Source organism: Sphingomonas sp. Leaf5 (assembly GCF_001421155.1).
Lineage (GTDB): Bacteria > Pseudomonadota > Alphaproteobacteria > Sphingomonadales > Sphingomonadaceae > Sphingomonas.
Window position 1 is genome coordinate 57672 of sequence record NZ_LMJZ01000023.1, and the last position, 56322, is coordinate 113993.

Genomic DNA, 56322 nt, shown 5'->3' on the forward strand with positions numbered 1-56322 from the left:
GACCGGCTCGCTGCTGCTCGGGCTGGCGCTGGCCGAGCGGGCGATCGATGCCGATACGGCATGGACGGCGGCGCATGTCGATGAGGATTGGCAGGCCGAGCAATGGGGCGAGGATGCGCTGGCCGCCGAAACCCGCGCGGTCCGCGCGGCCGAATATCGCGCGGCGGTCCGGTTCCTCGACCTCATCCGTCGCGGACCGGACCGCATGACCCCCCGATCCTGAGCGACAGCGTGGCGGTGAGTGCGGCATCGGTGGCGATGCCTTCGATCCGGTCGATCAGCCGTTCGGTCACCGCACCGGCCATGTCGGCGATCGGGCGATGGACGGTGGTCAACGCCGGGGTCAGCATCCGCGCAAGGATGCTGCCGTCGAAGCCGATCACCGACAGGTCGCCCGGCACCGACACGGCCATGCCTGCCGCGACCTTCAGCACCGCCGCCGCCATCACGTCGTTCGCCGCGAAGATCGCGGTCGGGCGTGGCCGGGCGGCGAGCAACGCCTGCGCCGCCGCCACCCCGGCGTCGAAGCCGTAATCGCCCTCCACCTCGCCCGACAGCGCGATGCCGTGCGCGGCGAGGCCGTCGACGAACCCCGCCCGCCGTTCGCAGGCCGAATGGGCCGATGCCGGGCCGGACAACAGCGCGATGCGGCGATGGCCGAGCGCGACCAGATGGTCGGCGACGGTGCGTGCCGCGCCGCGTTCGTCGGACACCAGCACCGCGTCATACCCCGACAGCGCGACCGAGGATAACGCCACCGCCGGGACACCGGCCAGCGCATCGGCCAGCCCGGCCAGTCCCGACACCGGCGGCACGACGACCACGCCATCGACCCGCGAGCGGCGCACGAAATCGAGGACGTCGGCCGCCGGATCGCCTGCGACGACGACCGGATGGACGACCAGTTCATAGCCACGCGCCGCCGCCGTGCCGACCATGCCGCGTTGCAGGGGATCGAGCACCAGTGCGTTGCGATCGTTATGCACCAGCCCGAGCAGATAGGAGCGCCCAGTCGCCAACCCGCGCGCGCGCGCACTGGGGCGGAAGTTCAGCCCGGCGATCACCGCCTCGACCGCTTCGCGGGTGGCGGCATTGACCAGCGGCGACCGGTTGAGCACCCGCGACACGGTGCGGATCGACACCCCCGCGCGCGCGGCAACATCGGCGATGGTGGTGCCGGCAGGCGGACCGGTCACCGGCGTCAGACGCGGAGCTGCCGTGCGACCAGCCCGCGCTGCGTCGCGATCCCGGTCCGCGCCCGGCGCAGCACCTCGACCTTGATCGCGGCGATGGCGGTCGAGACCCGCTGATGGAGATTTTCGCCGCGCTGCTGCATTACCACGACCGATCCCATAGCCGTCCGCCGGTTACAATAGGCGGCGCTCAGCCGGCGGCGGCATGGGCGATGCCCAGTTCCAGCCCGCGCAACTCCGCCAGCCCCCGCATCCGCCCGAGCAGCGAATAGCCCGGATTGGTCCGGCGTCCGAGATCGTCGAGCATCTGGTGACCGTGATCGGGGCGCATCGGGATGCTGCGCCCTTCGCGGCGCGACACGTGATGCACCGCCGCGACCACGGCAGCCATATCGGCATCACCGCGCAGATGCTCGGCCTCGTGAAACGCGCTGTCGCCGCCTTCGCGATCGACCGAACGCAGATGAAGGAAACCGATGCGCTCGCCGAGGCGCCGGACCATGCCGGGCAGGTCGTTGTCGGCGCGCACCCCGAACGATCCGGTACACAGGCACAGACCGTTCGAGGCATTGGGTACCGCATCGAACAGCGCCGCGACATCGCGTTCGGTGCTGACGACGCGGGGCAGGCCGAAGATCGGGAACGGCGGATCGTCGGGATGGACGACCAGCCGGATGCCGAGCTGGTCGGCATGCGGACACACGGCCTTGAGAAACGCGATCAGATTGTCGCGCAGCACGCCGGCATCGATTCCGGCATAGCCGGCGATGGCGTCGCGGAATTGCGCCGAGGTGAAGCTTTCCTCCGCCCCCGGCAGGCCGGCGAGGATCGTCGCCTCCAGCGCGCGGCGCGCCGCATCGTCCATCGCCGCGAACCGCCGCGCGGCGGCATCGACCAGTGCCGGCCGATAGTCCTGCGCGGCACCGGGGCGTTGCAGAATATGGATGTCATATGCCGCGACCGCTTCCCATTCGAAGCGCAGCGCCCGCGCACCATCGGGCAGCGGCCACGCCAGGTCGGTGCGCGTCCAGTCGAGCAAGGGCATGAAATTATAGGTGACGACGGTGATGCCTTCCGCCGCCAAATGGGTCAGGCTCTGGCGATAAGCGTCGATATACCGGTCCCAGCCGGGGCCGCGCGTCTTCAGGTCGTCATGGACCGGCAGGCTTTCCACCACGCTCCAGCCAAGGCCGGCATCCGCGATCATCGCCCGGCGCGCGGCGATCGCTTCGCGCGGCCAGACGGATCCGTTGGGAATGTCGTGCAGCGCGGTGACGACCCCGGTCGCCCCCGCCTGGCGAATGGCGGCCAGCGTCACGGGGTCGGACGGCCCGAACCACCGCATCGTCTGTGTCATCAGCAAATTGCTACCCTCCCCGCTTTGCGAACCCGGATACGGGTTTCGCCAACGAACCTAGGGCAGTGCGATCGACCTTGCCAGTGCGCAAGATTGGTCAGCCCAGTCCGATCGTCGCGGTTTTTTCGTGTGATCGCGCGGCGGTCGGCATTGGCGTAAGCGCCCGGCGGATTACCCCTTGGTCGCGGACGCTCCAGAACATATATTGAACGGATGGCGCAACTTGATACCCGGCAGAAACTGGCGATCCTGGCCGACGCCGCCAAATATGATGCGTCGTGCGCATCGTCGGGCACCGCCAAGCGCAATTCGCGCGACGGCAAGGGCATCGGGTCGACCGAGGGCATGGGCATCTGTCACGCCTATGCGCCCGATGGTCGCTGTATCTCGCTGCTGAAGATCCTGCTGACCAACAGCTGTATCTTCGACTGTCATTATTGCATCAATCGCAAGTCGTCGAACGTCCGCCGCGCGCGCTTCACCGCGCAGGAAGTCGTCGCGCTGACGCTCAGCTTCTACCGGCGCAATTATATCGAGGGGCTGTTCCTGTCGTCGGGGATCATCGGATCGTCCAACTATACGATGGAGCAGATCGTCGAGGTCGCACGGTCGCTGCGCGAGGATCACGACTTTCGCGGCTATATCCACCTGAAGACCATTCCCGATGCCGATCCCGAGCTGGTCCGTCTGGCCGGGGTCCATGCCGACCGGGTGTCGATCAATGTCGAGCTGCCGACGGTCGGCGGATTGAAGCGGCTGGCCCCCGAAAAGTCCGCCCCGCAGATCGAGGGGGCGATGAAGGACGTCGCCCATGCGATTGCCGACGGTCGCGATGCGCGCAAACGCTACAAGTCCGCGCCGAAATTCGCGCCAGCCGGACAATCGACGCAGATGATCGTCGGGGCGGATGCCGCGACCGACCGCGACATCGTCGGCAAAGCGGCGACGCTGTACGACCGGTTCGCGCTGCGCCGCGTCTATTATTCGGCGTTCAGCCCGATCCCGGAGGCATCGGCCGTCCTGCCGCTGCAACGTCCACCATTGATGCGCGAACATCGGCTGTACCAGTCGGACTGGCTGATGCGCTTCTACGACTATCGCCCCGACGAAGTGCGTGCCGCCGCCGACGATGCGACGGGGATGCTGCCGCTCGACATCGATCCCAAGCTGGCGTGGGCGTTGAAGTTCCGCGACCGCTTTCCGGTCGATGTGAATCGGGCACCGCGCGAAATGCTGCTGCGCGTGCCGGGGCTGGGGGTGAAGGCGGTGGGCGCGATCCTGACCGCGCGGCGGTGGCGGCGGCTGTCGCTGGCCGATATCTCGCGGCTGACGGTGTCGGTCGCCAAGCTCCGCCCGTTCATCATCGCCGATGACTGGCGGCCGGTGGTGCTGGCCGACCGCGCCGAATTGCGGCCGGTGGTGGCCCCGAAGAAGACCGATCAGCTGGAATTGTTCGCATAGTCTTCGTCCTCCCGGTGCAGGCAGTGAAAACCGCTCGCAAGAGAAACCTCCGCCGATGGTCGCCGTTGGTCTGGTCGAACCATCCGAAGGAAATCCCCATGGCCGACGCCCGCATCTATGCCGATCTGAAGGCCGATCACGACCGGCACCGCGACCTGCTCCAGCGGATCGACGCCGCGAGCGGTGACGAACGCGCCGCCTTGTTCGAGGAGTTCCGCGTCGAGGTATCGGCCCATGCCGCGGCCGAAGAGGAGGCGCTGTACGCGACGATGCTCGCCAATCCCGACCTGCGCGACGAGGCGCGGCATTCGGTGTCGGAGCATAAGGAAATCGACGATTATCTCGGCGAGATTTCCAAGCTCGATCCGGCCGGCAACGAATGGAACCAGCGTTTCGCCGAAATGCGGCACCGCTACGAACATCATATCGACGAGGAAGAGGAAGAGATGTTTCCCGCCGCCGCAAAGGAATTGAGCGACGACGAGGAAGCGCGGATCGCGACCGTGTTCGAGGAGCGCAAGCCCAGGGAACTCGAGATAGCCGAGTCGTCGGAAGCGGGCGACGATCGCGACTGATGCGCGTTGCGGCGCTGGCGGCGGCGGATGATTTCGACGGGTGGCGCGACGCCGCCCGGTCGCTCGCCGCCCAGCGTGTCGCACCGTCGGAGGTGGTGTGGCAGGTCGGCGACCTGCCCACCGACCTGTTCGGCGACGAGGCGATCGTCGACGGCAGCGCCCCCGCCCCCCGTGTCCCGCGCGCGTTCATCGATCTGGCGCGGACGGTGGCGATGCATGCCGACCCGGCGCGGTTCGCGCTGCTCTATGCGATGCTCACCCGCCTGATCGCCGAACCGCGGCTGATTGACGACAAGGCCGATCCGGCGATGCGGCGGCTGGAGGAAATGGCGAAGGCGGTCCGGCGCGACATCCACAAGATGCGCGCGTTCCTGCGGTTTCGCGAGATGGCGGACGCCGACGACACCCGCTTCGTCGCTTGGTTCGAGCCGGAACATCATATCGTCCGCCATAATGCGCGCTTCTTCGTCGACCGCTTCGCGGCGATGCGCTGGTCGATCCTGACGCCGGAGATTTCGGTGCATTGGGACGGTGAGACGCTGACGCAGGGGCCGGGCGCGACCAAGGCGGATGCACCGACCGGCGATCCGGTCGAGGAAGTCTGGAAGACCTATTACGCATCGATCTTCAATCCCGCGCGGCTGAAGAAGGGCGCGATGATGAAGGAGATGCCGCGCAAATATTGGAAGAACATGCCCGAAACCGCGCTGGTCCCGGCGTTGATCGCGGGGGCACAGGCACGCGAGGCGGCGATGATCGAGACGGCACGAGCAGCACCCGGCGGCAACAGTGTGGCGGCATGGGCTGCCCTTCGCGATGAGGCGGCGGGATGCCAGCGCTGCCCGCTATGGCAGCCCGCCACGCAGACGGTGTTCGGCGAAGGGCCGGTCGATGCCGCGATGATGGTGGTCGGCGAACAGCCGGGCGATCAGGAGGATTTGGCCGGGCGACCGTTCGTCGGGCCGGCGGGGCAGGTATTCGACCGGGCGATGGCCCAGGCGGAGATCGACCGGTCGCGCGTCTATGTCACCAACGCCGTCAAGCATTTCAAGTTCGAACCGCGCGGCAAGCGGCGCATCCATGCCAAGCCGGGCGTGGGCGAGATCGATGCCTGCCGGTGGTGGATCGAACAGGAGCGCGGCATCCTGCGTCCGCGCATGACGGTGGCGCTGGGCGCGACGGCGGCACGGTCGCTGACCGGCAAGACGGTGACGATATCGCGTGAGCGCGGGCGGGTGCTGACGTTGGCCGACGGCAGCTCGGCGTGGATCACGGTGCATCCGAGCTATCTGCTGCGGTTACCGGATAAAGTGCAGGCGGAGGAAGAGTTTGCGCGGTTCGTCGAGGACCTCAAGGGGGCGCAGGCGGCGATGGCCTGACGCCAAAGGTCACAAAGGTCACACTTGCCGCGTATTTGGTTCGGGTTCGGAATTTGGTTCACGCGAAGGCGCGGAGACGCGAAGAAGATCGTTTTCGCGCGGTGACGCGGAGGGTTGGGAGCTGGCGGCTGCAGCATTCCCGGCGGAGCCCTTCCCCTGCTCGATAAGAGTAGCGATCCGCTGTCGCGGCATGTTCGACCTCTCTGCGTCTCCGCGTCTCCGCGCGAAAACTAACCTTCTTCTCTTTGCGTCTTCGCGCCTTCGCGTGAACCCGATCCGGCCGGGCCTATCGCTTCACCGCCCTGTAGGAAAATCATTCCAAGCGCGGTCGATGCCATGGCTGGAGCTGCGGCAACGTGATCGCGTCATGCTGCTCGGGGGCCTCGGCGATGGCGCGCAGGCGGTCGAGGTCTTCGGGGGTGTCGATATCGATCAGTTCGGCGGGGGTGGTGATGACGTGGCGGCCGGCGCGGACCAGATCGCGCGCACCGGCATCGCCCTCCAGCGATTCGAGGAAATCGAAGCGCCCCCGTCCGAACACGGCCGGCGGGCAGGGTTTGGTGCCGTCGCTCGATGCGACGACCGCATCGTCGCCCTGTGCGGTGTCGAGCAGGCGATAGACATGGGCGGCGGTGATGCGCGGCATGTCGGCCAGCGCGATCACTACGCCCTTCGCCCCCGCCGCCCGCGCGGCGCGCAGGCCGAGTTGCACCGAACGCGACATGCCGGCACCGGGATCGTCGTTGACGATGACGTCGAACCCGCGCGACGCGAAATCGAGTTTCGTCCCGTCGATTACCGCGATGCGCGCAAGGAACGGGATCGCCTCCAGCGCCGTCACGACGTGGAAGGCGACCGGCTTGTGCAGAAACGGTTGCGCCAGCTTGTCGGCGTCGCCGAAGCGGCGCGAGCGACCGGCGGCGAGCAGGATCAGCGCGGTATCTTCAGCGTGCATGGAAACTCCTGACCATCGCCGCGGCGATCGACAGCGCGATTTCGGACGGGCCGATCGCGCCGATATCCAGTCCGACCGGGCCGTCGATCCGGTCGAGGTCGGCCGGCGCGAAGCCGGCGGCGGCAAGGCGTTCGAGCCGGGCGGCATGGCTGCGCCGCGACCCCAGCGCACCGACATAGGCGGCGGGCGACCGTAGCGCCTCGATCAAGGCCGGGTCGTCGATCTTGACGTCGTGGCTGAGCGTCACGACGGCGGTGGCGGCATCGGGCTTGAGGGCGGCCAGTGCCTCGTCGGGCCAGCGATCGTCGAGCGTGACGCCGGGAAAGCGTTCTTCGGTCAGGAACCGCGCGCGCGGGTCGATGACGGTGGTGGCGATACCGAGTTCGCGCGCCATCCCGGCCAGCCCCTGCGCGATCTGCACCGCGCCGACGATCAGCAACCGGCGTGGCGGGTCGTAGCGGTTGACGAAGCCCTCGCCCTCCCCGACCTGCGTCCGGCCGCTGGTCAGGTCGGTGGTCAGGGCGATCGCCTGTCCCGCGGCATTGGCCGATACGATCGCGTCGAACAGGGCGGGGTCGAAGTGTTCCGCGTCGACGCGCTGGACCATCACCTCGATCTCACCGCCGCACGGCAGGCCGACTTCCCACGCGGCGGCGTCGGCCACGCCATAGCGTTTGACCGCGAAGGGCGCGCCGGCGACCACCTCGGCGGCGGTGGCGAGGATATCGCTTTCGACGCAGCCGCCCGACACCGATCCTTCGAACCGGCCGTCCTCATGCACCAGCATGTGGCTGCCGCGCGGGCGGGGCGCGGACCCCCAGGTCGAGGTGACGGTGGCCAGTGCCAATGGCGCTCCGGCCCAGTCGCGGGCGGCGGTAAGGACGGAGTCGTTGTCGGCCATGTCGTTCCGATGTTGAGGGTTTTTGCCGGCGAGTACCAGCAAGATAGGTTCTGGCGCCCCGTCCTGAAAGGGAGGGGTTGGGGGTGGGTCGGCCGGTTGTGGAGCGCTCGCGTTCCCTCGCAGGCCAACCCACCCCTGCCCCTCCCTTTCAGGGAGGGGAAACGCCGGATCAGATCACGTCGAGCACCAGTCCGCGTGCTTTCGCTTCCTCAGCGCAGATATACCAGTTGGCCGGGGCCTTCTGGACCAGTTCGTCGAACGGCACCTGCGATCCGGCGACGATGTCGCGGAAACCTTCTTCCTCGATCTCTACCGACGTTTCGATCTCGTGCAGCTTCGCCTTCAGCGTCGCGACTAGCATTTTGAGCGGGCCGGACAGTTCGATGGTGCTGGTCATCTGCCGCTCGTGCAGCATCAGGCGGGTGCCCCGCGTCAGGAACCGCTTGTCGACCGGAAAGGCCGACATGAAGGTCGAGCCGGCGGAATAGACCGCGACCTTGCCGAGGAACAGCGCCTCGCGGCCGGTATAGTCACGCAGCAGGCGGATATCATCGCCCATCGCCCGCGCGACTTCTGGGTCGCCGCCGAGCGTCGAGATCGACACGACCAGCGGGCCATCGGCCGGGGCGTTGACGACCTGGTTGCGGAAGCTTTCGTACATCGCATGGTCGACGGGACCGGCGAGATGGACGTGCGGGCGGGCGAGCAGCGGGTAATCGTTGATGGTGGTGTCGGACATATGGCAGTTCCCCCTGGGTTGGTCGGCGGCGAAACCGGGGGCGGGTCGGTTAGGTTCCGGTGTCACGGTGATTTGGTTTCACGCGAAGGCGCGAAGGGCGCGAAGAGAAGATGAGGAGATCGCGCGGAGGCGCGGAGACGCGGAGGGGGTTACGGTCTTGTTGGGTGGCGTGTGATGTCGTGACGATGGGAGCTGTGGCGGGAGATTAGGAGGGGCGCGCGCGCGAGGTGGCTGCTTCTTCGCTGCGGACTAGATGATACCACTTGGGAAGGACCGACGGAGCCAAATCTGACCCGTACCCCGGCGGAAGCCGGGGTCCAGTTGGGAAGGCTTTTCGGTAGCGTACAGATGTCGCCCAACCAAGCCCCGGCCTTCGCCGGGGTACAGGCCGGGAATGTCGGCAAAGGTCCGGGCCACGCAAGAAATAGAAGCGGGGCCCCGGATCAAGTCCGGGGCGACGTTCGTGGCGCGGTCGAAGTCGAGTCATGAGGCTTCCGCTCGCGGAACCCTGCGCGTCTCCGCGCGAACCGCTTTCTTCTTCGCGTCCTTGGCGTCTTCGCGTGAATCAAAAAGGGCGACCGGCCGCGAAGCCGATCGCCCTTCCCGGACCGGAGAGAAAAGACTCAGTACACCCGCTTCTTCGGCTTGATATATTCGATCTCGTCGGTCAGCGTATAGTCGTGGACCGGGCGATAATCGATCGCGGTCATGCCGCCATTGCCGCCCCAGCCGTCGAACGACGCGATGGTGTGCTTCATCCAGTTGGCGTCGTCGCGATCGGGGAAATCCTCGTTCACGTGCGCGCCACGGCTTTCCTTGCGGTTCTGCGCCGACCGCATGGTGACCATCGCCTGCGCCAGCAGGTTGTCGAGTTCGAGCGTCTCGACCAGATCGGTGTTCCAGATCAGCGACCGGTCGGTGACGCTCACATCGGCGAACGACCGGTAGATATTTTCCATCATCGTGACGCCTTCGTTCAGAAGCGCGTCGTCGCGGAACACGGCGCAGTGCTTCTGCATCGTCTTCTGCATGTCGAGGCGGATCTGCGCGGTCGGCTTGCTGCCGCTGGCGTTGCGGAACCTGTCGAGACGGGCGAGCGCGAGGTCGGCCGAACCCTCCGGCAGCGGCTTGTGCGGGGTGCCCGGCTTCAGCGTTTCCTTGAGGCGCAGGCCCGTCGCGCGGCCGAATACGACCAGATCGATCAGCGAGTTCGAGCCGAGGCGGTTGGCACCGTGGACCGACACGCAGGCCGCTTCGCCGACCGCGAACAGGCCCGGTACGACCGAGTCCGGGTTGCCGTCGCGGTTGGTGACGACTTCGCCGTGATAATTACAGGGGATGCCGCCCATATTGTAATGGACGGTCGGGGTTACCGGCAGCGGCTGGCGCGTCAGGTCGACGCCGGCGAAGATCTTGCCGGTTTCGGTGATGCCTGGCAGGCGTTCGGCCAGCACCTTGGGATCAATATGGTCGAGGTGCAGGAAGATATGGTCGCCGTCCTTGCCGACGCCACGCCCTTCGCGCATTTCCATCGCCATCGACCGGCTGACGACGTCGCGGCTGGCGAGGTCCTTGGCCGAGGGGGCATAGCGTTCCATGAACCGCTCGCCGTCCTTGTTGGTCAGATAGCCGCCCTCGCCGCGCGCACCTTCGGTGATGAGCACGCCCGCGCCGTAGATGCCGGTCGGGTGGAACTGCACGAATTCCATGTCCTGGAGCGGCAGACCGGCGCGCAGCACCATGCCGCCGCCGTCGCCGGTGCAGCTATGCGCCGAGGTCGCGGAGAAATAGCAGCGGCCATAGCCGCCGGTCGCCAGCACCACCGAATGCGCGCGGAACCGGTGGATCGACCCGTCTTCCATGCACAACGCGATCACGCCACGGCAGACCTTGCCCTCGGGCGTGTCCTCCATGATGAGGTCGAGCGCGAAATATTCGATGAAGAAGTCGGCGTCATACTTCAGCGACTGCTGGTACAGCGCGTGGAGCATGGCGTGACCGGTCCGGTCGGCGGCGGCGCAGGTGCGCTGCACCGGGGGGCCTTCGCCCATATTCTGCATGTGACCGCCGAACGGACGCTGGTAGATCGTCCCGTCCTCGTTCCGGCTGAACGGCACGCCGGCATGTTCCAGCTCGATCACCGCCGCAGGCGCTTCGCGGACCATATATTCGATCGCGTCCTGGTCGCCGAGCCAGTCGGAGCCCTTGACGGTGTCGTACATGTGCCACGACCAATGGTCGGGCGAGTTGTTGCCGAGCGATGCGGCGATGCCGCCCTGTGCCGCCACGGTATGCGACCGGGTCGGGAACACCTTGGTGATGCAGGCGGTCTTCAGGCCGGCTTCGGCGATGCCCATGGTGGCGCGCAGGCCCGAGCCACCCGCACCCACGACGATCGCATCATAAGTGTGGTCGATGATCTTGTAAGCGTCGGTGGCCATTATTCGGGCGTCCCGGTGAAAGCGATGCGAAGGATCGAGAAGGCGGCGAGCAGCCAGCCCGCGCCGTAGACGAGGTTCAGCACGACCAGTGCGACGACGCGCGTCTCGTCATGCTGGTAATCCTCGATCACGGTCTGCAGGCCCATCTTGGCATGATAGAAGACCGAGGTGGCGAGCAGCAGCAGCGGCACCGCACCCCATGCCGACGACACCCAGGCGAACGCCGTTTCATAGTCATAGGCCGGCAGCAATGCGATCGACAGGACCAGCCAGACCATCAGCACGAGGTTGGCGACCGCGGTCAGCCGCTGGTGCCAGAAATGATGCGCACCGGCCTTTGCCGACCCGAGGCCGCGGACGCGACCGATGCTCGTTCCGTTGCCCATCAGTGCTTCCCCACCATCAGCCAGCCCCACAGCGCCGCGGTGGCGCAGACGGCGAAGACGATCGTCATGACCGCGCTCTGGCGGTTGCCCTTCAGTTCGAAATTGGCACCGATATCCATGAAGAAATGGCGCACGCCGTTGGCGATATGCTGGAACAGCGCGAAGCTGAGGCCGATGCCGACGACAAAGCCGACAATGGCGAACGGTCCGGTGAACCACGACAGGAACCGCGCATAGCTGTCCTCGCCACCGGCCAGCGCCGCCAGCCACCACACGAACAGCGCCAGTCCGACCGTGCCCATGGCGACGCCGGTGGCGCGGTGCAGGATCGACACCAGCATGTTGGGACCCCAGCGCCAGATCTGTAGATGCGGCGATGTCGGGCGGGCTTTCGGGCGGACCATGGCCAAGTCGGGCATTCCTCAGGCAGTGCGACCGCGTGGCAGATGCGGTCTTCCAGCGATTGTGGTCTATCTACGCACCCGTCCCGCCGATGCAAGTGTGCATCCGCGAAAGAGACTTTGCGCAACGGGCTTGGTCAACGGACTGTTAACGCCTGTCGGGTTACTCATGGGTCTGCGCATCGGTTCCGACAGGTCGGGCTGTGCAGGGGAACAGGGGATTCGCAACGTGGCGACGAAGACACTTCCGGCAGCAGAAAGCGTCAGCCGTACGATCGATTTGCGGGAACGCCTTCGCCTGTTCAACATCTCGTCGGCCGATGTCGACGCCGCGCGCGCCCTGTGGAACGTGATCGAGCCCGAGGCACGACTCGTCGCCGCCGCGCATTTCGACCAGTCGCAAAAGGTCGGCGGTCGCGACAGCATGACGAACGATTACGAGCGGATGATCGAACTGGGGGTCGCCTATCTGCGCAATCGCTTCACCAACCTGACCGGCAGCGCATGGGTCGAATCGTGCGAGCGCACCGTCGCCCGCGCCTTTTCGAACGGCGTGCAGCTGACCGCGATCCTGTCGATGGGCGATGCGGGTGCGCGGGCGCTGCTCGACGTGCTGCGACGCGGCATCGCCGACGAAACGGCGTTCCGCGATGCCGCCGAACTGCTGTTCCGGCTACGCTCGGTCGAATGCGAAATGTTCGTATCGCTCTACAATGCCTATGCGCATCACGACCTGCAGGAATCGCGCGACCGGCTGGCGCATGAATTCCGCGACAATATCGGATCGACCGTCGAACGCGCCAGCCGCGAGAGCGATGCGCTGCGCGGTCACGCCGTCCGCACCTCCGCCAGCGCCCGCGGGATGCTGGGCAAGGCGTCCGAAGTCGCCGCCGCCGCCGAACAATCGGCGGTCGCGATGCGCGAGGCGGCCGCCACCGCTGCCGGGCTGATCCGCGCGATCGAGGATGCGCGCACCGAGGTCGAGGCCGCCGCCGAGATCGCGACGCGCGCCTCCGGACAGGCGGGCACCGCCGTCGGCATGTCGGAAACGCTGTCGGACCATGCCAAATCGATCGAATCGATCCTCGGCCTGATCCGCGACATCGCCGGTCAGACCAATTTGCTGGCGCTGAACGCCACGATCGAAGCGGCGCGCGCGGGCGACGCCGGCCGCGGGTTCGCGGTGGTCGCACAGGAGGTCAAGAGCCTCGCCAGCCAGACCGCACGCGCCACGGACGACATCGCCGCCAAGATCGCGGCGATCCAGGCGGCGACCCGGTCGACCGTCGAAACCAATGCGTCGATCCGCGCCACGGTGAGCGAGGTGCAGGAAAGCGCCAACCGCATCCGCAGCGCGATGGAGGTGCAGGCGCAGACGGTGACCGCGATCACCGCCGCCGTCGACGAAACCGCGCTGGCCGCCGATTCAATGTCGTCGACGATCGCCACGATCCGTGAGGACACCGAAACCGTCGCATCGGAAATCGACCGGGTCGGCGAAGGGTTCAACTCGCTCGACGGCGAACTGGGATCGCTGAAAGCCAGCGCGGTCGATTTCATCGCCAAGGTCGCGGCGTAACGCCGACGACCGCAACGGCGCGGACGACCGCCCGTTGCCCCCTGCCCCGCCCCCGCCTACACGGCGGGACATGGCCCATATTCTCCTGACCGGCGGATCGCGCGGGATCGGTGCGGCGATCGCCGACCGCCTGCGCGACGCCCACACCCTTGCCGTCCAGTCGACCGCCGGCGACCTTGCCGCCGACTTCGCCGATCCCGCCGCGCCGGGCGACCTGTGGCGGCGCGCGCTCGACCGGCTGGACGGGCGGGTCGACATCCTCATCAACAATGCCGGCGTGTTCGAACCGAACCCGATCGACCGGTCCGACGACGACTGGGTCGCGGGCTGGGAACGGACGCTGCGCATCAACCTGACCGCCGCCGCCGAACTCAGCCGGCTGGCGGTGCGCCACTGGCAGGATCGCGGCATCTCCGGCCGGATCGTCAACATCGCCAGCCGCGCCGCACACCGGGGCGATTCGCCCGCGCACTGGCATTATGCCGCGGCCAAGGCCGGCATGGTGGCGATGACCAAGACGATCGCCCGCGCCTATGCCCGCGACCGCATCCTCGCCTTCGCCATCTGTCCCGGCTTCACCATGACCGGCATGGCCGAGGATTATGTGGCGAGCCGTGGTGGCGACAGGCTGCTGGCCGATATTCCGCTCGGCCGGGTGGCGATGCCCGACGAGGTCGCGGTGATGGCGGCGTTCTGCGCGACCGAGGCCCCCGAATCGATGACCGGCGCGGTGCTGGACGTCAACGGCGCGAGCTATGTGCGATGAGCTGGAAACTGACCCTGCCGTGCACCCGCGCCGAAGCCGAGGCGATCGACGCGGCGCATGATTTCGGGATCGACCCCGCCCCGGTGCTGATGACGACCGAGACGGTCGAGGACGATACCGAGACGTGGCGGCTCGACGCCTATTTCGAGGTGGAGCCCGATGCCGCCGCCATCGCCGTAATCGCCGCGCTGGCCCCGAGTGCCGCCGGACAGGTACCGCGGATCGAGGCGCTGGGCGACGAGGATTGGGTGACGATGAGCCAGGCGGGGCTGGACCCGCTGTCGGTCGGGCGCTTCTATGTCCACACTGCCGCGCAGGCCGGCGACGTGCCGCCGGGCAAGCGCGCGTTCCTGATCGATGCGGGACGCGCCTTCGGCACCGGGCATCACGAGACGACCAGCGGCTGTCTGGCGATGCTCGACCGGTTGGCGGGCAAGACGTTCGCGAACGCGATCGATCTGGGGACCGGTACCGGGCTGCTGGCGTTCGCCGCGCGCGAATTGTGGCCGGCGGCGCGGGTGATCGCGACCGATATCGATCCGGTGGCGATCGACGTCACGGCGGAGAATGCGCGGCTGAATGATGTCGATCGGGTCGAGCTGGTGGTCGCCGACGGCGCGCTGTCGGATGCGGTCACGGCGGCGGCACCCTATGACCTGCTGATCGCGAACATCCTCGCCGGACCGCTGATGTCGATGGCGCCGGAGGTGGCGGCGATCGCGGCACCGGGAGCGACGATCGTTCTGGCCGGGTTGCTGGAGACGCAGCGGGCGGACGTGGTCGCGGCCTATGCGGCGTGCGGCGTTACGCTGGCCGAGGTCGACCGGCGCGGCGACTGGAGCGTGCTGCGGCTGACGGCGGGGGCGGAGCGGTTCGTGCCGACCGAGCCGATCGATCCGAAGGGTCGCGACGGCTGGGCGCTGGATCTCTAAACTCCTCCCCGCTCGCGGGGAGGGGGACCGCCGCGAAGCGGGGGTGGAGGGGGGTGGCGGCGCAACGCAACCGTTCCGTATGCGGACGCCCCCCTCCACCAGCTTCGCTGGTCCCCCTCCCCGTGCCGGGGAGGATTTTATGTCTTCGACCTCGCATAGTGCTGCGTGCCGCGGGTCAGCACCATATCCTCGGGCAGCACTTCATCCACCGCGATCTCGCGCTCTTCGCGGATCGCTTCGTACACCGGCGCGAAGTCGGTCTCGACGGTCAGGCGCAGCAGTTCGTCGAAGCTGGGGATGACGAAATAGGTCTGCTGGAAATCGTCGATCCGGTAATCGGTGCGCATGACCCGCGCCAGATCGAGCATGATCCGGTTGGGGCTTGGATCGTCGAGCGAGAAGCGGGTTTCCGATGCGCTCGACACGATGCCCGCGCCATAAATACGCAAGGCCCCCGCTTCCCGCACCAGCCCGAATTCGACGGTGTACCAATAGAGCCGCGCGAGTTGCTTCAGCGACCCGAGTTCGAGCGCGCGCAGGCCGCCGCGACCATAGGCCGCCAGATAATCGGCGAACACCGGGTCGGCGAGCATCGGCACATGGCCGAACACGTCGTGAAAGACGTCGGGTTCCTGAAGATAGTCGAGCTGGTCGGGCCGGCGGATGAAGTTGCCGGCGACGAAGCGGCGATTGGCCATGTGGGTGAAGAACACGTCGTCGGGCACCAGCCCCGGCACCGCGACCACCCGCCACCCGGTCAGCGCCTCCAGCCGGTCCGACAGCTCCTCGAAATCTGGAATCCCGGATTCGGACAGTTTCAGCGCGTCCAGCCCGCGCAGGAACGCGTCCGACGCGCGACCGGGCAGCAACTGCATCTGCCGCGCGTACAGCGTGTCCCAGGTGGCATGGTCCTCAGCTCTATAGTCGTCCCAGCCCTGCGGGATCGTCCAGTCGGCATTGGCACCCTCGGGCGGGCGGTCGAGCACATGGGTATCGCTGGCCATCCGCACAGGGTAGCATGGGAAACGATGCTACGGAAATGGTCCCTTCGACTATCGGGTTTGCTGGGCGGCATGCTGCTGATCGTGCTGGGGTACTGCATCGCCGGGCTGATCGGCGGCGCGATCCCGGGCGGATCGGGCGGGCGTGCGCCGCAACAGGGCATCCGCATCTATGTCGAGGATAACGGCATCCATACCGGCATCGTCCTGCCCAAACACGCCGCCGGCCAGTCGTTCGACGATCTGGTACGCGCCGGCGATCTGGCCGACCCGCGCTATGCCGGCCATGGCTGGCTGTCGATCGGCTGGGGCGAGCGCGCCTTCTACCTCGGCACGCCGACCTGGGCCGATGTCAGCCCGACCACCATCCTTGCCGCCGCGACCGGCAGCGATGCGGTGGTACTGCATGTCGGGCATCTGCCCGAACCGAAGGGCGAGCCGGGCGTCTATCCGGTCACGCTGTCGCCCGACCAGTATCGGCGGCTGGTTTTGGCGATCCGCGCCAGTTTCGTGCAAGGGCCCACGGTCCACGGCTATGGCCCGTCCGATGCCTTTTACCCGGCGCGCGGGCGGTACAGCGCGGTGCAGACCTGCAATGCGTGGACCGGTGCGGTGCTGCGGGCGGCGGGGGTGCCGATGGGGGCGTGGACGCCGTTTCCGGTGACGGTTACGTCGTGGCTGTGACCATGCTCGCCCCGCCCCCGATCGGCCGTTTCGTGATCGAGACGCCGCGCGCCGCCTTCGCGCTGGCGGGGGTGCCGTTCGGATGGCGGCGGGCGCTGGCGGGCGCACCACGGGCGAGCGGCGAACCGGTGATGCTGCTGCCCGGATTGTTCAACAGCGACCGGTCGAACACGATCCTGCGCCGCTATCTGCGCGCACTCGGCCATGACGCCCATGGCTGGGAACTGGGGCGCAACTTCGGGCAGCGGAGCATCGGGCCGGACGCTAGCGACCTGTTCGCGCGCATCGACGCCGTCGCGCAGGCGAGCGGACGGCCGGTGGCGCTGGTCGGGGTCAGTCTCGGCGGGATCATGGCGCGGCTGGCGGCGCATCGCCGGCCCGATCTGGTCGAACAGGTGGTGACCGTCGCCAGCCCCTATGCCGGGCCGGCGCGCTCGACCCATGTCTGGCGGCTGCACGAATGGATCAGTGGCGAATCGGTCGACGATCCCGCCGTGCTGGCACTGGCCGACGAGGTCCGCCGCCCCCTGCCCGTCCCCGCCACCGCGATCTGGAGCGCCAGCGACGGGCTGGTCAATGGCATGGGCTGCCATGTGCCCGGCGAACCCGGCTGCCGCGCGGTCGAGGTGGTGAGCAGCCATTATGGCGTGCAGACCCGGCTGGTGGTGCTGCGCGCGGTAGCGGAGGCGCTGGCGGGGAACCGGTGAGAATTTCTCCCCTCCCTGGAAGGGAGGGGCCGGGGGTGGGTTGGCCCGTGAGGGAACGATAGCGCGCCACAACGGGCCTACCCACCCCCGACCCCTCCCTTGTCAGGGAGGGGAGTTGACACGACTCAATCGTCGTCCCGCTCGCGCCGACGCCGCGCGTCTTCCTTGCGCATCTCGCGGCCCTCACGAGCTTCCTTCTTGCGCATCTTGCGGCCGTAATTGCGGTCGGCCTCAGACTGGCTGGTCGTCGTCCAGTCGATCACCTGCGCACCGGCGCGGACCGGCGCGGTCGCGACGTTCCACACCGTGCTGACACAGCCCCCGGTCAGCGGCACCAGCGCCAGCATCACCCACCCCAATCGCATCCACCGCCCCTCAATATGGTTTGTCGCGTACCTGCGCCCCGATTAGCGGGAAATCGGTGAAGAAACCATCGACGCCGGCGGCGACCGCATCGGCGATCTCCTGCCCCACCCGGCCATGCACCTCGGGTCCGCCGGCCACGCGATAGAATTCGGGCAGGAAGACATTCTCGGCACGATAGGTCCATGGATGGACTCGCAAGCCCACGACGTGCGCGTCATGGACCAGCGGCTTGTCCGCGCCGACCATCGACTTGTTCGGTCCGATCCCGAAGGCATAGGTCGCGACCGCCTTCAATCCGGCCGGGGTCGCCATCGTTTGATAGCTATCGACGGCATGATCGGCCGGGCCGCCGGTCGCATCCATCAACTGGATCAGGCGGATGGCGGTCAGTTTCTTCAACGCCTTGAGATTGTTCACCTCGAACGACTGGATGAACACCGGTGCCTTCGCACTGTCCCAGCCGGCGGCGCGCAGGTCGCGGACGAGATGCGCCTCCATCGGATGGCCGATCGACGCGAAATAGGTCGGGTGCTTGGTCTCGGGATAGATGCCGATCGTCCGTCCGGTCGCCGCGGTGGCGCGCTTGGCCAGCGCGATCACCTCGGCCAGCGTCGGGATCGGTTGCTGCCCGTCATAGCGGGTATTGCCGGGGCGCAGTTGCGGCAGGCGCTCCTTCGCCCGCAACGTGCGCAGTTCGGCGAGCGTGAAATCCTCGGTGAACCAGCCGGTGACCTGCTGCCCGTCGATCGTCTTCGTCGCGCGGCGGGCGGCGAATTCGGGGTGGGCGGCGACATCGGTGGTGCCCGAAATCTCGTTTTCGTGCCGGGCGACGAACACATTATCCTTCGTCAGCACGAGATCGGGTTCGATGAAGTCCGCGCCCTGTTCGATCGCGAGTTCATACGCGGCGAGGGTATGTTCGGGGCGCGACCCGCTTGCCCCGCGATGCGCGATCACGATCGGCGTCGCGTCGATCGGTCGTTCCTCGGTCATCGTGCCCATCCCCAGCATCGCCAGCAAAACCGTACCTAACATCTGCGATCCCTTCGCAACAGGAAACCGTTTCGATCGGGAACGTTAGCCGATATGACCAACGGAGCGCCGACCCATGCATTTCACCATCAACGGCCAGCCGCATCAGGCGGAGGTGGACATCCGCACCACCCTGCTCGACCTGCTGCGCGAACATCTTTCGCTCACCGGCAGCAAGAAGGGCTGCGACCATGGCCAATGCGGGGCGTGCACCGTGCTGGTGAACGGCCGCCGCATCAATTCCTGCCTCACGCTCGCCGTGATGCATCAGGATGACGAGATCGTGACGATCGAGGGGCTGGGGTCGCCCGAAAAGCTGCATCCGCTCCAGGCCGCGTTCGTCAAGCATGACGGATTCCAGTGCGGATACTGCACGCCGGGACAGATTTGTTCGGCGGTCGGCATGCTGGACGAGGTCGAAAAGGGGTGGCCGAGCCATGTCAGCGCCACGCTCGACGATCCCGATTTCACCGACGACGAAATCCGCGAGCGGATGAGCGGCAATCTGTGCCGCTGTTCGGCCTATCCCAACATCGTCGATGCGATCCGTGAAGTCGCCGATGCCGGGCAACAGCGTCAGGCGGAGGCAGCGGAATGAAATTGTTCGACTATGCCAAGGCCGACAGCGCCGAAGCCGCCACCCGCGAAGGGGCGGTGGCCGATACCAAATTCATCGCAGGCGGTACCAACCTGCTCGACCTGATGAAATTGCAGATCGAGACACCCGCTCGGCTGGTCGATATCAGCCGCCTGCCGCTGAACGATATCGAGGAGATCGAGGGCGGCGGGATACGGATCGGCGCGCTCGTTCCCAATTCCGACCTCGCGGCCGACCCGATCATCCGCGAGCGGTACGAGGTGCTCAGCCGCGCGCTGCTGGCCGGGGCGTCGGGGCAGTTGCGCAACAAGGCATCGACCGGCGGCAATTTGCTGCAACGGACGCGCTGCTATTACTTCTATGAAACGGCGGCGCGCTGTAACAAACGCGTGCCGGGGTCGGGCTGCGACGCGCAGGAAGGGTTCAACCGCATCCTCGCCGTGCTCGGGACCAGCGAGAAGTGCATCGCGACGCATCCGAGCGACATGGGCGTCGCGATGCGCGCGCTCGACGCGACGATCGTGACGCTGGGAAGTGACGGCGAGCGGCGGCGCATTCCGATCGGCGATTTCTATCGCCTGCCGGGCGACACGCCCGATATCGAGAATGTGCTGCGCGCCGGCGAACTCATCACCCATGTCGAATTGCCGCCGGCACCGACGGGCAAGCAGACCTATCGCAAGGTCCGCGACCGCGCTTCCTATGCGTTCGCGTTGGTGTCGGTCGCCGGGATCGTCGGGCAAGAGGACGGCAAGATCACTTCGGCGCGCCTTGCGTTCGGAGGACTCGGCCCGATGCCATGGCGCGACGAAGCCGTCGAGAACGCGCTGGTCGGACAGGCCCCGTCCGATGCGCTGTTCGGGCAGGCCGCCGACCTGTTGCTGCGCGACGCCAAGGGCTTCGGCAGCAACGACTTCAAGATTCCTCTGACCCGGCGCACGCTGATCGCGACGCTGCGGGAGTTGACCGCATGACCACCAACGCACTCCGCATGGACAAGGCGGTCGAGAACAGCCTGCTCGACACCAGTGTCCAAGGCATCATCGGCAAGGGGATCGAACGAATCGACGGTCCGCTGAAGGTCGCCGGACAGGCCACCTATTCGGCCGAGTACGATTTTCCGAACCTTGCCTACGGCTTCCTCGTCCGCGCGCCCTTTCCGGCGGGCAAGATCACCTCGATCGATGCCGAGGGGGCGAAGGCGCTGCCCGGCGTGATCGACGTCGTCGTCGACCTGAAGACCTTCATCCGCAACGCCCAGCAGGGCGGTGAGACCGGAGCCCCGACGCAAGGGGTGAAGGACGTCGCCTATTTCGGCGAACCGGTCGCGATCGTCGTCGCCGAAAGCTATGAGGTCGCGCGCGACGCCGCGCAGCTGGTGACGATCCGCCATGACCCTGCCGACGGCGTCTTCACCTTCGACGATCATGTCGACGACGCGATCAAACCGCCCCCCGGATCGATGCCGCCCTATCACAGCCAGGGCGATCTGGATCAGGCGATGGCCGACGCCGCCTTCACGGTCGACGATGTGTGGCGCACCCCGTCGCAGAATTCGGCGGCGATGGAGCCACATGCCTCGATCGCGGTGTGGGACGATGAAGGGCTGACGCTCTACGGATCGTTGCAGATGCCGTCGTCCGACAAGCAGCAGCTTGCCAAGTCGCTGGGCGAACGCCAGTCGAAGGTGCGGATCGTCGCGCGCTATATCGGTGGCGGTTTCGGGTCGAAGCTCGGCATCTCGCCCGACACCGTCGCGACCGCGCTGGCGGCGAAGGCGGTCGGGCGGCCGGTCAAGACGGTGATGACCCGCCAGCAGGTGTTCGACGCGACCGTTCGCCGGTCGAACACGCAGCAACGCTTCCGCCTTGCCGCCGATGCCGATGGCAAGCTCACCGGGATCGGGCATGAAACGCTGTGTTCGAACCTGCCGGGCGAAGGCTATTTCGAACCGGCCGGACAGGCGACGCAATTCCTGTATGGCGGCGAGAACCGGATCATCAAGCATGATGTGGTCGAACTGAACCGCACCCTGTCGGGATCGATGCGGGCGCCGGGCGAGGCGGTCGGGCTGCTGGCGCAGGAAAATGCGATGGACGAACTGGCCGAACAGATCGGCATCGATCCGGTCGAATTGCGCCGCCGCAACGATCCGGCCAAGGACCCGCAGAAGGACGTGCCCTTTTCGACGCGGTCGCTGACCCGCTGTCTCGATGCGGGCGCAAAGGCGTTCGGCTGGGATCAGCGCAACAAGACGCCCGGTGGCAAGCGCGACGGCGACTGGCTGATCGGGCAGGGCATGGCGGCGACGACGCGCACCAACATGCTGCAACCCAGCGAGGCACAGGTGTCGATCGGTCCCGACGGCCGGGCGATGGTCGAAACCGACATGACCGATATCGGCACCGGCACCTACACCATCCTCGCCCAGATCGCGGGCGAGATCCTCGGCCTGCCGGTCGAACGGGTGGCGGTGCATCTGGGCGATACCAATTCGCCGCCGGGTGCCGGGTCGGGTGGTTCATGGGGTGCGGGCAGCAGCGGGTCGTCGGTCTATCTCGCGGCGCAGGCGCTGTGCGAGAAACTGGCCAAGGCGATGGGCGTCGAACCCGACAACATGACGCTGAAGGACGGCCATGCCATTGCCGGCAACCGCCGGGTCGCGATCGGCGAACTGGTCGGCGACGGAATCACGGCCAAGGGGTCGATCGAGCCGGGCAAACAGGAAAAGGAAACGACGCAGGCGGGCTATGGCGCGCATTTCTGCGAAGTGAAGGTGCATGCCGTCACCGGCGAGGTGCGGGTGACGCGCTGGCATTCGACGTTCGAGGCGGGACGCATCCTCAATGCGCAGACTGCGCGGTCGCAGTGCATTGGCGGCATCGTGTTCGGCATCGGCACGGCGTTGACCGAGGAACTGGTCCATGACGATCGCGACGGGCGCATCGTCAACCACGACCTCGCCGAATATCATGTGCCGGTCCATGCCGACATTCCGCACATGGACATCGCCTTCCTCGACGACCGCGACCACCACGCCAACCCGCTGCATGCGAAGGGGATCGGCGAACTGGGCATCGGTGGTGCCGGCGCGGCGGTGACCAACGCGATCTATAACGCGACCGGCGTGCGGGTGCGCGACTATCCGGCCACGCTGGACAAGCTGCTCGAAGGATTGCCGGCGCTGTAAATCCTCCCCGCGCCGCGGGGAGGGGGACCAGCGAAGCTGGTGGAGGGGGTTGGCCTCGCAACGCAACGTTAACGCATGCGGCCCGCCCCCCTCCACGACCGCTGCGCGGTGGTCCCCCTCCCCGTACCGGGGAGGATTTAGGTGCGGTAGAGCCTTGTTCGCGTTTGCGGCAATCCTACCTGTCATGTATCTGACGCGCAGACCGGGCGGGTTTGCCGTCCCAAGCCGAACCGAGCGAGCACCATGGCCGAATTCCGTTTGCCCAAAAACAGTCGCATCCAGAAGGGCACGACCCACAAGTCGTCGACGTCGGGCCGGATCAAGAAATTCAAGGTCTATCGCTACGACCCCGATTCGGGCCAGAATCCGCGCTACGACGATTTCGAGATCGATCTCGACGAATGCGGGCCGATGGTGCTCGACGCGCTCATCAAGATGAAGTCGGAACAGGACCCCTCGCTGACTTTCCGCCGGTCGTGCCGCGAAGGCATTTGCGGATCGTGTTCGATGAACATCGACGGCCGCAACGGCCTCGCCTGCACCACCGCGATCGAGGATATCAAGGGCGATATCCGCATTACGCCGCTGCCGCATATGGACGTCATCAAGGATCTGGTGCCGGACTTCACGCATTTCTACGCGCAATATGCCTCGATCAAACCGTGGCTGCAGACCGTGACCCCGGAACCCGCCGGCAAGGAACGGCTCCAGTCGCCCGAGGACCGCAACAAGCTCGACGGGCTGTACGAGTGCATCCTGTGCGCGTGCTGCTCGACTTCGTGCCCCAGCTATTGGTGGAACAGCGACAAGTTCCTCGGCCCCGCGATCCTGTTGCAGGCCTATCGCTGGCTGGCCGACAGCCGCGACGAGATGACCGGCGAGCGTCTCGACGAGCTGGAAGATCCGTTCCGCCTGTATCGTTGCCACACGATCATGAACTGCGCGAACGTCTGTCCGAAGGGACTGAACCCCGCCAAGGCAATCGCCGAGATCAAGAAGATGGAAGTCGAACGGATCATCTGATCCGGTAACCCTGCCGCCGCCTCCCCGTCCGGTTCGGGCAGCTTCGAGCGAAGTCGAGAAGCGTCCGTGGAGAACGCCCCGCTTGGGGCAACCGCTTTCTCGACTTCAGTTCTGGACAGGCTCGAACCTCCGCTCGGACCAAACGGGGTGGGTGTGGCAAATAGGGTGTAGGTGCCGTAGGACGGCGCGCCATGACCGTCCTGACCCGTTACGACAGCCTCGTCACCGCCGGCGAACTCCGCCCCGATCCCGAACAGCGCGCCGCGGCGCAGCGCTTGTCGCGCCTCGCCGACGAACTCGACTCTCCCCCCAAGCGCGGGCTGTTCGCCCGGCTGACCGGCCGCGACGCCCCCGCCCCGCGTGGCGTGTACCTGTGGGGTGGCGTCGGGCGCGGCAAGTCGATGCTGATGGACCTGTTCTACGACTGCGTGAACGACCCGGCCAAGCGCCGCGTCCATTTCCACGCCTTCATGATCGAGGTCCATGCCCGCCTCGCGACCGAACGCGCCAAGGAAGCGGGCAACCCGGTGCCGCCGGTCGCCGAGGCGCTGGCGAAGGACCTGAAACTGCTCGCCTTCGACGAAATGGTCATCAACAACACCGCCGATGCGATGGTGCTGTCACGACTGTTCACCGAGATGATGACGCATGGCGTGACGATCGTCGCCACGTCGAACCGCCCGCCGGTCGATCTCTACAAGGACGGATTGCAGCGCGACAGCTTCCTGCCGTTCATCGCGCTGCTCGAATCGAACCTCGACGTGCTGCCGCTGAACGGTCCGACCGATTATCGCCGCGACCGGCTGGGCGCGGTCGATACGTGGCTGGTGCCCAACGGCCCGGCCGCGACCGCCGCGCTGTCGGCGGCGTTCTTTCGCCTGACCGATTATCCGGTCGAGGACGCGGCGAACGTGCCGTCGTGCGACCTCGATATCGGCGGGCGGACGCTGCACGTGCCCAAGGCGCTGAAGGGCGTTGCGGTGTTCAGCTTCTCGCGCCTGTGCCGCGAAGCGCGCGGCGCACCCGATTATCTGGAAATCGCGCGGACGTTCCACACCGTCATTCTGGTCGGTATCCCGGTACTCGGCCCCGACAACCGCAACGAAGCGGCACGGTTCGTGACGCTGATCGACGCGCTGTACGAATATCGCGTCAAGCTGCTGGCGGCGGCCGACGCGCAGCCGGGCGACCTGTATCCCCGTGGCGACGGCCGGTTCGAATTCGACCGCACGATCAGCCGGCTGGAGGAAATGCGGTCGGAGGAATATCTCGCCAAGGGCCATGGCGAGGGGTAGCGCCTGCCGTCCTCCATCCCTCACTCCCCATTGCAACAGTCCCGTTTGCTTCGAGCGCAGGTTCGAGCCTGTCGATAACCGTAGTCGAGAAGGGGTTGCCCAAAACTACGGCGTTCTCGACAGACACTTCTCGACTACGCTCGAAGCTGCTCGAACCGAACGGTCGGGAGGCTACCGCCGCGCATCCGCCTTCTTCGTCCTGAGCGTCGCCGACGCCGCCGTCGGATCATCGGGCCATGGATGGCGCGGATAGCGGCCGCGCATCTCCTTCGACACGTCGCGCCACGATCCCGCCCAGAACCCCGGCAGGTCGCGCGTCGTCTGGATCGGACGTCCGGCGGGGGAGGTCAGGCTGAGCGTCAGCGGCTGCCCCGCCACCATCGGATGGATGGCAAGCCCGAACAGCGCCTGCACCCGCAGTTCGACGCGCGGTCCCCCTTCGGCGGCATAATCGATCGCATGGCTCGACCCCGCCGGGCTTTCGAACCGCGCCGGGGCAAGGCGGCGGACCTGCTGCATCCAGTCCCAGCCCGCCACCTGTTCCAGCGCGTCGTGCAGCCCGGTCACCGCCTCCAGCCGTCGCTTGCCCGCCAGCAGCGGCGGCAACCAGTCGCCGATCGTCGCGGTCAGCGCCGCATCGCCCAGCGGATCGTCCTGCCCCAGCATCGCCGCGACATAGGCCGACCGGCGACGCAGCATCTCCGCGCCGTCCCATGGCAGCAGCGACAGGTCGCGGCGCACCGCCTGCACCAGTGCAGCGACGATCTCGTCCGCCGACGCCGCCGCATCGGGACCGGACGACAGGCGTATCGCACCCAGCCGCCGTTCGCGCAGCGCGATAACCCCGCGCGTCGCCGTATCGAAGGTGACGCTGCGCCGCGTTTCGATCCGGTCGCCGAACAATTGTTCGACCGTCGCCTGATCGATCGCGACCGCCGACAGTATGCGCGCGCCCGCCGCCTGTCCCTGCGTCTCGGCGACCGCCAGCCATTCGGCCGATCCGAGCGCCGCCGCCTCCAGCCTGAACCCGCGTCCGCCGACCGACGCCCAGCGTTCGCCCGACGCATCGCGGCGTTTGGCGATGCGGTCGGGAAAGGCCAGCGCGACGCTGCGGGCGACTGCGTCGGCGGGGGGATCGTCGCGGCCCTTCACCAGCCCCCGCCAGCGATCGGCGAGGCGCCGTCCGGCATCGGCGCGCTGCCCGCGCTCGCTGCGCCAGCGGCGGCGGCGCTGGTCGAGATCGGTGTCGTTGCCGCCCAGCCCCCGTTCGCCCAGCAACACCGCGACCTCCGCCGCCGCGCCGGCAAAGCCCTGTTCGCCCGCGCGGATCAGCATATGCGCCAGACGCGGCGATAGCGGCAGGGCGGCGATGGCGAGGCCGTGCGGCGTCGGCCGGCCGTCCGCATCGATCGCGCCGAGCGTCGCAAGCCGGGCGCGCGCTTCGTCTACCGCGGCGGCGGGCGGCGGGTCGAGCCAGCGGAGCGTCGTCGGGTCACCCACCCCCCATTTGCCGCATTCGAGGACCAGCGCCGACAGATCGGCTTCGAGGATCTCGGCGGGGTCGAAGCGCGGCAGCCCGGCGGTGGCGGCGGCTTCCCACAGGCGATAGGCGACCCCCGGCCCCTGCCGCGCGGCACGGCCGGCACGCTGGGTCACGGCGGCCTGGCTGGCGCGTTCGGTCGTCAGCCGCGTCATCCCCGCCGCCCGATCGTACCGCGGACGCCGCGCGAGGCCGGAATCGACGACAATGCGGATGCCGTCCAAGGTCAGCGAGGTTTCGGCGATGCTGGTCGCCAGCACGATCTTGCGACGGCCTTGCGGGTCGGGGGCGATGGCGGCGCGCTGTTCGGCGGGGAGCAACGTGCCGTGCAGCCGGTGCAGCACCGCGCCGTCGGGCACGACGACGCGTTCGGCGGTCCGCTCGATCTCGGCGACACCGGGCAGGAAGGCAAGGACACCGCCCTCCGCCTCCACCAGCGCGCGCCGGATCGCGGCGGCGACCGAATCCTCGATCCGCGCCTCGGCATGGCGGCCGATATGTCGCAGGTCGAGCGGGTAGGACCGCCCTTCACTTTCGATCACCGGCGCATCGTCCATCAGCGCGGCGAAGCGTTCGCCGTCGAGCGTCGCCGACATGGCGAGGATGCGCAACTCGGGGCGCAACGCTGCCTGTGCGTCGAGCGCGAGGGCGAGGCCAAAATCGCTGTCGAGGCTACGCTCATGCACCTCGTCGAACAGCACCGCCGACACGCCGGCCAGTTCGGGATCGGCCTGGATACGCGCGACGAAAATACCCTCGGTCATCACCGTCACGCGGGTCGCCGCCGACCGCTTGCTGTCCATGCGGGTGGCATAGCCGAACGTCTGGCCGACCGGTTCGTTCGCGGTGGCGGCCATGCGCTCGGCAGCGGCGCGCGCGGCGATGCGACGGGGGGACAGCAACAGGATCTCGCCGGTGACCCATGGTTCGCTCAGCAGCGCGGGGGCGACGGCGGTGGTCTTGCCCGCCCCCGGCGGCGCGACGAGGACGGCGGAGGTGCGGTCGCGCAGTGTCTGAAGGAGGTGGGGCAATACGGCGTGGATCGGGAGCATGGGCGTGCTGTAGCAATCCTCCCCGCCTGCGGGGAGGGGGACCATGCGCAGCATGGTGGAGGGGGATAGCCGCAAGCACCACCGTTCCGTATGCGGACACCCCCCTCCACCATCCTCCGGATGGTCCCCCTCCCCCCGGTGTGGGGAGGATTTCAGAGGGTGTCGGGGTTCGGCCCCAATCGCCCATCCGCGCGGTCCATCGCATCGATCTTCGCCACCTGTTCGGCGGTCAGCGTCACCGACTGCACCGCGAGGTTCTCCTCGATCCGCGCGCGCGACGACGCCTTAGGGATCACGCCCAGCCCGGCCTGCAAATGCCACGCGAGGATCACCTGTGCCGGGGTCGCGCCGACCTGCTGCGCGATCGCCCCGATCGCCGGATCGGACAGCAACGTCCCCTGCCCCAGCGGCGACCAGCTCTGCGTGACGATGCCGAGCCGCTCATGCGCCGCGCGGGCGGTGCGCTGCTGGAAATGCGGGTGCAATTCGATCTGGTTGAGCGCCGGCACGACCCCGGTCGCATCGACGATCCGGTCGAGATGGTCGGGCGAGAAGTTCGACACGCCGATCGACGCCACCCGCCCTTCCTCGCGCAACCGCACCAGCGCCTTCCACGTGTCGACATAGCGATCCTCGGACGGCATCGGCCAGTGGATCAGCAACAGGTCGATGCGCGGCAGCTTCGCGGCGCTGGCATCGAACGCCCGCAGCGCACCGTCATAGCCCATCGCGTCGCGCCACAATTTGGTCGTGACGAAGATGTCGCCGTCAGCGGTCGCTTCGCCGATGCCGGCTTCGTTGGCGTAGAAAGCGGCGGTGTCGATCAGGCGGTAGCCCGCGTCGATCGCCTCGCGCGACAGGCGGGCGGAATCTTCGGCCGGGACCTTGTAGGTGCCGAAACCGATCGCGGGGATGCTGCGGCCGTCGTTCAGGGGGAGGTCGGTCATGGTGGGGTCCGTGCGGTTGAAGGGTCGGTTGCCAAAGGTTGGCGGCGCGATCCGTTCCCGTCACCTGCGCCGTTCGTGCTGAGTAGGGATTGAGCGCAGTCGAAAGCCCGTATCGAAGGACCTGTTCCGCAGGTGCTTCGATACGGGTGTTCGACAAACTCAGCCCCTACGCAGCACGAACGGGCTGAAGTTGAGTTTGCTTTTGACCAACGTAGCGCCCCTCCCCGTTCGGTTCGAGCAGCTTCGAGCTTGTCGAGAAGCGTCTGTCGAGAACGGGGCGTTTGGGGCACCCCCTTCTCGACTACGGTTCTCGACAGGCTCGAACCTGCGCTCGAAGTAAACGGGGGGAAGAAAAGGAGGGGGGATCGGAAAGGCCCCTTACCCCGTCGGCCGCCCGTCCGAATCCATCAACACCTCGCGCCGTCCGACATGGTCGGGCCGCGATACCAGCCCTTCCTTCTCCATGCGTTCGATCAGCCGCGCCGCCGAGTTGTACCCGACGCGCAACTGGCGCTGGAGCCAGCTGGTCGATGCCTTCTGGCTCTCCGCCACAAGCTGACACGCCTGCCGGAAGGTCTGTTCCTCCGGCGAATCATCGCCGGTGGGCGCACCGTCGAGGCTGAAGCCGGCATCGCCCTCCGGCTCGTTGACCACCGCGTCGATATAGTCGGGTGCCCCCTGCGAACGCCAGAAATCGGACACCGCCTGCACCTCGTCGTCGCTGACGAACGGCCCGTGGACCCGCGCCAGCGCCTTGCCGCCGGGCATGTAGAGCATGTCGCCGCGTCCCAGCAGCTGTTCGGCCCCCTGTTCACCCAGAATGGTGCGCGAATCGATCTTCGACGTAACGTGGAAGCTGATCCGGGTCGGCAAATTCGCCTTGATGACGCCGGTGATGACGTCGACCGAGGGGCGCTGCGTCGCCATGATGAGGTGGATGCCCGCCGCGCGCGCCTTTTGCGCGAGGCGCTGGATCAGGAACTCGACTTCCTTGCCCGCGGTCATCATCAGGTCGGCAAGCTCGTCGACGATCACCACGATCTGCGGCAGCGGCGACAGGTCGAGCGTCTCCTCCTCATAGATCGGCGTGCCGTTTTCGGCGTCGTATCCGGTCTGCACCTTGCGGCCGAGCTTCTGCCCCTTGGCGATCGCCGCGCGAACCTTTTCGTTGAAGCTGGCAAGGGAGCGGACGTTGATCGACGCCATCATGCGATAGCGGTCCTCCATCTGCTCGACCGCCCATTTCAGCGCGCGCACCGCCTTGGGCGGGTCGGTGACGACATCGGCCAGCAGGTGCGGGATGCCGCGATACATGCTGAGTTCGAGCATCTTCGGGTCGATCATGATCATGCGGCACTGGTCCGGGGTCAGCCGGTAGAGCAGCGACAGGATCATGCAGTTCAGGCCCACCGACTTGCCCGATCCGGTCGTCCCCGCGACGAGCAGATGCGGCATGGGGGCGAGGTCGGCGACGACCGGATCGCCGGCGATATTCTTGCCGAGCACGATCGGCAGCTGCGCATTCTGGTCGGCGAACGCCTGACTGGCGATCAGTTCGCGCAACGACACCGTCTCGCGCCGCTGGTTGGGCAGTTCGATGCCGATCACGGTCCGGCCCGGAATCGTCGCGACGCGGGCGGAGATCGCCGACATGTTGCGGGCGATATCGTCGGCCAGCTGGATCACGCGGCTGGCGCGGATGCCGGGTTCGGGTTCCAGTTCGTACATGGTGACGACCGGGCCGGGCGCGACCTTCACCACCTGCCCCTTCACGTTGAAGTCGTCGAGCACGCTTTCGAGCAGGCGCGAATTGCGCTCCAGCGCCGCCTTGTCGATCGACGGGCCGCTCGATTCGGGCGGGGGGCTGAGCAGGTCGATCGATGGCAGCGCGAAATTGTCGCGACCCTCGCTGCTCGCCGGGCGCGGGGCGCTGGCGAGTGCGGGCGAGGCGGTGCGCTCGGCGATGACCGGTGGCGCGCGAGTGTCGGGTTCGGCGATGCGGCGCGGCTGCGGGCGGGCGGGTGCTTCGTCCTCGTCCCGGTCGGCATCGGCGACGTACGCGCTGGGTGCGACGTCGAACGGCGCGTCGTCATCATAGGCGACCTCGCCCGTGTCGGCATCGACGCTCCGTGCACGGCGTTCGAACTTCGGCATGCGGAACGTGCCGTCGGGGATCTCGATCGTCAGCCCCTTGGCCCAGCGCCAGATGCCGAACAGCCCGGTCGCCAGCGCCACGACACGGATGATCCAGATTTCGATCTCCGGCTGCCCGATCAGGTGGATCAGCCCCTGCACCGCCGCCGCGACGCTCCAGCCGATCACCCCGCCATAGCCGGCGGGCAGCGACAATATCGCCTCGCCCGACACGAATGCCAGCGTCGCGCCCATCGCCAGCACCCCGATCAGGCAGTCACGCACCATCCGCGGCCACGGCCCGACGGCCACGTCACGCCACAGCCGGACACTGACGATCAGCCCCAGCGGCAACAGCATCGCCACCGGCACCCCGAACAGCGTCAGCAACAGGTCGGCCAGATGCGCGCCGGGCGATCCCAGCTTGTTGGCGATCGGACCGCCCGCCGCCGTGCTGAACGACGGATCGGCCGACGAATAGCTGGCCAGCGCGACCGCGATCAGCAGCATCGCCGCGAACAGCAACGTCGCCCCGATCATCGCGCCGCTGCGCCTCACGCCCGCCTTCATCGCGTCGCGCCACAACATCGGCTGCGCGTTCGTCGCCATTCGTTCCACCTTACATTCAAGAATATCTTGATGTGCGCTGCACCTAGCTCCGTCGTCAAGGCGGCGTTGCGGTGAACCGCACCACACCTTAAATCGCCGGGTACACAGGTTACGGATGGGACGGGTTACATGGCACAGGCGGACGTCATCATCCTCGGCGGCGGGTTGGTCGGCAGCACGCTGGGCGTGTCACTGGGCGTCCATGGCCTCACCTCGATCATTCTCGATCCCGCCGACCCGGCGGTGACGCTGGCCCCCGGGTTCGACGGGCGTGCTTCGGCGATCGCCAGCGCCACGCACCGCATGTTCGAAGCGATCGGCATCGCCGAGGGGCTGGGCGACGAAGGCTGCCCGATCGCGGCGATCCGCGCCACCGACGGTCTGGAGCCGGGCAAGCTCGATTTCGTCCCCGACGTCGCCGACGATCCGGTCGGGGTGATGTATGAAAACAAGCGGCTGCGGCAGGCGATCTACGACGCGGCGGTCGCATCGCCGCTGGTCGACCTACGCTACCAGGATCATGCGACCGACGTCCGGCGCGAGGCGCACGGCGTGACGGTCACGACCGCGAACGGCGACACGCTGACCGCGCCGCTGCTGATCGCCGCCGAGGGCCGCAATTCACCGACGCGCGAGGCGTCGGGCATCCGCGTCGCGCGCTGGAGCTACGACCATGCCGCGATCATCACTACGCTGGGCCATGCGGAGAGCCACGAAAACATCGCCTATGAAATCTTCTACCCGGCGGGTCCGTTCGCGATCCTGCCATTGAAGGACGACGCGCACGGCCATCGCTCGGCGATCGTATGGACGGTCGATGCGAAGGACCGTCCGGCGATGCTGAAGCTGTCCGACCGTGCCTTCCTTGCCGAAGCATCGAAGAAGATGGGCGGTTTCCTTGGGGAGTTGTCGAACCTGTCGGCGCGGTCGAGCTATCCGCTGGGGTTCCACCATGCGGCGCGGATCACCGCCGAGCGGCTGGTGCTGGTCGGCGACGCGGCGCACGGCATCCACCCGATCGCCGGACAGGGGCTGAACCTCGGGCTGCGCGACGTCGCGGCGCTGACCGAGGTGCTGGTCGATGGCAAGCGGACCGGCCTCGATCTCGGCGATCCCTATCTGCTCGAACGCTATCAGCGGTGGCGCGGGCTCGACACCTTCGCGGTGGCGCTGGCGACCGATGGCCTGACCCGGCTGTTCGGCATTCCCGGCAAGGCGGCAAGCGCGGTGCGGCGCTTCGGCCTGTCGGCGGTCGATTCGATCCCGCCGCTCAAAGCCGCGTTCATGGCCGAGGCGCGGGGCGAGACGGGCAAGCTGCCGAAATTGTTGCAGGGGGTTACGGCGTAAGGGGAGCGCTGTTCCCGAAGCCGCACGTCACCCTAGACTTGATCGCGACCGCTGCGAAAGTCGCAAGCTAAGCCAAAACCCGCCGTACCCCCGCGCAGGCGGGGGTCCAGAGCCAAGCAGAACACCGGTCTGCGCTTGAGACCCTGGGCCCCCGCCTGCGCGGGGGCACGGCCAGGCGGGATTGGCGTGGGCCTTTCGCGCAGGTCTTGATCCAGCCGTCAGTGACGAACGACAAGGAACGCTACCAACGCCCGCCGCCGGTCACCCCTGCCCGCCACTCCGCGATCCGTCTGAGCGTCGCCGGCGTCGTCCCCGCCGGCAGCGCGTCGGGATCGAACCAACCCGCCTCCGCCACCTCCAGCGCATCCGCACGGCGCAACGTGTCCGCCCCGTCGCGCACGACATAGACGATGACATGATCGTCCTTGCCCTCGCGCCGGCTGTGATAGACGCCGAGCACCCGTTCGACCGTCGCACCGTCGATCGCGACTTCCTCGGCCAGTTCGCGGTGGAGTGCGTCGCCCACGCCCTCGCCCTTCTTCACCCCGCCACCGGGCAGATACCAGCCATCGATATAGGTGTGCCGCACCAGCGCGATCCGCCCGCCCGTATCGAGCAGCACCGCCCGCACCCCGATCGTACGCGGCCGGGTGACGCGCCAGACCAGCCGCGCCGCCCGTCCCAGCAATCGATGGTACAGCGCCATGCTATCCCCGGATCGGCCCGTCCCGCTCGGCCACCGCCTCGGCATCGGCGACGGCCGGTTCGCTCGCCGGGCGGATCATCAGGAAACTGCCCGACCAGACGCCGGGAATGTCCCAGCGTCCGCTGATCTCGCAGCCATCCTCGCTCAGCACCCCCGAATAGACGACCATGTCGGCATAGCCGGCGCTGTCGTCATAGAATTTGCTGAAGGTGATCCGCGCGCCTTCGACATGCCCGTCGATCGCGGCGGCGATCAGCGCGCCGGGCGGCTGCGAATACAGATCGGGTTCGTGGATCGTGCCGACGATCGATCCGCCCAGATCGGCGATGTCGGCTTCGAACGCGGTCGGCGGGTTGGTGTGCGGATAGTTGAAGATCCCGCTCCACTTGCCCGTAAGATCGCGGCTCACAACGTCCGCGCCGCTTCGACCAGCAGGACCGGCACCCCGCCGCGGATCGGATAGGCGAGGCCGGCGGCGGTCGAGATCAGTTCCTGCGCCGCCGCATCATGGTCGAGCGGGGTCCGGGTGACCGGACAGACGAGGATCGACAACAGCCAGGGGTCGATCGTCGCCGCGTCGTGTGCGGTTCCTGCGGTCGCGGTTCGTGCGGTCATTGCAGCGTCGCCTCTTCGTCATCGCCATGCCTGCCGAAGAATTGCATGAGCTGTACGATCAGTTCCGCCCGATCGGACAGGGCGGCGACTTCGAGCAATGCCTGTTTGGCGGCGACGTCGAACGGCGCGATCTGCGCGATGCCGTTGACAAGGCTTTCGTCGTCCAGCCGCCCGACCGATTCCCAATCGACCGCATAGCCCAGCTGGTCGGCGAACCGCCGCGCCTCGATCTCCAGCGACGCACGCTCGGCCAGCGCCAGCGTGGTATCGCCGACGACGGGCAGGAGTTCCGCCTCGACTTGCCGGAACGGGGTGGTGACGTCGAGTTCGCGCAGCACGCGGAACCGCGACACACCGCGCAGCACGATGTCGTAGCGGCCATCAGCCTGCGCCTCGACATCGACGATCTGCCCGACACAGCCGATATCGAACAGCGGCGGTTTGTCGGTATCGCTGCCGACCGGGCGCGGCTGGATCATGCCGATGCGGCGGTCCCGCGCCAGCGCGTCGGACACCATCGAGCGATAGCGCGGCTCGAAGATATGCAGCGGCAGGTGCATGTTCGGAAACAGCAGCGCCCCCGCCAGCGGGAAGACGGAGACGCGCGCGCTCATCCGAACAGAATCGCCGACAGCTTGCGACGCTGTTGCGACACCCATGGGTCTTCGAGACCGACCGCATCGAAAATCTTCAGCAGTTGCTGCCGCGCCGCATCGTCGTTCCACGCGCGGTCGGCGGCGACGATCTTCAGCAGCGATTCGGCGGCCCCGTCGCGGTCGCCCGCCGCCATCTGTCCGCCGGCCAGCCGGAAGCGCGCGTCGTGATCTTCGGGGTTCGCCTCGACCTCGGCCTTCAGCCCTGCCAGATCGTCGACCGGCTGCGCATCGCGGGCCAGCGCCAGCGCGGCGCGGACCTGTTCGATCGCGGGCAGCTTCACCGCGTCCTCGGGCAGCATGTCTAGCGCGGCCTGCGCCGCATCGTGATCGCCAAGCGCCATCAGCGCGCGGACGCGGCCGGCGGCGACCACCGCGTGATCGGGGGCGATATCGGCGATCTGGTCGAAGATCGACAGCGCGCGCGCCGCATCGCCCTCGGCCAGTGCGTCCTCGCCCATCGCGATCAACGGCTCGATATCGGGACCGCCCGGCCCGCCCGCCTCGATCGGCAACTGGCGCAGCAACTGGTCGAGCATCTGCTTCAACTGGCTCTCGGTCCGCGCCGAGGTCAGGTCGGCGACCAGCTGCCCCTGAAACATCGCATAGACGGTCGGGATCGACCGGATCTGGAATTGCGACGCGATGAACTGGTTCTTGTCGGTATCGATCTTGGCCAGCACCACGCCCTTGTCGGCATAGGCGGCGGTCACCTTTTCAAGGATCGGGGTCAGCGCCTTGCACGGCCCGCACCATTCCGCCCAGAAATCGATGACGACGAGGCTGGTCATCGACGGTTCGACGACATCGCGACGGAACGCCTCCACGGCTTCCTTTTCCGGCGCGGTCAATCCTAGCGTGGCCAAGCGGCGATTCCTTATCCTGAAAGCGTCCGCCCTATGTGGGCATGCCCGATGATTCAGAAAAGAGCGATTTAGGGGTTGCGCGATCTGAAACCCCCATCTAATAGCCCGCCTCACCCCAGCCGGTCACCCGGCTCGGAACGCCAGAGCGGGCGTAGCTCAGGGGTAGAGCACAACCTTGCCAAGGTTGGGGTCGAGGGTTCGAATCCCTTCGCCCGCTCCAGCGATTTTCAGCGGATGGAAGTCGCAGCGAAACCGTCGAAGCGACGGTCCCGCGCCAGACGCGGGTTCACTCCGCGCCGGTACGCTCGATCGAAAAGTCCTTGCCCGGCGGATCGAATTTTCGATGTTGTGCTTGGCCGATCGTCGTTTTCGACTTCGACACCTGCACGGCCGATCCCCCCGGACCTTGTCGAGACAGTTGCGAAAACCCTTCGTCCGTACTCCGGCGAAGACCGAGGCCCAGTTGGGGGACGTCGGTAAACCACGGATAAGGGCCGATCGACATTCAGCGATACCCACGGAATTTCGTCATTCCCGCGCAGGCGGGAAGCCATAAACGCCGACGGTCTGGCTCGATCCGCGACGCTGGCGCGTATCGACTCCCGCCTGCGCGGGAGTGACGAAAGGGGATCGAACGCTATTCCTGCGCCCAGCGAACTGAATGTCGATCCCGCCTAGGGCCGATCGACTTCCGACGCGCCATCCGGTCGCAGCTACGCCATCAACGAAACCATCGAACTCCAACCCAGCAACGCCAATCCCCCAACCCGCCGGCACCCCCACCGGTCCCGAACCCTTGCCAACCCGCTCACCCCCCGCCAAACTCGCGCGGACGATTAGCGGGGACCCGATATGCAACCGAACTGGATCATCCTCGCCGCGCTTCTCGCCCCCGTCCCCGCCGCCGCGCAGGAAACGCCCGCCAACCTGCCCCCCGCCATTGCCGGCACTGCGCAGGGCGATGTGTCGGTCACCATCTATAACGGCGATGTCGCGCTGGTGCAGGACGTCCGGCAACTCGATCTGAACCGCGGCACGGTGCGACAGGATTTTCCCGACGTCAGCGCACAGATCCGCCCCGAAACCGTCTCGCTGGCCGTTCCCGACACCCGCATCGTCGAACAGAATTTCGACTTCGACCTGCTCTCCCCCTCCAGCCTGATGGAAAAGGCGGAGGGCGAGACGATCACCCTGTTGCGTACCAATCCCGCCACCGGTGCCGAAACGCGCGAGCGAGCCAGGGTGCTGGCGGTCAATGGCGGGGTCGTGCTCCAGATCGGCGACCGGATCGAGGTGCTGCGCGACGACGGCCTGCCGGTGCGCGCGATCTTCGACAAGGTACCGCCGTCGCTGCGCGCGCGTCCGACCCTGTCGGTGACGCTCGACAGCAGCCGTGCCGGCACGCGGCCGGCGACCCTGTCCTATCTCAGCCGGGGATTGGGCTGGAAAGCCGATTATGTCGCGCTGCTCGACCGCAAGCGCGGCACGATCGACGTGCAGGGCTGGGTCACGCTCACCAACACCACCGGCACGACCTTCGCCAATGCCCGCACGCTGCTGGTCGCGGGAGAGGTCGGGTCGAACGACGAGGACGGCCTGTACCGTCCGCAACGCCCGCGCGCGCGGATGCAGGCCGGGACCGAAAGCGCGAACCGCGAACAGCTCGGCGACTTCTATCTCTATCCGCTGCCCGAACGCACCACCATCGCCGACAAACAGACCAAGCAGGTCAGTTTTCTCGACGTGAAGGGCACGCCTGCGACCAGCGGCTATCGCTTCGTCAATGGCTGGCTGAACACCGCCGAAAATCCGCGGAGCGCGCAGACCATCGTCCGGTTCAGCAACGCCGCGCAGGGGGGCCTTGGCGACGCGCTGCCCGCCGGCACCATCCGCGTCTATCTGCGCGACGCGCGCGGCCAGCCGCAATTCACCGGCGAGGCGGCGATCGATCACACGCCGCAGGGATCGACAATCGCGCTCGCCACCGGCGACGCCTTCGACGTGAAGGTCCGCCCGGTCGTCGAAAGCCGCACCCGGATCGGCAGCAATCGCTGGCAGACGAAAATGCGCTACACGCTGACCAACGCCACCGCCGCGCCGGTGACCGTCGAGCTGGTACAGGGCGGCCTCGACTGGAGCGACACCCGCATCGTCGAACAGAGCCGCCCCGGCGAACGGATCGACGCCGGGCAGACGGTGTGGCAGGTGCCGGTCCCTGCCAACGGATCGGCGGTCGTCACCGCGACGTTCGACACGCGCTACTGATGCCGGCGTTCGAGGGCAGGCGATGCAGCGGGGAGGTCGCTCCCGGCGAGCGATCTGCCCGCGAGGTATCCGGCGCGCCGGTCGCGGTCGCGTTGCCGGCGACCCGGACCCGCCCGGGAGCGGTGCGACCGTGCTCGCCAGCGTACCCTCACGCAGGCGGTTGGCCAGAGCTACGGACGCAAGTGGTTGTATTGGCCGGCTCCGCTCCACCGCCCGCACGAGACCCCTGCGAACGCCACGAACGGAGCCAATTCCGCACCGTACCCCGACAAAGGCGAGATCGTTGCGAAAGTACCGGTTCCTGCCCCCTGCCGTACCCGCGCGCAGGCGGGGGTCCAGGGTTCCAAACGCAAACCGATGTTCTACCTGGCTCTGGACCCCCGCCTGCGCGGGGGTACGGCGCGTTTGTGGCTAAGCCTGCGACGTTCGCTGAGGTTTCACCTTCGCCGGGGTACGAACCAGCGGCGTTCGCAATGATCGCCCCCGTGCCGAAGGACGCCGACAACGCCCCGCAGGAACGGACCGCCCAAAACGGTCCCGAACCCATCCAAGGGAACGACCGCGAAAAACGCCATCGGTCGCACCGCACCACGCGGCGTCGGCTCACGATCGCGACCCTCCCGCTGCTCCTCGCCACCCCCGCCCTCGCGCAGCAGCTGCCGACCACGACCTCCCCCGCCCCGACGACGGTCGCGGTCACCATCTATCGCGCGCCGTATCGGCCGGCGCAGGGTGCGATGAACCTGCGCAACCTCGACGGTTATGCGCTGGTGACCGAGACCCGCCGCGTCAAACTGCCAAAGGGCCGCGCCGTGCTCCGGTTCGAAGGGGTGGCGGGCGGTATCCTCCCGGTCAGCGCGGTGATCGACGGCCTGCCCGGCGGCACGGTCGAGAAAAACCGCGACGCGCGGCTGCTGTCGCCGGCCGCGCTGGTCGACGGCACGCTCGGCAACCGGGTGACGTTGCGCCGTACCGACCGCGCCACCGGGACATCGCGCGAGGAACCGGCGACCATCGTGTCCGGTCCCGTCGGCGGCGTCGTGCTGCGCACCGCGAACGGCGTCGAGGCGTTGGGGTGCAGCGGCCTGCCCGAATCGCTGCGCTACGCTCGCGTACCCGCCGGCCTTGCCGCCAAGCCGGTGCTGAGCGTCACCACCGACAGCCCGTCGAGCAGGACCGTCACCGTCCGCCTCTCCTACCTTGCCAGCGGTTTCGACTGGTCGGCCAGCTATGTCGGCACGCTGACGGGCGACCGGCTGAACCTGTTCGCATGGACCACGCTCGCCAACGGCAATGCCGAGGGGTTCGCCGGTGCCGAGGTGCAGGTCGTGGCCGGACGGCTGAACCGCGAACGCATCGCGCCGGTCGAGGACGCGGCGACCCGGCTGCAACTGCGCTGCTATCCGTTAGGTACGACGACGTCGGACCTGCGCGAGGCGACGTTCGAACCGGCGGAGGAGATCATCGTCACCGCATCGCGGATGGCCGTCCCACCACCACCGCCGCCCCCGATGCCGGCCCCACCGGCACCGCCCGCCCCGGCGGCACCCGAAAATCTCGGCGACCTGAAACTCTACCGCCTGCCCGGCCGCACCACCGTCGCCGCGCGGGGTCAGAAACAGGTCGCGCTGCTGCGGCAGGACGGGGTGCGCTATGCCCGCCTCTATCGCCGCCGCATTCCCGTCGGCCAGCCGCTCGACGCCGCGGCGGTCGACATCGTCCTGCGGGTGAAGAACGAGAAGGCGGACGGGCTCGGCATCGCGCTTCCCGCCGGCACCACCGCGCTCTACGCGCCGCGCGGCGACACCGTGCTGCTGGTCGGTACCGGCACGATGACCGACCGTGCGGAGGGGGAGACGCTGCTGATCGCCGCCGGCAGCAGCCGACAGGTGCTGGTGAACCAGACCCGCCTCGACGATCGTTCCGCGCGGCTGAGCGTGACCAACGCGCGCAACGTCGCGGTCGATGTCGAGCTGCCGCTCGGCTGGCCGAACTCCGGCGCCCGGGGCGATGGGCTGACGACGATCGACGGCATCCCGACATGGCGGACGACGCTGGCCCCCGGCGCAACGGCGACGCTCGACTACCGCTTCTGAACCGCTTTCCTACAGCCGCCCGGTCGGACAGGGTTACGCCCGCTCCTTCGCATCGCCCGCGCGGCGGTATGGCGCTGATCAGAACCTCCGCAGAGACTTCGAACAACGAGAAGGCAACTTCCGGAACACCCGCACCGCTAACCCGTTGAAAACAAGCCCCCTACCTGCAAGCACATCCCGCAAATCGTGTAACCTTCGTCAACTTCCCGCCATTGCCGCCATCGTCACATAATCGAGCTTGCCCGTCCCCAGCACCGGCAGCGCCGCCACCACCCGCACATCGCGGGGCAGTGCCAGTTCGGCGATGCCGTTCGCCCGGCCCCATGCCGACAATGCGCCCGCCCCCGCGCCAACCTGCGTCGTGAACAGCACCAGCTGCTCGCCCTTCCGGGCATCGGGCCGCGTCACCACCGCATGTTCGCCCTGTGGCCAGACCTTGGCGGCATAGCCCTCGACCGCCGGCAGCGAGACCATTTCGCCGCCGATCTTGGCAAAACGCTTCGCCCGTCCCCGGATCGTCACGAAGCCGGCATCGTCGATGGTGACGATATCGCCGGTATCGTGCCATCCGTCCGCCGGCGGTTGCACCACGCCGGGTGCCTCGACCTTCAGATATCCGGCCATGACGTTCGGCCCGCGGATCGCCAGCCGTGCGCCTTCGGTGATGCCCGGCACCGGTTCCAGCCGCGCCTCGATCCCCGGCAGCAGCCGCCCGACACTGCCCGCGCGGAAGTGCATCGGCGTGTTGACCGCGATCACCGGTGCCGCCTCGGTCGCGCCATAGCCTTCGAGGATGCGCAGCCCGAACTTCTCGGCATAGGTCGCCCGCGTCTCCGGCCGCACCCGCTCCGCCCCGGCAAAGATGTAGCGCAGCGCATAGAAATCATAGCCATGCGCCATCCGCGCATAGCCCGACAGAAAGGTATCGGTCCCGAACAGGATCGTCGCATTGGCGTCGTAGGCCAGTGCCGGCACGATCCGGTAATGCAGCGGGCTGGGATACAGCACCGTCTTCACCCCCGACAGGATCGGCAACAACGTGCCGCCGGTCAGCCCGAAGCTGTGGAACACCGGCAGTGCGTTCAGCACCGTATCCGCCCGGTTGAAATCGATCCGGGAGGAGAGTTGCAGGCAGTTGGCCAACAGGTTGCGGTGGGTTAGCACCACCCCCTTGGGCACGCCCTCCGACCCGCTGGTGAACAGGATCACCGCGGGCGCGTCCGCCGACACCCGCAACCGCCGGTGCAGCCGCCCCGCCATCCGCGACCGCACCAGCGCAACGAATTTCGCCCCTGCGCCGATTCCCTCGCGAAGTTCCTCCAGATAGCGGATGGCGATCCCGTCGCCGACCAGCCCGGCGACGACCTCGCCCAGCTTGGCCTGCTCGACGAACGCCCGCGCGGTGACGATCGTCCTTATCTGCGCCGCCGTACACGCCACCCGCAGATTGGCGAGGCCGGCGGTATAGTTCAGCATCGCCGGCACCCGCCCCGTCGCCTGCAGGGCAAAGAAGGTCGCGACCACGCCGCCCACGTTGGGCAGCAGCACGCCGACCGCCTCGCCCTGCGCCGTCCCCGCCGCCAGCGGCCGCGCCAGCGCCTGCGTTCCGGTGACGAGGCGGTCATAGGTCAGCGGCACGCGCTGCACATCCTCGACCACGGCCATCCCCGCACCATGCAGGTGCCGCGCATCGATCAGTGCGTCGTACAGCGTCCGGTCGGTATCGGACGTGGCGAAGATCATCTCGCTCATCAGGTCGTACAGCTGCCGCCCGGCGATCGCCCGCCGCTCGCGCACGCTTAGGCCTTGCGGCAGGTCGAAGCGGCGCGGCGGCAACACGGTCAGTTCGATCCTCGGGAACCAGTGCAGCCGCGCCTTGCCCTTCAACCGGCTGAAGCGGGTATATTGCGCCCCGTCGATCCGTACCGGCACGATCGGCGCGTTGGCGCGGTCGGCGACCATGCCGGGGCCGTCGAACACCTTCATCAGTGCGCCGGTGACGGTGATCCGCCCTTCGGGAAAGATCACCAGCGTCCGCCCCTCGCGCACCGCCTTGACCATCGCCTTGGCCGACATCGGGTTCGTCGGATCGACCGGAAACGCGTCGAACAGTTTCAGCAGCGGCTGCATCCACCATGCCCGCGCAAAGCGGCTGTGGATCGCAAAGGTCGGCTTGCCCGGCAGGAACGCGGCCAGCAGCAACCCGTCGAGGAACGACACATGGTTGACCACGACCACCGCGCGTTCGCCGGGCAGCGGCATGTTCTCCGCGCCGTGCACCTTCACCCGGTATGCCAGCCGCAGCGCGCCGCGCACCACGGACTTGAACACCGTTTCGGGCAGCAGCCAGCACGAGATCAGCGCGATCGACAGCGTCGCGAACCCCAGCGCGCCGAAAATGCCGGGCACGCTGCTCCCGCCCGCCAGCATTGCCGTCACCACCGCGACCATCACGACCGTGACGATGGCGTTGATGATGTTGTTCGCGGCGATGATCTGCGACCGCTTCTCCGCCGGGCTCCACGTCTGGAGAATGGCGTAGAGCGGCACGACGAACACCCCGCCGCTCAGCGCAATACCCGCCAGATCGATCAGCAGATGCCAACTGCCCGGCGTCGCCACGAACGCGGCGATATCCGCGCCCGGCGTTTCGACCACGAACCGGCCCGCCGTTCCCCATGAATCGATCAGGAACACCGCCAGCCCGATCGCCGCGATCGGCACGTATCGCGCCGACACCTCGCCCTTCAGCAGCCGGTTCACCAGCAGCGATCCGACCGCGACGAACAGGCTGAACACCGCGAGGAACAGCGTGACGACCGCCGGCGCGGCGTCGAGCGTCCCCGCAACCAGCGGCGCGAATTCCGACAGCACCACCGCCCCGACCGAAAAGAACCAGCTGATCCCGAGGATCGCCAGCCACACGCCGCGCCCGCCATGCGCCGCGCGCAGGATCGCGGCGGTGCTGCGAAACGGGTTCAGGTCGATCCGCATATCGGGCGCGGCCGACGGGGCGGACGGTACCGCCAGTGCTGCCAGAAACCCCAGCAGCGCGACGCCGAACGCGACCAGCCCGGCCTCCCATGGCGGAATGATCCCGCCCAGCAACTGCCCGGTCAGGATCGCGACGAACGTCCCCGCCTCGACCAGTCCCGTCCCGCCCATCAATTCATGGGCGCGCAGATGCTGTGGCAGGATCGAATATTTGACCGGGCCGAAGACCGTCGAATGCACCCCCATCAGGAACAGGCAGGTCAGCAGCACCGGCACCGATTCGAACCAGAACCCGATCACCGCCAGCGCCATGATCGCGATCTCGGCCGCCTTCACCGCGCGGATCAGCCACGCCTTGTTCCACGCATCCGCCATCTGCCCGGCAAGGCCGGAAAACAGGAAATAGGGCAGGATGAACAGCCCGGTCGACACCGTCGCCAGCGTCGCCGCCTGTGCCGGATCGGCCCGGTACAGCGTGAAATTGGCAAGAAACAGCAACGCGAATTTCAACAGATTGTCGTTCATCGCCCCCAGAAACTGGACGACGAACAACGGGGCGTAGCGGCGCTTGGTCAGCAGCGAGAAATCGGGCGCGGACATCCATTCCCCCATCGGGATTGCCCGACCCGGGAACAGGCACCGGCCCGCCCCCGAATCACGGCGACGCGGTCAGCCTAGCAGAAAAATAACAGTGTTCAATAAATCAGTTCGACCGCGTCGGGTCGGTCATCGGATCGGCCAGTTCGCGCGGACCCGGCAGGCGGGCGACCGGCAGCGAGGCGGTCTGACGCTCGATCATCCGGTGGACGCGCGGCGGCCCGTCGCCCCTGTGCAGCGCCAGCAACGCGACGCTGTTTGCATGATCGGCCTCGGTCCGGCGCTGGTTGTGACGAATATATTCCAGCCACGTCGACACATGATAGCGCTCGATCCACAATTCGGGATCGTTCAGGTCGCGCAGCAACGCCCAGTGATGCGCGCCATCGCGGCGGCGGATGCGGCGGCGTTCGTTCATGACGTTCAGGAAACCGACGACATCCTTCGGCGCGATCCGGTAATCGATCGTCACCACCACCGGCCCCGATCGCGCCTCGACCGGTACTTCGGTATCGGGCGTCTCCCACCCGCGCGGCGCAAGGCTTGCGGTTTCGATATCGCGCAGCGGCAGTTTGAACCCGGCAACGACGCTCAGCATCTGCACCCCCGCCGCCGCCAGCAACGCGATATGGACCCCCGATCCTTCGGCGACCGACCCGAACAGCCAGCTGCCGATCGTCATGCCGCCGAACGCCGCCATCTGGTACAGCGCCAGCGCGCGCGCCACGACCCAGCGCGGTGCCGCCATCTGCACCGATACGTTGAAGGTGCTGAGCGCCGATACCCAGCCCGCGCCGGCCAGCACCAGCGCCGCCATCGTCAGCGGCAAGACCGGGCTGACCGCCGCGATCGCCGCGCCGCTCGCCAGTGCGGTCGCCGCCACGCGGACCAGCCGCTCGGGCGCCCAGCGCTTGCGCAGCCGCACGCTGCCCAGCGCGCCGATCACAGCGCCCCCGCCGAATGCGCCCAGCAGCGCGCCATAGGTCAGCGGCCCGCCGGTGACGAGGTCGCGCGCCACCAGCGGCATCATCGCCGGCACCGCGCTTGCCGCGACACCGAACAGCGCGGCGCGGATCAGCACCGTCCGCAAGCTGGGCGACATGCGGACATATCGGACCCCCGCCGCCATCGCGAGGCCCAGCGTCTCGCGCGGCAGCGTGCGCGGAGCATAATCGGGATTCCACCGCGCCAGCACCGCGATCAGCCCGATATAGCTCAGCGCATTGGTCAGGAACGCCGCCGCCGCACCCGCGACCGCGACGATCGCCCCGCCCAGCGCCGGGCCGACGCTGCGCGCGATGTTGAAGCCCATCGAATTGAGCGCGACCGCACTCGGCAGGACGCTGCGCGGCACCATGTCGCCGACCGATGCCTGCCATGCCGGCCCGTTGATCGCGGTCCCGCAACCGATCAGAAAGGTGAACGACAACAGCAGCCATGGCGACAGCAACCCCATCCACGCGCACACCGCCAGCGCGACCGATACGGTCAGCATGAACCCCTGCGCCGCCAGCATCACCCGCCGCCGGTCGAGATTGTCGGCGACCGCCCCGGCCCATAGCGACAACAACATGATCGGCAGCGTCGTCGACGCCTGCACCAGCGCGATCATCTGCGGCGACGCGGCCAGCGACGTCATCATCCACGACGCGCCGACCGACTGGATCAGCCCGCCGAAATTGGACGCCATCGACGCGATCCAGATGGCGCGAAAGATCGGGATCGACAGCGGCGAGCTATGGGTCGCCGTCGCGGTCGTTACGGGGGAGGATGCCATGGCCGATGAATGCGTCGCGCGCCGCTTTGTGCCAAGCGACTTGTGTCGGACCCGCGCGGCGGCGATGGGAACGCGATGCGCGATCCCTTCACCCTCGACGCAACCAGCGCGACGCTGACGATCCGCGCCACGCCAAAAGCGTCGAAGACCGCGGTGACTGGCGTCGTGGCGCTGGAGGGCGAAGCGACCGCACTCGGCCTGCGTGTCGCCGCCCCGCCGGTCGACGGCACGGCGAATGACGAGGTCGTGCGGTTCGTCGCTAAGCAACTGCGGGTCGGGCGTAGCGCGGTGACGCTGGTCGCGGGGCAAACGGGGCGGGTGAAAAGGCTGCGGATTGCGGGGGATGCGGCGATGCTGGAAGCGGCGTTGCGGACACTCATCCCTTAATCGTCATTCCCGCGCAGGCGGGAATCCATACACGCCGACGTCGCGACTCCATCGCAATTGTCAGCGGCAATGGGTTCCCGCCTGCGCGGGAACGATGAAATTGCCTGCTCGTCGTCCCTGTCCACCCCGTCATCCCGGCGAAGGCCGGGATCCATTGTGTCGGGCGCTATCGAAGGAAACGCGACATCACCATGTCCATGGATTCCGGCCTGCGCCGGAATGACGGAACGCGTGTCACTACCCCCACCTCAAACGATCGCATGCGGTACGAACCGCGCCAGATCGCGGGTGATCGGCCCGTCATCCTCGCGCACCGACAGCGCGACCGCGTCGTCGCCGACGATCCATGACCCGACCACCGCGTGATTGCCGTCGAACACCGGCAACCGGGCCAGCGCCTGCACGACATGACCTTCCTCGCCGTAACCGCCCTCCGGCCCACGCGCAGTGGCGCTGCCGTCGACCAATTCGATGTCCCAGCCCTCACGCGAAAAGATCGGCTTGCGCACATAGGCATCGCCAATTTCCGCCAGCGCCGCTGCGTCGTCCGCAAACGCCGCCGGCAGCAAATTCGGGTGCCCGCGATGCCGCTGCCACAGCAACGGCAATATGCCCTTGTTCGACAGCAACGCCTTCCACGCCGGTTCGAGGAACAGCGTCTTCGTCGCCGCCAGTTGCTTGGCGTACGGCTCGCGCAGCATATCCTCCCACGGATACAGCTTGAACAGCGCGCCGATCAGCACGTCGTCGCCATCGACGAACGCGCCGTCACCGTCGACCCCGATCCGGTCGATCGCGACGAACGCCGGGTCCAGCCCCGCGTGCCGCGCGACATCCTCGAGATAGCGGACGGTCTGGCGATCCTCGACATGGTCGTCGACCGACGCGAAATGGACCGTGCTACCCTTCGTAAAGAGCGCACCGAAGCGTTCGACCAGCGCATCGTGCAGTCGGTTATACTGGTCCGCCCCTTGCGCCAGCGTGCCGTCGGCGATGCGATCCTCCAGCCACTGCCACTGGAACAGCGCGGTCTCGAAGATGCTGGTCGGAGTGTCCGCGTTATATTCCAGCAGTTTCGCCGGTCCGCTGCCGTCGAAGGCGAAATCGAACCGCCCGTATAGCGACGGAGCATGTGCCTTCCACGACGCCGCCACCACGTCGCGCATATCGTCGGGAATGGCGAGCCGGTGCATCAGCGCCTCGCTGCCGACCACCTCGTCCACCAGGTCGCGGCACAGGCCGTGGAGCTCGACGCTGGGTGCCTCGATCCCCTGCTCGACCTCATCGAGCGAGAAGGCGTACCAGGCCCCCTCCTCCCAATATTTCTCGCCGTCCTGATGGTGGAAGGTGAATCCCATCCGCTCGGCGGTCGCCCGCCAGTCGGGACGGGGGGCAACCGAGCGGCGTTCCATCAGTCGCGCCCGATCGTTCCGCCGTCGCGCGTCCCGTCGGACAGGCGCGGCGCGTCCTTGGGTTGCGACAGGCGCGCGAGGATGTCGTCAGCGCTCGAATTGCCCGGCAGCAGCCCGGCGGCCTTCAGCTTCTCGTCGAGATCGGCACCGGTGCGCATGTCCTCCAGCTCGGCCTGCGCCTTGAACTTCTCTTCACGTACCGCCTGCCGCTCCTTCAGCCGGGCAAGGCTGTCCGCCGCCGATCCCAGCGACGCGGTGGCACCGCCATAGCTGCTGGCGACCGAGGCCTGCGCCTTCTGCACGCTCTCGTTCGCGCGCACCACGTCGACCTCACGACGCAGCGCGTCGATCTTGCCATCGCCGGTCTTTATGATGCCGCGGATCTTGTCCTCGGCCGACCGCATGTCGGCGATCTGCGGCGTCTTGGTCGACTGTTCCTGCTCGATCGTCGCCAGCCGCTGTGCGACTTCGCGCGCGAGGTCCATGTCGCCACGCGCCATCGCCGCGCGGGCCGACGATTCATATTTGTCGCGCTGCGAGGTGAGCGCCTCCAGTTCCTTTTCCATCATCCGCCGCTTGGCGGTCAGCGTCGCGAGGTCGTCGCGCGCCTTGGCCTGCAGCGATCCGGCATCGCGGATCTGCTGGTCGAGGATCGTCAGCGCCTTGGCATCGACGATCGACTGCCCGGTTTCGTGCGCGGTGCCGCGCACCAGCGCGACCAGATTCTTCCACATCGACATCGTCCTACCTTCCGTTACGCGGCAAATTCGGTGCGCAGTTCCGACGCCGCCTCGATCGCGTTCTGCGCCAGCACGCGCAGTTCGATCAGTACGGTATGCAGCGACGATTCGACCGACAACTCACCCACCAGCTCATAATATTCGCGTCCGCCGACTTCCGCGATGGCGAAATTCGACAGCGGCACCAGCTTCTGCGTCTTCAGCAGGAACCGGTTGAACGCGTCGGGCTCCGACTGTTCGTCGACCGGCCACAACAGGCTCGACACGACGATCTGCTCGCCCGCGACCGACGCGAAGATGGCAAGGTCGCCGAAATGGTGCATGGTCAGTTTCAGGACGGGTTCGGCCTGCTCGATCCGCTCGACGCTCAGTTCGTCGGCATAATCGGGTCCGCCCAACGCCTGCGCCAGTCCGGCGCTCGTCCAGCTACGGGGTGCTTCGTCCATCCATCCCTCCGAAAAGCCGGCCCGGTGTGTTGGCCGCGCTTGACACCCCAAGCATAAGGCGCGACCAAAAAGCAAGGTGCGGGGGCATGGGCAGGGGATGAAGTCATTCGGTCTCGGCAGGTATCTAAGGCGGCTCTATCTCGCGGCCAGCGAGCTGCACCGTGGCGTGCTGCTCGCGCTGCTGGTCCTGCACATGACCATCTCGTGGGAATTGCTGGCCTTTGCCGGGGAAAGCGACCTGCTGCACCCCTCGGCCTATCTCTATTGGTATGCGACGACCGCCTCGACGGTCGGCTATGGCGACCTGTCGCCGAAATCGGATGCGGGCCGGATCGTCACCGCGCTGTTCGTGATGCCCGGCGCGATCGCGCTGTTCACCGTGTCGATCGCCCGCGCCTTTGCCGGGGTGTCGGCGCGCTGGCGGCGGCGGCGCATGGGCCTGGGGGACTATAGCGCGATGCGCGGCCATATCGTCCTCGTCGGCTACGACCCCGATCGCACCCCGCGCATGATCGCCGAGATCGTCGCCGACGGGCAGGGGCATGAACTGGTGCTGGTCGCGACGCAGGAACTGACCGGCGACGCCGCGACGCACCGCTTCGTCCGCGTCGCCTCGCTGACCGCGCCGGCCGACCTGCGCCGCGCCGGCGTCGCGACCGCCGAACGCGTCATCGTCTATGGCCCGTCCGATCCCGATACGCTGGCGGCGACGCTCGCGGTCACCGCGCTCAACGACAGCGGCCATGTCGTCTGCTTCCTGCGCGATCCCGATACCGCCGGTCTGCTGGCGGCCCATTGCCCGCAGGTCGAGGTGGTGCTGACCCCGACCGTCGAACTGGTGGTGAAGGCACTGAGCGACCCCGGTTCCAGCCGCCTGATCGCGCAACTCGCCAGCCATACCGACGATGGCGGCACGCTGTACGCCACCACCGCGCGCACCGGCGGCAGTTTCGACGACGCGGCCCGCGATCTGCGCACGCGCGGCGGAATATTGGTCGCCAGCTGTGGCGCCGGGCAGCATTCGCCGGTATTCGACCCCGACGGTCGGATCGCGGTCGGCGACCGGCTGTTCTACATCGCCCGGACAAGGATCGCGGCATGATATTCGGCAGCCTGTTCGGCGGCGCTCCCAAGGACGAACCCTCGGCAGTCGCGGTGGTCCGCAACATCACCATCGGGCGGCAGGTCCGGCTCGACGCGCTGGCATGGCGGCGGCTGACCGGTGCCGCCTTCACCCTCGAGCGCGATACGCTGGAAATCACTGCGCAGGGCGTCATCCGTCTGGACGATGGCAGCCATGTCCACCGCTTCTACACCGACGACGAACTGATGCTACAGGCGGTCAGCCAGTCGGCGGACGGATCCGACGCCGACGATTTCACGCTGTTCCGGCCATGGTCGTCGACCTATCCGACCGACTGGGCCGATACCGGTGCGTTCCGCCAGCGCCTGTCGCAACCCGTCTGGGACGAACCCGGCCTCGCCCGCTTCCAGCGATTCTGGTATCCCGAGGACGATCGCAGCCAGCCGCCCGTCGAATTGTGGGAGGCGGTCTATTACGAACGCACCGGTCGCCCGGTCCGGCAGATCAAGCAGGCCTGCATGCTCTATGCGCGCGACATCGCGCCCGAGGGACAGGAACTGCTGCTCGCCATCGCCATGCAGCCCGAGGGCGGCGACCTGACGCACGAAATCATGGTCGGGCTGCCGCTGCTGCCCGCCGAATTCAACGCCTGATCATAGGGGGACCGGGATGTTCGATGTCGCATATTTTCTGGACGGGGCGCTGCACTTCATCATCGCCTTCGGCCTTGCCTGCCTGTTCCTGACCGTCTTCAAATGGCTGTACCAGATATCGACGCCCTATGACGAACGCGCGCTGATCGCCGCCAACAATCCGGCGGCGGGCATCGCGCTGGGCGGCGCGATCATCGGCTTCGCCCTCCCCCTCGCCTCGGCGCTCAGCGTCACCGTCAGCGTGGTCGAATTCACCGCCTGGGCGCTGCTCGCTGGCGTAATCCAGATCGTCGCCGCCTTCATCGTCCGCCGCCTGATCGTGCGCGACATGGTCGTCCGCATCGAGGAGGGAAATATCGCCAGCGCGATCTACAGCGCGGCGACGTCGATCGGGCTCGGCCTGCTCAACGCCGCGTCGATGACGTACTGAAGGGTACTTCCATGACCAACCAGCCCCCCCGCCGCAAACGCTCGGTCGCTGCTGGCCTGACTGCCGTCGGCGCCGTCGCGATGCTGTCCGGTTGCGACGACAATAACGAACAGGCCCGCTTCGGCCCCCCGACCGAGGTCGCCGCGTTCCAGAGCGTCCAGCAATGCGTCGACAGCGGCCAATATGACCGCGACACCTGCACCGCCGCCCAGCAAAAGGCGGTGAACGAGGATGCGAAGGCCGCGCCCCGATTCGACAGCCAGCAACTGTGCGAGGAACAGTTCGGCGCCGCCCAGTGCCAGCGCCGCAGCGAAGGGGGACAGAGCTTCTTCACCCCGCTGCTGACCGGCTTCCTGATCGGGCAGCTGCTCAACAACAATTCGTCGCGCTACAATTATGGCGGCCTCTACCGTGACCGCCGCGACCGGGACGGCGGCTGGTATACCGGGTCGGGCGCGTATCTCGGCAATGGCAACGGCTATCGCTACTCGGTCGGCCGCGACGCGATCACCACCCCGGTGACGACGCAGCGCATCCAGACGCGCAGTTCGGTCGTCTCGCGCGGCGGCTTCGGCGGCCGGATCAGCGCCCGGTCGAGCGGCGGCTGGGGCGGCGGCGGGCGGTCGTTCGGGGGATAGTCGTCTAGCCCCTCCCTGGCAGGGAGGGGTTGGGGTGGGTCGGCCCGTTGGCTGGCGACACCTTCCCTCGCCGGCCAACCCACCCCCAGCCCCTCCCTGCCAGGGAGGGGAGCAGTCCTACCACAACCCCGCCACGATCGCCGCCGCCGCTGCCGACACCTCGGCCCACGTCCCATCGAACCCGGCCGCATCGCCGTAATAGGGATCGGCGACCGCCTGCCCCTTCCGCCCCGGCACGGCATCCATCAACAGCGCGATCCGCGCGGTCGCATCCTTGGGCGCACGCCGCCGCACCTCCGCCAGATTGTCGCGATCCAGCGCGAGGATATCAGTGAACCGCCGATAATCCGCCGCCTCGACCTGCCGCGCGCGATAGCCCGATATGTCGATGCCATGGGCGAGCGCCACCGCCTGCGCCCGCGGGTCGGGCGGATGGCCGACATGCCACGCGCCGGTTCCGGCGGAGTCGACGTCGATCGCCACCCCGGCCCGCGCCGCCGCGTCGCGCAACGCCGCCTCCGCTAACGGCGAGCGGCAGATATTGCCGAGACACACGAGCAGAAACGAGTGGGTCGGCATCATCATAATCTCCACTGAACCCACCCCCGATAACCCGTTCGGTTCGAGCAGCTTCGAGCTTGTCGAGAAGCGTCTGTCGAGAACTCCCCGCTTGCGGCACCGCCTTCTCGACTACGGTTCTCGACGGGCTCGAACCTCCGCTCGAAGCAAACGGAAAGGGAGTACGAAAGCCTTGGCATCGTCCACCGCCTTACGCCAATAGTATCCCAAACAGGGGGAGAGAGTCGCATGGCGACCGTAGCAGCAACCACACCGATCGCACCGCAACGGCCAGGCGAATGGATCGGCTGGGCGGCGGTGGCGATCGTCGGTGCGGTCGCGCTGGGCTGGATCGCGCTGATGCGCGGCGAACCGGTCAACGCGCTGTGGATCGTGGTCGCGGCGCTGTGCGTCTATGCCATCGCCTATCACTTCTACGGCCTGTTCATCGCCACCCGCGTGCTGCGCGTCGACCCGTCGCGCCCGACCCCGGCGGTGCGGCGGAACGACGGCCTCGACTATGTCCCGACGCACAAGGGCGTGTTGTTCGGCCACCATTTCGCCGCCATCGCCGGCGCAGGGCCGCTGGTCGGCCCGGTCCTCGCCGCGCAGATGGGCTATCTGCCCGGCACGCTGTGGCTGCTGGCGGGCGTTGTGTTCGCGGGCGCGGTGCAGGATTTCCTGATCCTCTATTTCTCGACGCGGCGCGACGCGCGCTCGCTGGGCGACATGATCCGCAGCGAAATGGGGCTGATCCCCGGCACCATCGCGCTGGTCGGCGTGCTGATGATCATGATCATCCTGCTGGCGGTACTGGCGCTGGTGGTGGTCAAGGCGCTGACCGGCAGCCCATGGGGCACCTTCACCGTCTTCGCGACCATTCCGATCGCGGTGCTGATGGGGCTGTACGGCCGCTTCCTGCGGCCCGGCAAGATCGCCGAGATGTCGGTGATCGGCTTCGTCCTGCTGATGGCGGCGATCGTCGGCGGGGAGCCGGTCGCCGATTCGCCGGTCTTCGCGCCGATGTTCACCTATTCGGGGCCGGCGCTGGCGCTGATCCTGATGGCGTACGGCTTCGTCGCCTCGGTCGCCCCCGTCTGGCTGCTGCTCGCCCCGCGCGACTATCTGTCGACCTTCCTCAAGATCGGGGTGATCGCCGGCCTCGCACTCGGCATCCTGATCGTCCGTCCCGACCTTGAGATGCCGGCGGTGACCCATTTCATCGACGGCACCGGCCCGGCTTTTTCGGGCAAGCTGTTCCCGTTCCTGTTCATCACCATTGCCTGTGGTGCCGTGTCGGGCTTCCACGCGCTGATCGCCAGCGGCACCACGCCGAAAATGATCGCCAGCGAGGCCGATCTGCGCTTCATCGGCTATGGCGCGATGCTGACCGAAAGCTTCGTCGCGATCATGGCGCTGATCGCTGCCTGCGTGCTCGACCCCGCCGTCTATTTCGCGATGAACGCCCCGCCGGCGCTGATCGGCACGACCGCCCAGAGCGCGGCGCAGGCGATCGCGCAGTGGGGCTTCGTCGTCACCCCCGACATGCTGACCCAGTTGGCGCGCGACGTCGGCGAAAGCAGCATCCTGTCGCGCGCGGGCGGCGCGCCCACGCTGGCGGTCGGCATGGCGCACATCCTCAGCCAGGTGATCGGCGGGCCGGCGATGATGGCCTTCTGGTATCACTTCGCGATTTTGTTCGAGGCGCTGTTCATCCTGACCACGGTAGATGCCGGCACCCGCGTCGCCCGCTTCATGATCCAGGACCTGCTCGGCAGCTTCATTCCGGCGATGAAGGAGACGCAGCAGCTCGGCCCCAATCTGATCGGCACCGCGCTCGCCGTCGCCGCATGGGGGTATTTCCTCTACAGCGGCGTCACCGATCCGCTGGGCGGCATCAACACGCTGTGGCCGCTGTTCGGCATTTCGAACCAGATGCTCGCCGCCATCGCGCTGATCCTGTCGACCGTCCTGCTCTTCAAGATGAAGCGCGACCGCTATGCGTGGGTGACGATGGTCCCGACCGCGTGGTTGCTGATCTGCACGCTCACCGCCGGCTGGCAGAAGCTGTTCGACGCCAATCCCAAGATCGGCTTCCTCGCCCATGCGCAGGTGTTTTCCGACGCGCTGGCCCGCGGCGAGATCCTCGCCCCCGCCGAGACGGCGGCGGAGATGCAGCGGATCATCCTCAACGACCGTATCGACGCCGCGTTGTGCGTGCTGTTCGTCGTCGTCGTGCTGTCGGTCCTCGGCTACGGCATCGGCGCGATCCGCAAGGCGAAGGCGGTGGCGACCCCCACCGCGCTGGAGGTCGGCGATGCGCTTCCTGCATAGGCTGACGGAGGGTGCGCGGCTGATGGTCGGCGTGCCCGATTACGACCGCTACGTCGCCCACCGCGCCGCGCACCATCCGCACGAACCGGTCATGACCGTGAAGGAATTTCACCGCGACCGGATCGCCCGGCGCTACGGCACCGGACCCGGCTCCCCGCCGCGCTGTTGTTGAGGGTCACCTCCCGGAAGCAACCGCACCCCAACACTCCCGAAGACAAACCCGCGCAACCGGTGTACGGCGGCCCGCCGCTGCCCGGAGCTTCCCCATGTCCCTCGGCCTAGATTTCGGCACGACCAATTCCGTCCTCGCCCGCGCGACGGCCGACGATGCGCAGCTGGTCCCGCTCGACGGTCCCGACGGGGCCGATCCGGTCTTCCGCTCGGCGCTGTGCTTCTGGCAGGACGACGTTCCCGGTGGCATCGCGGTCGAAGCCGGGCCATGGGCGATCGACGAATATCTCCATTTCCCGGAGGGTTGCCGATTCCTGCAATCGTTCAAATCGGTCGCGGCCAGCCCCAGCTTCGACACCGCGCCGATCTTCACCAAACGCTACCGGTTCGAGGATCTCGGCCGCGCCTTTCTCGACCGGCTGGCGGCCCGCGCGCAGGGTGCCCTTACCAACGCGAAGCGGATCGTCGTCGGCCGCCCGATCACCTATGCCGGCCACCGCCCCGACGAAGCACTCGCCCGTCAGCGCTACGATGCGATGTTCGCCGCGCTGGGTGCCGAAATCCTCTATGTCTACGAACCGCTCGGGGCCGCGTTCAGCCATGCCGCGACGCTCAGCGAAGCCGCCACCATCCTCGTCGCCGATTTCGGCGGCGGTACCAGCGACTTTTCGGTGGTCCGCCTCGAAGCGCCCGGTGCCGACCGTCGCGCCCAACCGCTCGGCCATGCCGGGATCGGCATCGCCGGCGACCAGTTCGACCGCCGCATCCTCGACAAACTGGTCCTGCCGCTGCTCGGCAAGGGCGGCACCTATCGCTCGTTCGACAAGGTGCTGGAAATCCCGGCGGGCCATTTCACCGACTTCACCGACTGGTCGCGCCTCGCGCTGATGCGCAACCGCAAGACCATGGCCGAACTCGACAAACTGCGCCGTGCCGCGACCGATCCCGACGCGATCGAACGGATGATCGCGGTGATCGAGGGCGAACAGGGCTATCCCCTCTACGACGCGGTCGGACAGGTGAAGCGCGCCCTGTCGAAGGGTAACGCCGCCACCTTCAGCTTCGAAGGGGGCGGCATCGCGATCGAGGCGGAGGTGACCCGTGACCAGTTCGAGCACTGGATCGCCGACGACCTCGCCCGCATCATGGCGACCGTCGACCGCGCGCTCGACGCCGCCGGGCTGGCGGCCAGCGCGATCGACCGCGTGTTCCTGACCGGCGGCACCTCGCTCACCCCCGCCATCCGCCGCGCCTTCGCCGACCGGTTCGGGCAGGACCGGCTGGCCTCGGGCAACGAACTGACCTCGGTCGCCCACGGCCTCGCGCTGATCGGCCAGCAGGACGACGCCGCCGCATGGACGGCGTAGGCCTTTCCTACAGCGGCGCAGCCTGCCAGACCCGAACCGCTCTTTGACAGGTCCGCCCCACGCCCAACCCACAACGTCACCCCGGACCTGATCCGGGGTCCCGCTTCTTCCTCGCGGCCGGGTGGAAAGCGTCGCTCCATGGCAAGTTGAGACCTCCGCGCACACCGTGCGCTGCGCCACCAATCCACCGTACCCCCGCGCAGGCGGGGGTCCAGAGCCAAGTAAAACAGCGACTTGCGCATGTGTCCCTGGACCCCCGCCTGCGCGGGGGTACCGTCAATCTGTGGCTGAGCACGCGACGTTCGCAAAAATCGTCAACCACACCCACCACAACCACGCCGCAAGTGTGACTTTCGTGACCTTTGGCCGAAAACCTACCGCCCGGCCCGCACCATCAGCGCCCGCGTGACCCCATTGGTCCACCCGAACCCGTCCTGCAGCGGATATTCGCCACCCCCGCCCGGCCGGACCTCCTCGACGTCATATTTCTCGACCAGCTTGCCCGACGCCGCATATTCCCGCGCGACGCTCGCCAGAAACCGCTGCGAAATCGTGTCCGCCAACCGCTTGTGCCCGGTCCGGTCCAGTCCGCTGACCGCGATCCATTGCAGCGGGGCCCAGCCATTGGGCTTGTCCCATTGCTGTCCGGTATCGACCAGCGTCGATCGCAGCCCGCCCGGTGCCAGCAACTGCCGCTCGATCGTGTGCGCCACCCGCGCCGCCCGCGCGCCGGTCGTCAGCCCGACGAACAGCGGATAGGCGGTTGCCGCCGTCACCCCGCCACGAAGCTGCCGACGCTTGACGTCGTAATCGCCATAGCGCCCATCGGCCTCGCTCCACAGCCAGCGTTCGATCGCCGCCCCACGCTTCGCCGCCCGGTCGGCAAAGTCCCGCGCCGTCGCCGCGTCGCCGGTCTTCGCCGCACCATCGGCGATTGCCCGCTC

At 67.5% G+C, this 56322-nt stretch carries 53 protein-coding genes and 1 tRNA gene (2 of these 54 running past the window's edge); 26 read left to right on the top strand and 28 right to left on the bottom strand.

Annotated elements, in window-relative coordinates; all coding sequences use genetic code 11:
* On the top strand, positions 1 to 223 hold the final stretch of the coding sequence (locus ASE50_RS15720; protein ID WP_056402949.1) for an ATP12 family chaperone protein. 485 nt of this gene lie to the left of the window's left edge; 223 of the gene's 708 nt are visible here — the last part of the coding sequence; the start codon falls outside the window, past its left edge; the stop codon is at positions 221 to 223.
* On the opposite strand, the gene ASE50_RS15725 is transcribed toward ASE50_RS15720, so the two are convergent.
* From ASE50_RS15725 to uxuA, 3 genes are read right to left on the bottom strand one after another with little or no spacing between them, the layout of a single operon-like run.
* Positions 183 to 1196: a LacI family DNA-binding transcriptional regulator gene (locus tag ASE50_RS15725; protein ID WP_235512396.1), complete on the bottom strand. Its 1014-nt coding sequence runs from the start codon at positions 1194 to 1196 to the stop codon at positions 183 to 185. The genes ASE50_RS15720 and ASE50_RS15725 overlap by 41 nt on opposite strands.
* Before the next feature lie 5 nt (positions 1197 to 1201).
* On the bottom strand, positions 1202 to 1342 hold the full coding sequence (locus tag ASE50_RS18875; RefSeq protein ID WP_156347499.1) for a hypothetical protein: 141 nt from the start codon (positions 1340 to 1342) through the stop codon (positions 1202 to 1204).
* A 41-nt stretch (positions 1343 to 1383) separates the two neighbouring features.
* Positions 1384 to 2550: a mannonate dehydratase gene (uxuA, locus tag ASE50_RS15730; RefSeq protein ID WP_056402667.1), complete on the bottom strand. Its 1167-nt coding sequence runs from the start codon at positions 2548 to 2550 to the stop codon at positions 1384 to 1386.
* A gap of 213 nt (positions 2551 to 2763) precedes the next feature.
* Here uxuA and ASE50_RS15735 point away from each other — a divergent pair, with 213 nt between their 5' ends.
* The 3 genes from ASE50_RS15735 to ASE50_RS15745 all read left to right on the top strand — a co-directional run bounded on the left by ASE50_RS15735 (position 2764) and on the right by ASE50_RS15745 (position 5965).
* Complete coding sequence (locus ASE50_RS15735; protein ID WP_056402671.1) at positions 2764 to 4011, top strand: putative DNA modification/repair radical SAM protein; 1248 nt, start codon at positions 2764 to 2766, stop codon at positions 4009 to 4011.
* Positions 4012 to 4109: 98 nt separating this feature from the next.
* Entirely contained in the window at positions 4110 to 4586 is a 477-nt protein-coding gene (locus tag ASE50_RS15740; RefSeq protein ID WP_056402953.1) for a hemerythrin domain-containing protein, read from the top strand.
* Complete coding sequence (locus tag ASE50_RS15745; protein ID WP_056402674.1) at positions 4586 to 5965, top strand: UdgX family uracil-DNA binding protein; 1380 nt, start codon at positions 4586 to 4588, stop codon at positions 5963 to 5965. Before ASE50_RS15740 ends, ASE50_RS15745 begins: the two co-directional genes overlap by 1 nt.
* Before the next feature lie 313 nt (positions 5966 to 6278).
* Here ASE50_RS15745 and ASE50_RS15750 read toward each other — a convergent pair whose 3' ends face one another.
* From ASE50_RS15750 to sdhC, 6 genes are all read right to left on the bottom strand, one after another.
* Positions 6279 to 6920 (bottom strand): NTP transferase domain-containing protein, encoded by a 642-nt coding sequence (locus ASE50_RS15750; RefSeq protein ID WP_056402677.1) that lies wholly within the window; start codon positions 6918 to 6920, stop codon positions 6279 to 6281.
* On the bottom strand, positions 6910 to 7821 hold the full coding sequence (locus ASE50_RS15755; protein WP_056402680.1) for an XdhC family protein: 912 nt from the start codon (positions 7819 to 7821) through the stop codon (positions 6910 to 6912). The genes ASE50_RS15750 and ASE50_RS15755 overlap by 11 nt, the downstream gene beginning before the upstream one ends.
* A gap of 169 nt (positions 7822 to 7990) precedes the next feature.
* Positions 7991 to 8560: an ATP-dependent Clp protease proteolytic subunit gene (locus ASE50_RS15760; RefSeq protein WP_056402683.1), complete on the bottom strand. Its 570-nt coding sequence runs from the start codon at positions 8558 to 8560 to the stop codon at positions 7991 to 7993.
* A gap of 623 nt (positions 8561 to 9183) precedes the next feature.
* Positions 9184 to 11001, bottom strand: coding sequence for a succinate dehydrogenase flavoprotein subunit (sdhA, locus tag ASE50_RS15765; RefSeq protein WP_056402686.1), 1818 nt, complete (start codon positions 10999 to 11001; stop codon positions 9184 to 9186).
* On the bottom strand, positions 11001 to 11387 hold the full coding sequence (gene sdhD / locus ASE50_RS15770) for a succinate dehydrogenase, hydrophobic membrane anchor protein (RefSeq protein ID WP_056402689.1): 387 nt from the start codon (positions 11385 to 11387) through the stop codon (positions 11001 to 11003). The genes sdhA and sdhD overlap by 1 nt, the downstream gene beginning before the upstream one ends.
* Entirely contained in the window at positions 11387 to 11806 is a 420-nt protein-coding gene (gene sdhC, locus ASE50_RS15775; protein ID WP_056402691.1) for a succinate dehydrogenase, cytochrome b556 subunit, read from the bottom strand. Before sdhC ends, sdhD begins: the two co-directional genes overlap by 1 nt.
* Positions 11807 to 12017: 211 nt before the next feature.
* Between sdhC and ASE50_RS15780 the strand changes: the two genes are divergently transcribed.
* From ASE50_RS15780 to ASE50_RS15790, 3 genes are all read left to right on the top strand, one after another.
* On the top strand, positions 12018 to 13367 hold the full coding sequence (locus ASE50_RS15780) for a methyl-accepting chemotaxis protein (RefSeq protein ID WP_056402955.1): 1350 nt from the start codon (positions 12018 to 12020) through the stop codon (positions 13365 to 13367).
* Positions 13368 to 13437: 70 nt separating this feature from the next.
* Positions 13438 to 14133: an SDR family NAD(P)-dependent oxidoreductase gene (locus ASE50_RS15785; RefSeq protein WP_056402694.1), complete on the top strand. Its 696-nt coding sequence runs from the start codon at positions 13438 to 13440 to the stop codon at positions 14131 to 14133.
* Positions 14130 to 15065, top strand: a complete 936-nt coding sequence (locus tag ASE50_RS15790) for a 50S ribosomal protein L11 methyltransferase (protein WP_056402697.1) — start codon at positions 14130 to 14132, stop codon at positions 15063 to 15065. Before ASE50_RS15785 ends, ASE50_RS15790 begins: the two co-directional genes overlap by 4 nt.
* A 137-nt stretch (positions 15066 to 15202) precedes the next feature.
* Here ASE50_RS15790 and phhA read toward each other — a convergent pair whose 3' ends face one another.
* Positions 15203 to 16069, bottom strand: coding sequence for a phenylalanine 4-monooxygenase (gene phhA / locus ASE50_RS15795; RefSeq protein WP_056402700.1), 867 nt, complete (start codon positions 16067 to 16069; stop codon positions 15203 to 15205).
* Positions 16070 to 16138: 69 nt separating this feature from the next.
* Between phhA and ASE50_RS15800 the strand changes: the two genes are divergently transcribed.
* Positions 16139 to 16750, top strand: coding sequence for a TIGR02117 family protein (locus tag ASE50_RS15800; protein ID WP_056402958.1), 612 nt, complete (start codon positions 16139 to 16141; stop codon positions 16748 to 16750).
* Between the two features lie 2 nt (positions 16751 to 16752).
* The gene (locus ASE50_RS15805) at positions 16753 to 17457 is read left to right on the top strand and encodes a hypothetical protein (protein ID WP_056402703.1); all 705 of its coding nucleotides are present in this window, start codon (positions 16753 to 16755) and stop codon (positions 17455 to 17457) included.
* A 125-nt stretch (positions 17458 to 17582) separates the two neighbouring features.
* On the opposite strand, the gene ASE50_RS15810 is transcribed toward ASE50_RS15805, so the two are convergent.
* Positions 17583 to 17804, bottom strand: a complete 222-nt coding sequence (locus tag ASE50_RS15810; RefSeq protein ID WP_414882350.1) for a hypothetical protein — start codon at positions 17802 to 17804, stop codon at positions 17583 to 17585.
* 28 nt (positions 17805 to 17832) lie between these two features.
* Entirely contained in the window at positions 17833 to 18834 is a 1002-nt protein-coding gene (locus tag ASE50_RS15815; RefSeq protein WP_414882352.1) for a glycerophosphodiester phosphodiesterase, read from the bottom strand.
* Between the two features lie 97 nt (positions 18835 to 18931).
* Between ASE50_RS15815 and ASE50_RS15820 the strand changes: the two genes are divergently transcribed.
* The 5 genes from ASE50_RS15820 to zapE all read left to right on the top strand — a co-directional run bounded on the left by ASE50_RS15820 (position 18932) and on the right by zapE (position 24961).
* The gene (locus tag ASE50_RS15820; RefSeq protein ID WP_082439069.1) at positions 18932 to 19453 is read left to right on the top strand and encodes a 2Fe-2S iron-sulfur cluster-binding protein; all 522 of its coding nucleotides are present in this window, start codon (positions 18932 to 18934) and stop codon (positions 19451 to 19453) included.
* On the top strand, positions 19450 to 20427 hold the full coding sequence (locus tag ASE50_RS15825; protein ID WP_056402707.1) for an FAD binding domain-containing protein: 978 nt from the start codon (positions 19450 to 19452) through the stop codon (positions 20425 to 20427). Before ASE50_RS15820 ends, ASE50_RS15825 begins: the two co-directional genes overlap by 4 nt.
* Positions 20424 to 22643: a xanthine dehydrogenase family protein molybdopterin-binding subunit gene (locus ASE50_RS15830; protein WP_056402710.1), complete on the top strand. Its 2220-nt coding sequence runs from the start codon at positions 20424 to 20426 to the stop codon at positions 22641 to 22643. The genes ASE50_RS15825 and ASE50_RS15830 overlap by 4 nt, the downstream gene beginning before the upstream one ends.
* Positions 22644 to 22886: 243 nt before the next feature.
* Positions 22887 to 23666: a succinate dehydrogenase iron-sulfur subunit gene (locus ASE50_RS15835; RefSeq protein ID WP_056402712.1), complete on the top strand. Its 780-nt coding sequence runs from the start codon at positions 22887 to 22889 to the stop codon at positions 23664 to 23666.
* Positions 23667 to 23857: 191 nt separating this feature from the next.
* Positions 23858 to 24961 (top strand): cell division protein ZapE, encoded by a 1104-nt coding sequence (gene zapE / locus ASE50_RS15840; protein ID WP_056402719.1) that lies wholly within the window; start codon positions 23858 to 23860, stop codon positions 24959 to 24961.
* Between the two features lie 171 nt (positions 24962 to 25132).
* Here zapE and hrpB read toward each other — a convergent pair whose 3' ends face one another.
* From hrpB to ASE50_RS15855, 3 genes are all read right to left on the bottom strand, one after another.
* A complete protein-coding gene (gene hrpB / locus ASE50_RS15845; RefSeq protein WP_056402722.1) occupies positions 25133 to 27553 on the bottom strand; it encodes an ATP-dependent helicase HrpB in 2421 nt (806 codons plus the stop codon).
* A gap of 152 nt (positions 27554 to 27705) precedes the next feature.
* Positions 27706 to 28500 (bottom strand): aldo/keto reductase, encoded by a 795-nt coding sequence (locus tag ASE50_RS15850; RefSeq protein WP_056402724.1) that lies wholly within the window; start codon positions 28498 to 28500, stop codon positions 27706 to 27708.
* Between the two features lie 378 nt (positions 28501 to 28878).
* Positions 28879 to 31242: a DNA translocase FtsK gene (locus ASE50_RS15855; RefSeq protein ID WP_056402728.1), complete on the bottom strand. Its 2364-nt coding sequence runs from the start codon at positions 31240 to 31242 to the stop codon at positions 28879 to 28881.
* Positions 31243 to 31371: 129 nt separating this feature from the next.
* Here ASE50_RS15855 and ASE50_RS15860 point away from each other — a divergent pair, with 129 nt between their 5' ends.
* Positions 31372 to 32589, top strand: coding sequence for a UbiH/UbiF/VisC/COQ6 family ubiquinone biosynthesis hydroxylase (locus ASE50_RS15860; protein ID WP_056402730.1), 1218 nt, complete (start codon positions 31372 to 31374; stop codon positions 32587 to 32589).
* Between the two features lie 241 nt (positions 32590 to 32830).
* Here ASE50_RS15860 and ASE50_RS15865 read toward each other — a convergent pair whose 3' ends face one another.
* Genes ASE50_RS15865 through ASE50_RS15885 form a run of 5 tightly spaced genes read right to left on the bottom strand, consistent with a single transcriptional unit; the run spans position 32831 to position 35429 of the window.
* Positions 32831 to 33295 (bottom strand): NUDIX domain-containing protein, encoded by a 465-nt coding sequence (locus ASE50_RS15865; RefSeq protein ID WP_056402733.1) that lies wholly within the window; start codon positions 33293 to 33295, stop codon positions 32831 to 32833.
* Between the two features lies 1 nt (position 33296).
* Positions 33297 to 33704: a hypothetical protein gene (locus ASE50_RS15870; protein ID WP_056402736.1), complete on the bottom strand. Its 408-nt coding sequence runs from the start codon at positions 33702 to 33704 to the stop codon at positions 33297 to 33299.
* Positions 33701 to 33910, bottom strand: a complete 210-nt coding sequence (locus ASE50_RS15875; RefSeq protein ID WP_056402742.1) for a Trm112 family protein — start codon at positions 33908 to 33910, stop codon at positions 33701 to 33703. The genes ASE50_RS15870 and ASE50_RS15875 overlap by 4 nt, the downstream gene beginning before the upstream one ends.
* Complete coding sequence (locus tag ASE50_RS15880; protein ID WP_056402745.1) at positions 33907 to 34524, bottom strand: LON peptidase substrate-binding domain-containing protein; 618 nt, start codon at positions 34522 to 34524, stop codon at positions 33907 to 33909. The genes ASE50_RS15875 and ASE50_RS15880 overlap by 4 nt, the downstream gene beginning before the upstream one ends.
* Positions 34521 to 35429 carry a tetratricopeptide repeat protein gene (locus tag ASE50_RS15885; protein ID WP_414882335.1) on the bottom strand — a complete coding sequence of 303 codons (909 nt, stop codon included), beginning with the start codon at positions 35427 to 35429 and terminating at the stop codon, positions 34521 to 34523. The genes ASE50_RS15880 and ASE50_RS15885 overlap by 4 nt, the downstream gene beginning before the upstream one ends.
* 145 nt (positions 35430 to 35574) lie before the next feature.
* Here ASE50_RS15885 and ASE50_RS15890 point away from each other — a divergent pair.
* Positions 35575 to 35649: transfer RNA gene (locus tag ASE50_RS15890), tRNA-Gly, on the top strand.
* A gap of 66 nt (positions 35650 to 35715) precedes the next feature.
* Here the strand turns inward: ASE50_RS15890 and ASE50_RS18880 are convergent.
* Complete coding sequence (locus ASE50_RS18880; RefSeq protein WP_156347501.1) at positions 35716 to 35934, bottom strand: hypothetical protein; 219 nt, start codon at positions 35932 to 35934, stop codon at positions 35716 to 35718.
* A gap of 347 nt (positions 35935 to 36281) precedes the next feature.
* Here ASE50_RS18880 and ASE50_RS15895 point away from each other — a divergent pair, with 347 nt between their 5' ends.
* Together ASE50_RS15895 and ASE50_RS15900 are read left to right on the top strand one after the other, a co-directional pair.
* Complete coding sequence (locus ASE50_RS15895) at positions 36282 to 37694, top strand: DUF4139 domain-containing protein (protein ID WP_056402754.1); 1413 nt, start codon at positions 36282 to 36284, stop codon at positions 37692 to 37694.
* Positions 37695 to 38167: 473 nt separating this feature from the next.
* Positions 38168 to 39790 carry a DUF4139 domain-containing protein gene (locus ASE50_RS15900; RefSeq protein WP_056402756.1) on the top strand — a complete coding sequence of 541 codons (1623 nt, stop codon included), beginning with the start codon at positions 38168 to 38170 and terminating at the stop codon, positions 39788 to 39790.
* Between the two features lie 198 nt (positions 39791 to 39988).
* Here the strand turns inward: ASE50_RS15900 and ASE50_RS15905 are convergent, their stop codons facing one another.
* Both ASE50_RS15905 and ASE50_RS15910 read right to left on the bottom strand, forming a co-directional pair.
* Positions 39989 to 43384 (bottom strand): acyl-[ACP]--phospholipid O-acyltransferase, encoded by a 3396-nt coding sequence (locus tag ASE50_RS15905; protein WP_235512397.1) that lies wholly within the window; start codon positions 43382 to 43384, stop codon positions 39989 to 39991.
* Positions 43385 to 43487: 103 nt separating this feature from the next.
* On the bottom strand, positions 43488 to 45158 hold the full coding sequence (locus ASE50_RS15910; RefSeq protein ID WP_056402758.1) for an MFS transporter: 1671 nt from the start codon (positions 45156 to 45158) through the stop codon (positions 43488 to 43490).
* A 75-nt stretch (positions 45159 to 45233) separates the two neighbouring features.
* On the opposite strand from ASE50_RS15910, the gene ASE50_RS15915 reads away from it, so the two are divergent.
* Positions 45234 to 45545, top strand: coding sequence for a DUF167 domain-containing protein (locus ASE50_RS15915; protein WP_056402968.1), 312 nt, complete (start codon positions 45234 to 45236; stop codon positions 45543 to 45545).
* A gap of 248 nt (positions 45546 to 45793) precedes the next feature.
* On the opposite strand, the gene ASE50_RS15920 is transcribed toward ASE50_RS15915, so the two are convergent.
* From ASE50_RS15920 to ASE50_RS15930, 3 genes are read right to left on the bottom strand one after another with little or no spacing between them, the layout of a single operon-like run.
* Complete coding sequence (locus tag ASE50_RS15920; RefSeq protein ID WP_056402761.1) at positions 45794 to 46957, bottom strand: glutathionylspermidine synthase family protein; 1164 nt, start codon at positions 46955 to 46957, stop codon at positions 45794 to 45796.
* The gene (locus ASE50_RS15925) at positions 46957 to 47697 is read right to left on the bottom strand and encodes a PspA/IM30 family protein (protein WP_056402764.1); all 741 of its coding nucleotides are present in this window, start codon (positions 47695 to 47697) and stop codon (positions 46957 to 46959) included. Before ASE50_RS15925 ends, ASE50_RS15920 begins: the two co-directional genes overlap by 1 nt.
* A 14-nt stretch (positions 47698 to 47711) precedes the next feature.
* A complete protein-coding gene (locus tag ASE50_RS15930) occupies positions 47712 to 48143 on the bottom strand; it encodes a YjfI family protein (RefSeq protein WP_056402768.1) in 432 nt (143 codons plus the stop codon).
* Between the two features lie 97 nt (positions 48144 to 48240).
* Here ASE50_RS15930 and ASE50_RS15935 point away from each other — a divergent pair, with 97 nt between their 5' ends.
* From ASE50_RS15935 to ASE50_RS15950, 4 genes are read left to right on the top strand one after another with little or no spacing between them, the layout of a single operon-like run.
* On the top strand, positions 48241 to 49245 hold the full coding sequence (locus ASE50_RS15935) for a potassium channel family protein (protein ID WP_056402771.1): 1005 nt from the start codon (positions 48241 to 48243) through the stop codon (positions 49243 to 49245).
* Positions 49242 to 49880 carry a DUF2491 family protein gene (locus tag ASE50_RS15940; RefSeq protein WP_200909566.1) on the top strand — a complete coding sequence of 213 codons (639 nt, stop codon included), beginning with the start codon at positions 49242 to 49244 and terminating at the stop codon, positions 49878 to 49880. Before ASE50_RS15935 ends, ASE50_RS15940 begins: the two co-directional genes overlap by 4 nt.
* 16 nt (positions 49881 to 49896) lie before the next feature.
* Entirely contained in the window at positions 49897 to 50310 is a 414-nt protein-coding gene (locus ASE50_RS15945; RefSeq protein WP_056402773.1) for a DUF350 domain-containing protein, read from the top strand.
* Between the two features lie 11 nt (positions 50311 to 50321).
* Complete coding sequence (locus ASE50_RS15950; protein ID WP_056402776.1) at positions 50322 to 50948, top strand: DUF1190 domain-containing protein; 627 nt, start codon at positions 50322 to 50324, stop codon at positions 50946 to 50948.
* A gap of 117 nt (positions 50949 to 51065) precedes the next feature.
* Here the strand turns inward: ASE50_RS15950 and ASE50_RS15955 are convergent, their stop codons facing one another.
* Positions 51066 to 51527 (bottom strand): low molecular weight protein-tyrosine-phosphatase, encoded by a 462-nt coding sequence (locus ASE50_RS15955; RefSeq protein ID WP_056402976.1) that lies wholly within the window; start codon positions 51525 to 51527, stop codon positions 51066 to 51068.
* Between the two features lie 228 nt (positions 51528 to 51755).
* Between ASE50_RS15955 and ASE50_RS15960 the strand changes: the two genes are divergently transcribed.
* From ASE50_RS15960 to ASE50_RS15970, 3 genes are all read left to right on the top strand, one after another.
* Positions 51756 to 53840: a carbon starvation CstA family protein gene (locus ASE50_RS15960; RefSeq protein WP_056402780.1), complete on the top strand. Its 2085-nt coding sequence runs from the start codon at positions 51756 to 51758 to the stop codon at positions 53838 to 53840.
* A complete protein-coding gene (locus tag ASE50_RS15965; RefSeq protein ID WP_056402783.1) occupies positions 53824 to 54012 on the top strand; it encodes a YbdD/YjiX family protein in 189 nt (62 codons plus the stop codon). The genes ASE50_RS15960 and ASE50_RS15965 overlap by 17 nt, the downstream gene beginning before the upstream one ends.
* Before the next feature lie 94 nt (positions 54013 to 54106).
* Positions 54107 to 55378, top strand: coding sequence for an Hsp70 family protein (locus tag ASE50_RS15970; RefSeq protein WP_056402790.1), 1272 nt, complete (start codon positions 54107 to 54109; stop codon positions 55376 to 55378).
* A gap of 374 nt (positions 55379 to 55752) precedes the next feature.
* Here ASE50_RS15970 and treF read toward each other — a convergent pair whose 3' ends face one another.
* Positions 55753 to 56322, bottom strand: partial view of an alpha,alpha-trehalase TreF gene (gene treF, locus ASE50_RS15975; protein WP_056402795.1) — the final stretch only. Its footprint extends 993 nt past the window's final position; 570 of the gene's 1563 nt are visible here — the last part of the coding sequence; its start codon lies beyond the right edge, outside the window — the gene reads right to left on this strand; the stop codon is at positions 55753 to 55755.

Coding starts and splice junctions, on each gene's coding strand:
- uxuA (WP_056402667.1), bottom strand. CDS start 2,550: ATGACACAGACGATGCGGTGGTTCGGGCCGTCCGACCCCGTGACGCTG.
- ASE50_RS15735 (WP_056402671.1), top strand. CDS start 2,764: ATGGCGCAACTTGATACCCGGCAGAAACTGGCGATCCTGGCCGACGCC.
- ASE50_RS15740 (WP_056402953.1), top strand. CDS start 4,110: ATGGCCGACGCCCGCATCTATGCCGATCTGAAGGCCGATCACGACCGG.
- ASE50_RS15745 (WP_056402674.1), top strand. CDS start 4,586: ATGCGCGTTGCGGCGCTGGCGGCGGCGGATGATTTCGACGGGTGGCGC.
- ASE50_RS15750 (WP_056402677.1), bottom strand. CDS start 6,920: ATGCACGCTGAAGATACCGCGCTGATCCTGCTCGCCGCCGGTCGCTCG.
- ASE50_RS15755 (WP_056402680.1), bottom strand. CDS start 7,821: ATGGCCGACAACGACTCCGTCCTTACCGCCGCCCGCGACTGGGCCGGA.
- ASE50_RS15760 (WP_056402683.1), bottom strand. CDS start 8,560: ATGTCCGACACCACCATCAACGATTACCCGCTGCTCGCCCGCCCGCAC.
- sdhA (WP_056402686.1), bottom strand. CDS start 11,001: ATGGCCACCGACGCTTACAAGATCATCGACCACACTTATGATGCGATC.
- sdhD (WP_056402689.1), bottom strand. CDS start 11,387: ATGGGCAACGGAACGAGCATCGGTCGCGTCCGCGGCCTCGGGTCGGCA.
- sdhC (WP_056402691.1), bottom strand. CDS start 11,806: ATGCCCGACTTGGCCATGGTCCGCCCGAAAGCCCGCCCGACATCGCCG.
- ASE50_RS15785 (WP_056402694.1), top strand. CDS start 13,438: ATGGCCCATATTCTCCTGACCGGCGGATCGCGCGGGATCGGTGCGGCG.
- ASE50_RS15790 (WP_056402697.1), top strand. CDS start 14,130: ATGAGCTGGAAACTGACCCTGCCGTGCACCCGCGCCGAAGCCGAGGCG.
- phhA (WP_056402700.1), bottom strand. CDS start 16,069: ATGGCCAGCGATACCCATGTGCTCGACCGCCCGCCCGAGGGTGCCAAT.
- ASE50_RS15800 (WP_056402958.1), top strand. CDS start 16,139: ATGCTGCTGATCGTGCTGGGGTACTGCATCGCCGGGCTGATCGGCGGC.
- ASE50_RS15805 (WP_056402703.1), top strand. CDS start 16,753: ATGCTCGCCCCGCCCCCGATCGGCCGTTTCGTGATCGAGACGCCGCGC.
- ASE50_RS15810 (WP_414882350.1), bottom strand. CDS start 17,804: ATGCTGGCGCTGGTGCCGCTGACCGGGGGCTGTGTCAGCACGGTGTGG.
- ASE50_RS15815 (WP_414882352.1), bottom strand. CDS start 18,834: ATGCTGGGGATGGGCACGATGACCGAGGAACGACCGATCGACGCGACG.
- ASE50_RS15820 (WP_082439069.1), top strand. CDS start 18,932: ATGCATTTCACCATCAACGGCCAGCCGCATCAGGCGGAGGTGGACATC.
- ASE50_RS15825 (WP_056402707.1), top strand. CDS start 19,450: ATGAAATTGTTCGACTATGCCAAGGCCGACAGCGCCGAAGCCGCCACC.
- ASE50_RS15830 (WP_056402710.1), top strand. CDS start 20,424: ATGACCACCAACGCACTCCGCATGGACAAGGCGGTCGAGAACAGCCTG.
- ASE50_RS15835 (WP_056402712.1), top strand. CDS start 22,887: ATGGCCGAATTCCGTTTGCCCAAAAACAGTCGCATCCAGAAGGGCACG.
- zapE (WP_056402719.1), top strand. CDS start 23,858: ATGACCGTCCTGACCCGTTACGACAGCCTCGTCACCGCCGGCGAACTC.
- hrpB (WP_056402722.1), bottom strand. CDS start 27,553: ATGCTCCCGATCCACGCCGTATTGCCCCACCTCCTTCAGACACTGCGC.
- ASE50_RS15850 (WP_056402724.1), bottom strand. CDS start 28,500: ATGACCGACCTCCCCCTGAACGACGGCCGCAGCATCCCCGCGATCGGT.
- ASE50_RS15855 (WP_056402728.1), bottom strand. CDS start 31,242: ATGGCGACGAACGCGCAGCCGATGTTGTGGCGCGACGCGATGAAGGCG.
- ASE50_RS15860 (WP_056402730.1), top strand. CDS start 31,372: ATGGCACAGGCGGACGTCATCATCCTCGGCGGCGGGTTGGTCGGCAGC.
- ASE50_RS15865 (WP_056402733.1), bottom strand. CDS start 33,295: ATGGCGCTGTACCATCGATTGCTGGGACGGGCGGCGCGGCTGGTCTGG.
- ASE50_RS15875 (WP_056402742.1), bottom strand. CDS start 33,910: ATGACCGCACGAACCGCGACCGCAGGAACCGCACACGACGCGGCGACG.
- ASE50_RS15880 (WP_056402745.1), bottom strand. CDS start 34,524: ATGAGCGCGCGCGTCTCCGTCTTCCCGCTGGCGGGGGCGCTGCTGTTT.
- ASE50_RS18880 (WP_156347501.1), bottom strand. CDS start 35,934: ATGTCGATCGGCCCTTATCCGTGGTTTACCGACGTCCCCCAACTGGGC.
- ASE50_RS15895 (WP_056402754.1), top strand. CDS start 36,282: ATGCAACCGAACTGGATCATCCTCGCCGCGCTTCTCGCCCCCGTCCCC.
- ASE50_RS15900 (WP_056402756.1), top strand. CDS start 38,168: ATGATCGCCCCCGTGCCGAAGGACGCCGACAACGCCCCGCAGGAACGG.
- ASE50_RS15905 (WP_235512397.1), bottom strand. CDS start 43,384: ATGTCCGCGCCCGATTTCTCGCTGCTGACCAAGCGCCGCTACGCCCCG.
- ASE50_RS15910 (WP_056402758.1), bottom strand. CDS start 45,158: ATGGCATCCTCCCCCGTAACGACCGCGACGGCGACCCATAGCTCGCCG.
- ASE50_RS15915 (WP_056402968.1), top strand. CDS start 45,234: ATGCGCGATCCCTTCACCCTCGACGCAACCAGCGCGACGCTGACGATC.
- ASE50_RS15920 (WP_056402761.1), bottom strand. CDS start 46,957: ATGGAACGCCGCTCGGTTGCCCCCCGTCCCGACTGGCGGGCGACCGCC.
- ASE50_RS15925 (WP_056402764.1), bottom strand. CDS start 47,697: ATGTCGATGTGGAAGAATCTGGTCGCGCTGGTGCGCGGCACCGCGCAC.
- ASE50_RS15930 (WP_056402768.1), bottom strand. CDS start 48,143: ATGGACGAAGCACCCCGTAGCTGGACGAGCGCCGGACTGGCGCAGGCG.
- ASE50_RS15935 (WP_056402771.1), top strand. CDS start 48,241: ATGAAGTCATTCGGTCTCGGCAGGTATCTAAGGCGGCTCTATCTCGCG.
- ASE50_RS15940 (WP_200909566.1), top strand. CDS start 49,242: ATGATATTCGGCAGCCTGTTCGGCGGCGCTCCCAAGGACGAACCCTCG.
- ASE50_RS15945 (WP_056402773.1), top strand. CDS start 49,897: ATGTTCGATGTCGCATATTTTCTGGACGGGGCGCTGCACTTCATCATC.
- ASE50_RS15950 (WP_056402776.1), top strand. CDS start 50,322: ATGACCAACCAGCCCCCCCGCCGCAAACGCTCGGTCGCTGCTGGCCTG.
- ASE50_RS15955 (WP_056402976.1), bottom strand. CDS start 51,527: ATGCCGACCCACTCGTTTCTGCTCGTGTGTCTCGGCAATATCTGCCGC.
- ASE50_RS15960 (WP_056402780.1), top strand. CDS start 51,756: ATGGCGACCGTAGCAGCAACCACACCGATCGCACCGCAACGGCCAGGC.
- ASE50_RS15965 (WP_056402783.1), top strand. CDS start 53,824: ATGCGCTTCCTGCATAGGCTGACGGAGGGTGCGCGGCTGATGGTCGGC.
- ASE50_RS15970 (WP_056402790.1), top strand. CDS start 54,107: ATGTCCCTCGGCCTAGATTTCGGCACGACCAATTCCGTCCTCGCCCGC.